Origin of the sequence: Paenibacillus mesophilus (assembly GCF_005938385.1) — a bacterium.
Classification (GTDB): Bacteria; Bacillota; Bacilli; order Paenibacillales; family NBRC-103111; genus Paenibacillus_AB; species Paenibacillus_AB mesophilus.
The window spans coordinates 1-57671 of record NZ_VCRA01000015.1 but is presented as its reverse complement, the minus strand read 5'-3'; the positions used below and the strand labels follow the sequence as shown (position 1 = coordinate 57671).

The window sequence follows — 57671 nt, the reverse complement described above, 5'->3', positions numbered from 1 at the left end:
ATTTTCCGTATTCTTTGCCCTATGCCGTTATTTTTCCAATGCTAATACTGCTAGTCGCAATAATAAGAAAGAAGAGGGAATAAAAAAGCAATGTTTGCGATAGGGGGGGCCGCTTCACGGAAGTGGAGCGCATTCCCCCATCTCTTGCCTCAAGAGCTTCCTCTCTTTGCAGACTTTTTCAGTAGCCTCATAGTTGCTGTTGAATGAGCCGGATTGCAATCGGGCGATCGTCCGGGTCACGGACCAGCCATTCGCGTAAACCTGCATCGCTGTCTTCCGTTGTTCGGGAGGCGGCGATTTCTTTATTCCGGATCAGCCGGTAAGCCTGCTCGCCATCCGCCGCCTCAAACCGCAGCCTGACCGCAGCGTCGGAGCTGTACTTATCCAGGAAGCGCAGTGATTGTCCGGCCAGTTCGGGTCCGAACAGATTGCCGTATGCCCGGACAGACGCAATAGGATCTTTAACGGCAAGAGCGAGCGGACCGGCGGCGCATACAAGCGGATGTCCTTCGGAAGCGGAGCCGGCGAGCGGGAAAGCCTGGGACAGCGGATGGCTGCCGATGATGAGCTGGTGCCCGTCCGGGTCGGCCGCGATGAAGAAGTCCGTGAACAGCCCGCCCTTGTCCAAGAAGTTGACGATCGTCCATCCTTGCTCCTTGGCATTCTTATAGGCTAAGTCGACGTCCGGGACGCGGATGTAGAAAGCAGGCCGCCAATCCGCATGGTTCAGATCCAGCCGCCGGTCCATCAGCACGAGCAGCTTGTCTTCCCGCAGCGGGAGGAAGCCGACCGGCCCGTCCAACCGCTCGGGCGCCGCATCGATCCCGAGCAGCCGGCTGTAAAATGTCATGCTCTCCTTCAGGCTGCCGCACATGCAGACGACGGCGTCAAGCGAGCCGATCGCGAGTGTATCCGGCACGGGCTTCGGACGATTGCCGCCGAAGGAATAAAACGGGTTGAGTGTTATATGGTTGACGGGAGCGGACCGGTTCGCCCCGGCTTCTCCTAAGAGTGTTGTTGCCAAGGCGCGAATATGCGCTATTCCGCTCTCCTCGTCCGCTTTCGCCTGACGGAGCAGCCGCACCGCCTGCAGCCTGAAAGCCGGGTCATGCGGCGCTCCCCCGTGCGGGAAAGGAAACAGCTCGCGCAGCTTTCCGAACGACTCGCCGACCGCCTCATAGCAGCGCTTCACTTGCTGCATGATTTCCTTTATTACATTACTCTGTTCGCCGGATTCACCGCACTCGTACTCGATCCGCTCACTCCAGAACAACACGGACTGTTCCCGGAACCACCCGTATAGATGTACATTGGACGCGTTGCCAAACGGGTCGACCGTCCCCTTCTCGAAGGCGGCGATCCATTCGTCATAAGCCGGCAAGCCGCCCGTGCACGGCATGAAGGTGGGGTCGTTTCCTTCGGCATGGCGAGTGACCCGCTGCAGCAGGCGAAGCAGCCTATGATCCGGGCGCCTGCGTTTTTCGTCCAATTCTCCGTCGAGAACGAACGCGTACAGCTCTCGGGATATAGCTTTGTCGATCTTCGGACTGCCCGTATAAAGGCTGCTATATGGAATTTCTTCGCAGGCCTGCGGGTCGACGGCATACAGTACTTGTTTCTCGTCGTCGTAGCCGTAGACGAGAGCAAGCTCGTAGGAGATTGCGCTGCTCACAATCGCAGGCACCCCTTTGTCGATCGACTCTCTGATCATGTCGAGGGTGTACAGAAAATTTCGGGTTTTATGCGGGCTGGAACCGGCATTTTTGTAGTGCTGATAGTCCACATAGCGCGAATGGTAGCCAAGATTGAGCAGACCGTTGGAGATGAACGTATCCCAATCCCAGATCATCGGACTTTCGGCGCCGATCGTCGAGCGACGAACATTAAGTACGAATGCATAGCCCGAGAAGCCCGTCACTTCCGCCAAAGTAACCGGCCTGCCCATGCTGCGCAGGATATGGTAGATGGCGTTCGGAAAAGCGGCTCCCGGATGAACCGGAGGCTCCTCCCTGATTCCCGGCTTCGTCAGAACGACTTTTCGGCCGCCTCCGCGTGTATCGCTGTGAGCCCGGATACGGCTTCGGATGTCCAATTCGATTCGAATGTCTTCGGCTTTACGGCGAATGCGGGACAGTGCCTTATGAATCGTATTGACGTTCGTGTCCCAATAGTCGGCGATTTCCTGCGGGGACAATTGCTCGTAAAAATGCTTTACGAACACCTCCCGTTCCTTCGGCCCCAGCGCTTTAATAACCGCAGGCAGCCACTCCGCAAGCGGAACTTCCTCGCCGGTATGCGGAGGTACGGCTCCACCTGCTTCGCCCTTGCGTTTCGCATAATGGTGCAGCACCGTGTCCAGATCGCGCCAATCGGGCTCGTTATCGCCTGACGTATGCGCTCCCGCGGCGCCCAGTGCCGTGAATGGCCTCTCATGCGCATGCGGGCCGCCTCGCCGCAGCTTCATCATGGCCTGGTTGCGTACGATCGTTCTCAGCCAAGGAAGAAACTTCGACAGGTCCGTCATCGTGCCGAGCTTCAAGAAGGCGCGGATCAGCGCTTCCTGTACGATATCCTCCGCCAGGTGGTGATCGGGGGTGATCTGCTTTGCCCAGGCGAAAGCCCGCCCGCGGTGTCGGGCCAGCAGCTCGTTATAGGCTTCGCGGTTTCCGTGCCGCGCTTGTTCGATCAGGGTTTCATCCGGTGTTAGATCGGGGGTATAATCCGGTATCATACGTCCTCCTCATTCAGTCAAAAACCGTACTTATGTTCTCTTCGTGATGGAGTGGGCCTTTTCCTTTTCCATGCAACTGCGACATTTATTTTCGGAGCGGTGTCAGGTTTCGAAGTACATGCGGCATCGTAGTAGTGGAATCGAAATTAGCCGTAGAGCAGAAAGAGGAGAGTTCATGCCCGTTATTCACAAAGCGACGCCTACGCCGGTCGTCGCCTCCGTCATTCCGACGTTTTACGTCGAGGAGCTGGAAAGTGCCTTGGCATGGTATTGCCGGTGCCTCCGCTTCAAGGTGCTTGCCTTCAATCCGAACTTTGCAACACTCGAAATGTCGCCCGGACGCATTTGCTGGATTAACAAAAACGCGGCGAAAAAGGGTCAGGGTACGACTAATTTTCATGTCCGGGATACGGAGGAGTTCCACCGGCATCTGGTCCGGGAGGGCGTGGATGCGGATCCGCTCGAGATCGGTGTGGCCGGTACGTTTTGGTTCCAATTCCGCGATCCGGACGGCAACACGTTTGGGGTGTGGAGCGGGCTGTTCGGCTTGAATGAAACGGAGAACGTGAACGGACCGGATTTTCCGCAGATGGTCTCCTACACATTCGTCAAGCTCCCCGCGATTCGTTGCGCAGGCGTAGAGGTCACTGCGGATATACGCGACCCCGAATCCGCTTTGTCCGACGCCGCCTCGGAGCTTGTCCGTTTGACAGCCGGTCTTGATGGCGCGCTGCCGGGCCTTCTCTGTATTAACCCGATCCTTGAGCGGTACACGGGTGTAACGGAGCATAAGCTGCTTGTATGCCGTAAGTTTGCGGAGGATGCCGCCGTACCGGAACAACTGCTTGAGCAAGTCATTCCGGAGCAGCATTACGCGGTGTTTTCGTTCGAGCGGACCAGGCATGATTTTAGGACGGATTACCCGAGGGTGTACCGGTGGCTGGGCATGCAGTTCGGGTTTCTGAAGGCGGCCCCGGGTGCGCCGAATGCTTACCATTTGGAGTTTACACATGAGGATAGCATTGAAGTATACATTCCTTATGCGGCCGGGCCGAATGAAACGCATGAATATTGTTAATCGGATCGGCAGAGGGTCTGCGACTGTAAGGGATTCATATGAAGGGGAGGACATGGAATGAATAAGCAAGCGTTAGGAGAGTCTGAGGTCTCGGCGAAAAACAAAACCGTATTCAATCGGATAGGCTGTCTTTATTTGCCGGTAGATGACAAGGACGCTATAAACAATTGGTATAAGAAACATTTCAACTCCTCGGGTACGCGGGATTGCAGTTTGTTTTGGGAAACAACGGAAGAAAAAGGGTTGACCTGCAATTTCATGACGGATGAGTGGATACCGGGAGACAGCTATGAAATGTTTGCGGTTCGTTTTGAAACGGACGCGATTGAAGAGCTGTACGAGCGTCTGTCCGCCGCCAATGTGAAATTGGAGCCGCTGCGGAATGAAGACGATAACGGGCTGACGTTTGTATATACCGATCCGCAGGGGAACAAGTTTCAAGTGTGGCAGCGCACGGGTACCGTGACACAGCCGCTGCGCGATGAAGTGCCCGCTTTCATGGGGGTGGCTGCTTTATTTTTCCCGGCGAGCGATCCCGAATCTACCCGTAAGTGGTATACGGAGTTTCTGGGTGTTGAAGGGAATGAATCGGGGCAGCCCATGACCCGTACGGGACAACAATTTTATTTTTATCGATCGTTAGAGCCCGGACGGACGTTGAACTTTTATACAGGTACGGGAGAAATACAACATATGTCCATCGCGATGATATCCGTATTTGGGGTTGAAGAGATGCATCGTCGATTGATTGAGCAAGGGCAGAGGGTGCAAGAACGCATATTGGATAGGGAAGGCTGCGGGTTCCAGTTCCAGCTTTACGATCCGGACGGCAACAAGCTGGATATTTGGGATCTGCAGACAATGGTCGTACGGAATCGTTCAAGAGCGGACAGCCCGAACTGGAAAGAGCGATATAAGTTTCTTAATTGCTGCTTCAATGTGGACATGGATGTATTTTTGGCGAAAGTCGTCGAGGGAGCGCCTGGAACCAGACACAAGCGAATCCAGATTTTGGATTATGCCATCTTGCGCGAGTCCGATCCCGAAGGTTTGAGAGAGCTTGTAGGAGCGTTGGAACAGTTTGGCCGGCAGTATCCGGACTGGGCGTTTGAGATCGTATACCGTGAAGGACCGAGCATTTACGCATAGCGGCTGTTCGACCATTCTGGACTGAAGCGAGGACGCTACCAAATAAAAGAGGTGTCTCATGACCGCAAAAAGGATAGAGCAGCTAACTATTGGAATTCCAGTCCATAATCTTCAAGAAGCCGCCGGATGGTACGAGACTTATATGGGCTGCGAGGTTGTCCCGCCCATGCTGGGCTATGTGGATCTGAAATTTACGGAAAATCAAAAGCTGCTTTTGTTTAAGCCTAACACAACGGACAGTAAAGAAATCTTTTATGCAGGAGCAAATTACAGAGAAAACCCGCATTATTTGTTGCGCGTGACGGTGCTTGATATTGAGGGTTTTCATGAGTCTCTTAAAGACTCTGGCGGTCAAGTGGAGGAAATTATCGGTGAACAAGGTGCCGCATTGGGACGAGCGTTTATTTTTAGCGATCCATACGGAAATAGATTTTTGGCATGGAGCGGTTTCCATTGTGACTCCAAAAACGACTTGCTCAAGGATTTGAACCGTTAAGTTAACGGATGCGGATAGTGAGATGAAACTGCGGTAGTCCAGGACTGAATTTTCCCGTCCGGGGCTGCCGCATTTTTTATTTTTCAATATTCCTTGACAAGAATATTCCTTATAAGATATATTTAGTTCATGGAAATGAAACCTAACCCATTGGAGGAGTGAACTTATGAATCAAGGAAATGCGGCCAATCAGGCAACGGCATCCGTAGTCGACCGGGAGCTTATCGTGAAACGGGTCTTTAACGCGCCACGCGAGCTTGTGTTTCAAACATGGACCGATCCCGGGCACTTGCCGCATTGGTGGGGACCGCAAGGCTTTACGATCACGGTGCAGGAGATCGATGTCCGGCCGGGCGGTGTATGGCGTTATATTATGCATGGTCCCGACGGAGTCGATTATGACAACAAAATCTCGTACATCGAAGTCGCCAGACCGGAACGGCTTGTTTACTTCCATGGCGACAGTACGAATGACGAACAGTTTCGAGTGACCGTAACGTTTGCCGAGCAAGGCAAACGGACCGAGCTTACGATGCGATCCCTGTTCCGATCGGCGGAGGAGCTGGAGAAAGTAGTCAAAGAATACGGGGCTATCGAAGGCGCCAAATCGACGCTCGATCGTCTGGAGAAGCAATTGGAGAAGCTGGTTTGACAAACCGCCGCAGAACACCCAATCGAGGAGGAATGTAAGGATGAAGAAGATCGTCATTTCTTACTGGTGCTTTACCGGACTGTTGTCCGTCTTGATGGCTGGAGGCTCAATACCGGATATTCTCGCCGTACCCGACGCCGTCGCCTTATTCGACCATTTGGGTTACCCGAGCTACCTGCTCCCGTTTCTCGGGATCGCCAAGCTGCTTGGCATCGTTGCGATCCTCGTACCCGGCTTTCCCCGGGTCAAGGAATGGGCTTATGCGGGGCTCGTATTCGATTTGCTAGGCGCCATGTATTCCAGCATCGCGGTAGGCGATCCGGTAAGCAGCTGGATCATGTTTATAATCGGATTCATTCTGATCGGCGGCTCTTACACGCTGTATCATAAGAGAAGAGACGGCATTTCCCGCATTGCCTCGAACAAGCAGCAGCCTCTACTAAATAACGCTTAAAACAAAAACCGGAAGTACGGGCCGCGCAGCCCGTACTTTACTTTTTCCTCAACCGTCCGACCGCGAGCAGCAACAGCGGAATAAAAAGGCCCATCGTTAAAATATAAGGGAGAAATACGGTGGAGTCCCATTTCTGCATATACACGACGTCGGGATAGACGACGAGCGAGAAGACGACCATTATGATTCCGAACGGCATCGTGACGGACCGGTATTCGTTCAATTTCAAAATCTCGGCAAAGCTAGACACCCAGCCATAGAAATAAAACGTAGTCTTGATATAAGTCGTAATAAACCACAACCCGGCCAGTATAGCTTCGATACGTTGTAGAAAGCCGCCGATATTGATTTTTTTGACCAGTGCGTAGCTTGGAAACATGCTTCTGGCCGTTATATCCGCCCCCAATATTAAAATGCATAGCGCGGTGACCAGAACGACGCACATTCCGCCGATCAGGGCTGCGGTAAATAGCCGTTTACGGGCTTTATCCTGATTTTGGACGCAAGGGAACAAGGCAAACAAAAAGACGACCGGCATGTAGGCCGTTCCCGCAAACGAGAGCCCCGACATAAGAATGGGCTTTATTCCCGTTTCAAGTACGGGCTGGACATTTTCGAACTTGATCTCCGGCGTAAGCGTGGCCACCAGTATGACGAAAAGCAGGACGATCCACGGCAGCATCAATTCCGCGGTACGGGAAAGTGCCTCCAACCCGAGCCGCACGCCCATGACTACCACGATTGCGAAGAGGATGTTAGTAAACGAAGGCGGAGTGTTCGGGATGAAATGGGTTTTAAAAAAGTTGCCTACGTAAAACAAAACGGTAGCGGCTCCAATGAACGAATAGAAACTAAACAGCACCGACACGGCCAAGCCGAGCCATTTGCCGAGAACCGCCTCGCAAATGCCGACAAAGGTTTTGTCCGGAAATAACCGCCATAACGCCGCGTACAGCCATATCATAAGCGGGGCGAGGCAGACGCCGGCCAATGCCCCGATCCAGGCGTCCTGCTTGGCTGCGGCTGCCATTCCGGACGGAATAACCAATATTGTCGTGCCGACCGTGTATAGAAAGACTAGCACCATAAATTGTCTTTCCGATATTTTACCGTTTATCAACTTGTACGCTCTACCCATTCACCTTGCCTCCATCAAAATTGGCGGCATTCGGAGCGATTCCCGCATTCATCCCGTATTCGGTCAGTCCTTCCGGCCTTCGAAGAAGGAGTTGGTAATCGTTCCGACCCGCTTCATTTTCACTTCAACCTTTACTTGCACGACAGCATCCACAAAATGCTCGTCCCAATCCGCTTTCAACGTTTTCCACGACGCGGGATCAGCGCGGTGAATGACGTTGCCGAATCCGAATATGTCCGTTTTATGCTTGTTCCGGGCTTCTTCCACCGCATGAACGATCGTCTTCTTCAACGATTGCGCCGATTTTTCCTCCAGCTCGTGAATCGTCTCCTCCTGGGTCAAATCCAGCTTGCAGGTTACTTCGCCCGCGTTTTGTTCAAGCCTCAATGCAATATCGAAATGCGGGATCGAATTTTTGACGTAGCCTTTAATATCGGCATCCGACCGGATCACTTCCAGCGCGATTTTCCCGCCTCGAGGACATGATATATGGGTGACCGTGCTTTTTATGTGATTTAAAATATAGTTGTATCCTTTACTCTCTTCTTCATCCAGCCAGCCGATCAGCTTGCCTTTGCGGAACGCCGCGAGACCCGCATTTTGCAATGCCGCCGCCGGCCGGATCCGCTCCACATTTCGTTGGGATTGCCCCGTTGCTTCGTTTCCTTTCACCATAATGCCGCTTAGCACGGGCGATTTCCCGTCGCTGACATAATCCGTTATGAACTCGTCCAGCGTAACGGCTGTCGATGTCCATACTTTCTCCGACGTTTCGATCGATTCGTATATTTTGTTGGCCGGTATTTTCTCCAAAGGAGTCAATACGCCAAGCGCGTTGGCCGCGGTCGTCCCTCTGGCCACCAAAATGTAGAAATCCGTCCGGAGCTCGTAGTCTCTCGATAACAGATCCAACGATTCCTCGATCCCTTCGCGCGCCAGCTGCTCGCCGAACAGCACGACTCGAAGATGCGAGGCGTATATTTTTCTCGGGCTTATCGTCGTCATTTTGCGGATCGCTTCAAACAGTGTTTGACCCTTCGATTCAAACAACGTGACGGGGGTGGAAGCGCCATTGGCCGTTTTTTTCTGCGCGACTTCTCCCGGCTGTACGACTTGCACCGTAACTTGATATTGATTCCCGACTTTGTCGATGCCCATGGCGACCGAAATGCCCAGCTCGTTCATCTCGCGTCTGTCCCAGCAGCCGGCAAGCGGCAGTACAAGCAAGGAGGCCAGAAGGAATGACAACCCCATACGGATCATGGCCGGCCGTCTCTTCTCGACTTGCGGGCCGAAGACTTGCTTTGGCGGAATACGTTCAGCCTGCCGAACATACTCGGACGCGTCGTCAAGTTCGGATGGCGGGCGCGCATAATGGTATCCTTCTGGTCGCTCATTATGATCGGGCCTACGGGAGCCATATACGGCACTCCAAACGAACGCAAGCTGCTTAAGTGAAGAAGCAGTGCAATCATGCCGACGAAGATGCCGTACAACCCGAACGCCGCGGCAAGTCCCATGAATAGAAAGCGCGTGATCCGCACGGCGATCGACATGTCGAACTCCGGGATGACGTAGCTGGAAATGGCCGTAATCGAGACGACAATGATCATGGTGGCGGAGATGATGCCCGCTTCCACGGCCGCCTGCCCGATGACGAGCGTACCGACGATCGAGACGGCCTGTCCGACGGCGCGCGGCATTCGGACGCCGGCTTCCCGCAATATTTCATAGGTTGCTTCCATCATGAGCGCTTCGATAAAGGCGGGGAAGGGGACTCCCTCCCGCTGCGCCGCCAAGCTGATCAACAGCTGCGTGGGCAGCATTTCCTGATGAAACGTCGTAACCGCTATGTATAAGCCCGGGACGAGCGTTGCGATAAACAAGCCGAAGTAACGGAGCACGCGAAGAAGCGTGCTTATATCGGCACGTTGATAATAATCCTCGGCCGCCTGAAAAAACTGTACGAACAACGCCGGAACGAGCAGCACATGAGGGGTTCCGTCGATCAGGACGGCCACGCGGCCTTCTAGTAAAGCCGCGGCGATTACATCGGGGCGTTCCGAATTTTGTACGGTGGGGAATATCGTGCGCGGCTCGTCCTGGATAAATTCCTCGATATAACCGCTTTCCAGAATGGCATCGGTATGAATGGCGTCCAGACGCCGGTTCACTTCTTCCACAACCGTATCGTCGACGATGCCTTTTATATACATGACCGACACGTTCGTTTTCGTCGCCCGGCCGATTTTCCGGTTTTTGAGCTGTAGATCGGGGTTTTTGATGATTCGGCGAATTAAGGCGGTATTGACGCGAATGTTTTCCGTGAATGCTTCTTTGGGTCCCCGGATGACCGTCTGATTGGTAGGCTCGCTGACGGCCCGCTGTTCCCAGCCCGCCATGGAGATTTGGAAGGCGCGGGGGAATCCGTCCGATAAGACGACGACTTTTCCTTCCATGAGCGAATCTACGATCCCCTCGAGGCTGTCGGCCTCTGCGATTTGCCCCACGGACAGGATGCGGTCTCTCAGCCGGTCGAACGAGAGGCCTTCTTCCGTACCGGCATTGGCAAGCGCATTCCCCTGAAACAGAAGCGGTTCCATAATAAACTGGTGGATCGACTTCTCATCCGTCATCCCGTCGACATATACGACGGCCATATCCCGCGATTGCCGCGGGTCGTCATGCCCTGTACGAAACGTACGGATGACGAGGTCGTCGCTCGTGCCCGTTCTTGTTTTCAAATCATCTATATTGACTTTCAGACTGGGATGCAGCTTGGAATGATGATCCATCGAATGCCTCAATTCCTTCACCGTGATGTTAGGACCATTATTGCCTTGAAGGTTTTGATATAAACCCTTCCCGCGGCAGCATGGGCGGAAAAAGCGCGCCGGCTCGCTTGACGCGGACCGGGTTTATTCGCGCGCGTATTTTTCGTATCCGGCCATGGCCGCGCAAAATAATAAGCATATTGGAGCAGATGGGGGAAAATGCATCGCTAATCGGCCGTGTTGTCGCCATAAGGCCCCTCCCCCTCCTCGGGCAATCTTCACAACGGACGGTACGTCAATTAAAATGAGTAGGAAAATGTTGGAGTCATGCGCAAGGCACAAGGGGGGAAAGGCGTGAAAAACGCTGGGGGTTCGGATGAAAGTACGAGTAAGAAGAAGCTGGTCAGACGGTATTTGCAGTTTGTCAAGCCATACCGGTATTATTTGTACGTCATGTTCGGGCTCGGACTGCTGCAGTATACGGTTCCTCTTGCAAGTCCATGGCTGACGAAAATTTTGATCGACGATGTGCTGCCCGGTAAGGATACGGGGTGGAACTTGAAGGGCGTCCTGCTCTTGCTAGGCTCGCTGTATGCGATGAACCTGGTCGTTTCGTTTCTGAAAAATCATGTGGCGGCAAGAATGGGCAGCCGGATGGTTGCGGGCATACGAAGACAGCTGTACGGGCACATGCAGCAAATGTCGCAGCGTTTTTACGACAACCGCCATGTCGGCGGACTGTTGAACAGGGTGATCAACGACGTGAATGGAGCGCAGAACTTGATCGGAACGACGGTAATCAATATCGCGTTCGACTTGATCATGGTTATTTTTGCTGCCGTTTTTCTGTTCTCGCTGAACTGGAAGCTGGCCCTGCTCTCGCTTTGGATTCTGCCGATTTACTATTTGTCGTTCACGAATATGAACGTGAGAATCCGGTACGCCTCCCGCGCCGTCAACCGCCAGATGGAACGGATTTCGGGCATGCTCGTGGAGCGCATATCGGGTATGAAAATCGTTCAGTCGTTCAACCGCGAGCAAACCGAGCTGGCCCGCTTCGATAAACAGACCGAGCGTCATATCAACCATTCGCTCGCCGCACAGCTGCTGTCCAATATGCTCGGACGGACGAGCGAATTCGTCAACTATTCCGGCACGATTATTACATGGGCGGTCGGCGGCGCGTTCGTGCTGAACGGGCATATGTCGATCGGGGCGCTCATCGCATTCCTTGCTTATTTGGGCCAGTTGTACGGACCGATCCAGCGTTTTGCCGATGTCAACGTGACGATCCAGAACTCGATTACGAATATCGAGCGCATCTTCGAGCTGCTGGACGTCGAGCCGGATGTGAAGAACGCGGACAATGCACTGCCGTTGAAAAGCTGCGAGGGTGACATCCGGTTCAAGAACGTCTGCTTCACCTACGAGACGGAAGTTCCTCTCCCGAAAAACGAGGAAACCGGGCACGATCCCGATCTCGTGGAGCGGCAAAAGCCGCAGAAGCCGTTCTATTGGCTGCCGGCCCAGACGAATACGCCGCCGCCTCCGACGACGATCGAATCGCGCAAGGCGCTTGAAGGAATAAGTTTCCACGCGAAGCCGGGGCAGGTGGTTGCGCTGGTCGGTCCGAGCGGCGCCGGGAAGTCGACGCTGATCAACTTCATTCCGCGCTTTTACGATGCCGACCGCGGAACTTTATATATTGACGGAAAAGACGTCAAGGAATACGATATACACGATTTGAGAAAGCATATTGCCGTCGTGCTCCAGGAAAATATTTTGTTCTCCGGAACCGTGTACGACAATATCGTATATGGCCGTCCCGATGCGACAAAGGAAGAAGTGATCGAGGCAGCGACAGCCGCGAACTGTCACGACTTCATCATGACGTGGGAGAAAGGGTACGATACGGTGCTGGGCGAACGGGGGATGCGCCTGTCCGGCGGGCAGAAGCAGCGGCTCGCCATCGCGCGCGCGCTGCTCAAAAACCCGCGCATTCTCATTCTGGACGAAGCGACATCGGCGCTGGACGCCGAATCCGAAGCGGTCGTGACCGAAGCGCTGGATCGTCTGATGAAAAACCGCACCACCTTCGTCATCGCCCACCGTCTCGCGACCGTAGTGCGCGCAGACATGATACTTGTGATGGAGAACGGCCAAATCGCCGAGTCCGGCACGCATGAGCAGTTGCTGCTGCGCGGGGGATTGTACCGCGAGCTGTACGAGAAGCAGTTGAACGCCATGCGTCCCAAAGGGCTGGAAGTAGCCGCACGGTCGATTTCCTGAGCGGAAGGGAAGCAGACGGCAATACCAAACAATTCGTAAACCAAGGAGGATAATGGATGAAGAAATTGCGTTGGGGCGTGCTTGGAACCGGAAACATCGTCGGCAAGGGAGGACCGGCCCTGCACCGGTCGGAGAACGGCGAATGGCTCGGCATAGCCGGCCGGACGATCGAGAACAGCCGGAAGGCGGCCGAAACGTACGGCGTACCCCGGGCTTATGCCGGATACCGGGAGCTGCTGGACGATCCGGACATCGACGCGGTGTACGTCGCGCTGCTCAATCATGTGCACAAGGAGTGGGCGATGGAGGCGATCAAGGCCGGCAAGCATGTGCTGATGGAGAAGCCGTTCGCGTTGAATGCGACGGATGCCGGGGAAATTATCGCTTTGGCGAAGCATCACGGAGTGCGCGTGGAGGAAGCTTTTATATGGCGTACGATGGATGGGCACCAATACGCCAAAGAAGCGATTGCTGCCGGCCAGATCGGCGAACCGGTCTTCTTCCGCGGCAACTTCTGCTTCCAGGCGGCCGAGAGCAGCACCCGCCTGAACGAAGCATGGGGCGGCGGCGCTTTATATGATATCGGCTGTTATTTGGTGTCGTGGAGCCGCTTCCAATTCGGGGAAGAGCCGGAATACGCGGATTCGCGCATGTTCCGCCGGGATGGGAAAGGGGTCGATGTCCGCTTCGCCGGAACGCTGTTGTTCCCGGGCGGAGGCACGGCGCATATGACGGCGGCGCTCGATATGCCTTACGGTTGTAGCTATCAGATCTCGGGGACGAAGGGAGAGCTCTCGGTCAAGCAATCGGCCAATGCGCAGAGCGTTACGCTGGAGGTAACGGTGAACGGGGAAGCGAAATCGTTCACGACCGACCGCGTCGATCCGTTCTGCCGGCAAGCCGAGCGGTTCGCGGAGTATGCTCTTGCCGGAGACACCGCGACGGATAGCGAGCAGTCCATCATGGCGCAGGCGCGCGTGATGGACGCCTTATTCCGGTCCGATGCGGAGCGCGCCCGAATCAAGCTCTGATCGGTGCCGGCAATAGAAATCCATTTCCTTCACACAATCTTCACAGATTCGCTCCTATAATAAACAGGACATATACAACTTAAATACATTAGTTTGCAGCGGACAAGACAGCCGCTCAAGGGGGAGACAGCGTGAAAAACGCGGGTGACTCACAGGGAACGATCGATCAACACAACAAGAGGCTCGTACGCCGGTACTTGCAATTCGTGAAGCCTTACCGGTATTACTTGATGGCGATCGTTGCCCTGGGCCTGCTGCAATTCGTCGTTCCGCTTACCGGTCCGTGGCTGACGAAAATTTTGATCGACGACGTGCTGGGGATGGGGAAGTCGGATTCCGGTTGGACGCTTCAGCGGGTCGTAACGATTTTCGCCTCGCTGTATGCGCTCAGCGTCGTCGTGACGTTCGTGCGCAACAATGTCATGTCGCGGCTCGGGAACCGGATGGTGGCGGGGATTCGCAGGCAGCTGTATGAGCATATTCAGAAGCTGTCGCAACGGTTTTATGACAGCAGGCAGGTCGGAAGCATTTTGTCCCGGGTCATCAACGATGTGAACGGGGCGCAAAACCTGGTCGGCTCCAATGTCATCAACGTAGCATTCGATCTGATCATGGTCATCTTCGCCGCCTGTTTCCTTTTTTCCTTGAGCTGGAAGCTTGCGCTGTTATCGTTATGGATACTTCCGATTTATTACTTGACCTTTACGAACTTGAACGTGCGGATCCGTTTCGCATCGCGGTCGGTCAACCGGCAGATGGAGCGCATATCGGGAGTGCTCGTGGAACGCATATCGGGGATGAAAATCGTCCAATCGTTCAACCGTGAGCAAACGGAGCTGGCCCGGTTCGACAAGCAATCCGATCAGCACGTGAACCATGCGATGTCGGCACAGCTGCTTTCCAATACGCTCGGGCGCATCAGCCAGACGGTCGGTTATTCCGGGACGCTGATTACGTGGTCCGTGGGCGGAGCGCTTGTATTGAAGGGACATATGACGATCGGTTCGCTCGTCGCGTTCAACGCTTACCTCGGTCAGCTGTACGGACCGATTCAGCGGTTTGCCGAAGTGAACGTGACGATCCAGAATGCGATGACGAACATCGAACGGATATTCGAGGTGCTGGACATCGAGCCCGATGTGAAAAATGCCGACAATCCGCTCAGAATCCAGTCGTGCAAAGGCGATATCCGCTTCGAGAACGTCTCCTTCACTTACGAGACGGAGCTTCCCGTGCCCAGAAACCCGAAAGTCGGGTTCGACCCGGATATTATCGAACGGCAGAAGCCGCCCAAGCCGTTCTACTGGCTGCCGCCGAAGACGCAGCCCGACCCGCTGCCGACGACGACCGAATCGAGAATCGCGCTCAAAGGGATCAGCTTCCACGCCAAGCCGGGCCAAGTGATCGCGCTGGTCGGTCCGAGTGGAGCGGGCAAATCGACGCTGATCAATTTTATCCCGCGATTCTACGACGTGGACGAAGGTGCCGTATATTTGGACGGCCGCAACATCAAGGAGTACGACATATACGATTTGCGCAAGCAAATAGCGGTTGTGCTTCAGGACAATATTTTGTTCTCGGGCACCGTCTATGAAAATATCGCCTACGGGCGACCCGATGCCCCGATGCAGGATGTGTACGAAGCGGCCAAAGCGGCCAACGCCCACGACTTCGTCTCCAAATGGGAGAAAGGCTACGATACCGTACTGGGCGAACGGGGAGTCCGGCTGTCGGGCGGACAGAAGCAGCGGCTCGCGATCGCGAGAGCCCTGCTCAAAAATCCGCGCATCCTCATCCTCGATGAAGCGACTTCGGCTCTCGACGCCGAATCCGAAGAGCTCGTTACGGAAGCGCTCAACAATTTGATGAAAAACCGCACGACGTTCGTTATCGCCCACAGGCTGGCGACAGTCGTAAGGGCCGATCAAATTATCGTGATGGATAACGGCGAGGTCGCCGAATCCGGTACCCACGAGCAGCTGCTCCGCAAGGGCGGCTTGTACAAGGAGCTGTACGAGAAGCAGCTGAAGGCGATGCGTCCCAAAGGGATGAAGCAGATGCTGCTGTCATAACGGACCGGCTGGAAGCCGTCGGAAACACAAATGTTTCCGCGGCTTCTTTGTGCTATGGCTGGTTCGGTTAATGCACGTTACGAAATAGGATGTATTTGACAATGATAATTATTATCATTTAAACTTGAACTTAGATTGCAAATACGGTCATACGGAAACAATGGTTGGGGAAGAAGCACCAATACCTGCAACCCGCCTTTCGGGTTATAACTTGGAGGGATCGCCATGGAATACAGAATCGAGAAAGATACGCTCGGGGAAGTGAAGGTTCCCGCCGACAAGCTGTGGGCGGCGCAAACCCAGCGCAGCTTCGAAAATTTCAAGATCGGCACGGAGCGCATGCCGGTCGAGCTGATCCGCGTATTCGCCATGCTGAAGAAAAGCGCCGCACTCGCCAACCTCAAGCTTGGGAAGCTTGCGGCGGACAAAGCGGAAGCGATCGTCTCGGCGGCGGATGAAATAATAGCCGGCAAATGGGACGACCAGTTTCCGCTCGTCGTCTGGCAAACCGGCAGCGGTACCCAGTCCAATATGAACGTCAACGAGGTCATTGCGAACCGCGCCAACGCCCTTCTGCAGGAAAAGGGGAGCGATGCACGGATTCATCCGAACGACGATGTGAACAAATCGCAAAGCTCCAATGATACGTTTCCTACGGCGATGCACGTCGCAGCGCTTATTGCCGTCGAAGATCAAGTTCTGCCCGCAATCGCACAATTGAAGACGACGCTGCGGAATAAGAGCGAATCGTTCCGGGATATTATCAAGATCGGCAGAACCCATCTGCAGGATGCGACGCCGCTCACGCTCGGTCAGGAAATCAGCGGGTGGTACCGGATGCTCGAGAAAACCGGGGCGATGATCCGGGCGAGCTCCGAGTCGCTTCGCGAGCTTGCGATCGGAGGCACCGCCGTCGGAACGGGAATTAACGCGCATCCGAAATTTGGCGGGCTGGTAGCGGAGGAGCTCGGCAGACAGACCGGCAAGACGTTCGTGTCCGCGGACAACAAATTCCACGCCCTCACCAGTCACGACGAGCTTGTCTATGTTCATGGGGCATTCAAGGCGCTGGCCGCGGATCTGATGAAAATAGCGAACGACGTGCGCTGGCTGGCGAGCGGACCGCGCAGCGGCCTGGGCGAGCTGTCGATTCCCGAGAACGAGCCGGGCAGCTCGATTATGCCGGGAAAAGTGAATCCGACGCAAAGCGAAGCGATGACGATGGTCGTCTGCCAAGTGATGGGGAACGATGCCGCCATCGGCTTCGCGGCGAGCCAGGGCAATTTCGAATTGAACGTATTCAAGCCGGTCATCATCTACAATTTCCTGCAGTCCGCGCGGCTGCTGGCGGATGCGATCCGGTCGTTCAACGACAATTGCGCGGTCGGCATCGAGCCGAATATCGCCGTCATCCGTCATCATATGGAACAATCGCTGATGCTCGTAACGGCGCTCAATCCGCATATCGGGTACGAGAAGGCGGCGCAAGTCGCCAAGAAGGCCCACAAGGAAGGATTGACGTTGAAAGAAGCGGCGGTTAGCAGCGGATTGCTTACGCCGGAACAATTCGACACGATTGTCCGTCCCGAGCAGATGATTCGCCCTAAGGAGGATTGACGGGGATGGCGGAACGTATAAAATACGGGGAACGGATCGTTTCCGGTCGATCCGAGTTCCCCGAGGAGCGATAACCATGAAGGGCACCGCCTGCAGGACGGTGCCCTATTTGTTGGATACCGGGATAGGTCCTTGGCGATCCTTCTGCCAAATGGTAGAATTAAGTAGACATGAGCATGCAGCATGATGGGGAGGGAATGCGATTGGAATTAGCGGAGAATGCTACCGTGCTTATCGTCGAGGACGATAATGAAATCCGCGAGCTGCTTCGGCTCTATTTATCGAAGCACGGCTACCGTACCGTTGAAGCGACTGACGGCGTGTCCGCCCTGCGCCAGTTCGAAGCGGCTCGGCCGAATCTCGTTCTCCTCGACATCCAATTGCCGGGTGTTGACGGACTGGATGTATGCGAACAAATACGAAGCGTGTCCAATGTGCCGATCTTGTTCGTGAGTGCCCGAGGGGAAGCGGAGGACATCGTGAAAGGATTGAATCTCGGAGCGGACGATTATATTCCTAAGCCGTTCGACCCGGCCGTAGTCGTGGCAAGAGTGAAAGCGAATTTGCGCAGAGCGCCGATTTACCGCCGGTATGAAACGGCGGCACCCGGCACCCGCGCCGAGCAGACGATTCCGGCGGAAGGGATCTACATCGATCCGAAAAAAATGACCGTCCATGCGGACGGGCAAGAGGTGCGGCTATCGGCCAAGGAGTTTCAGCTGCTGGCGTTCATGGCGGGTCATCCGAACGAAGTGTTCTCTGCCTCGGAGCTGTACGAGCAAGTGTGGGGCAGCGACAGCAACGACGATCCGCGAACCGTCATGGTGCATATATACAACATGCGCAAGAAGCTGGAGCATAATCCGGCGGAGCCTCGATTTATCGTCAGCGTGCGAGGGATGGGATACCGGTACGAAGGCGGATCCCATCCTTAAAGCCGCTCAAGATCGGGAGAGCCTGAATCCGAGTACGGTTATATCGTCCCGTTGCGGTTCGGGTCCCCGATACCGGTCCAATTCCTCCATCAGCAGCCGTTTCTGCTCATACAGCGGAGCCCCCCCGTTCGAATCGATCCATTGCTTCCATCGCGTTTTGCCGAAGGAGTAGTTTTTGTCGCCGCCGTTCTGGTCGGCGAGTCCGTCCGTTGTCAAATAGATCGTATCGTTCGGGCCGATCGTCACGGAAGTGCTTGCGAATCCATAGTCGGTCGGCGTCTTCCGGTAGCCGATCGCCTTGCGGTTTCCTTCGACTTCTTCCAGTCGTTCGGGTCTCCGGACATACAGCGTGCATCCCGCTCCCGCGTAGATCGTCCGCTCCCCGGCGATCAGACACATGCCGATATCGACGCCATCGTCGGTCAAGCCGTCTTTCCCTTCCTGGTTCAGCATTTGTTTGATCGAACGGTTGAGCTGCGACAAGATCATGCCGGGATCGTTCGATTGTGAACGGTCGACGATTTGATCCAAGAGCGATACGGTCATGATCGACATAAGCGCTCCCGGCACACCGTGTCCCGTGCAGTCGCCGACGGCAATGAACAGTCCCTCGGGGACTTGCTTGATCCAGTAAAAATCGCCACCGACCAAGTCCCGCGGCTTCCAAAGTACGAAATGATCCGGTATCGCCTGCCTGAGCTCGGCCTCGGTAGGGAGCGCCGATATTAAAATCCGGCTTGCATAATCGATGCTGTCGAGTATTTTGACATTTTGCTCCGCAAGCTCGCTCGTGCGCGCAGAGATTTGCTTCTCCAGCTCCTGATTCAGCTTGACGGCCCGTTTGAAAGGATCGGCCAGCTTGCGCGACGTATAATAGAAGAAAAAGACGACGGAGAACAAGGCGATGGCGACGGCGACGGCCGTCTGGGCTTGGATCGTTTTTAGAAACGATATCGCTTCCTCGCGGTCGACGGAAACGACCAGCGTCCATTCCGTGGATGGAACCGTGAACAAAATCAAGTCGTTCGTTCTGCCGTCCGTTCCTTTATATTCCAGTACTTCGTGATCGCGATTCATCATGCTCATCACTTGTCCGGCTGCGCCTTCAGGCATGAACTCGCTTATGTTTCGCCCCGTCTGACTCAATTCGTCCGACAAGTAAATCGTTCCCGAATGATCGGTCAGCCACAGGCTGCCATGTTTGCCGTACTTGTACTCCTCGAACTTTTTGGACATTTCGCGCAGGCTCATCCCTACGCCGACGATCGCGAGCGGATCGCCGCCGCTTCGCATGAGCGAGTTGACGAAGACGGACGTATCTTTGCGTTCTTCGTTGTAGTCGATCATGAACTGGATGTCTTTGCCGCTTCTCACGTTGTCGAAAAACCACATGTCGTCGGGATCGCTCTTCGACATGACGTCGATTACCGTTCCGCCCTCCGACCAATAGTTGCCCGTAGGGACGCTTACGATGAAAGAATTGTCGTAGCGGAACTGATCCTTGAGCCGCTTCAGCTTGTCCAACACCGCCGCGCCACGCGCGTCCCGCTTCTCCCCGTCCAAAATCCATTCCCTTATTTCGTGATCCTCCGCAAGCATCCGGGACGTCTCCGCGGCCCGGTCGATGCTGCCGCCGATTTTGGCCGTAATGGAACCGGCAATATGGACGAGATCGCTTTCTTTTAATTTTTTGACCGATTGCGCTTTTGTTATGTAATAAGAAAGAATGCCCGTCAATATAATCGATACGACAAGCAGGACGGCCGCGAAGGCGGACACCTTGGCTACCCCGGAATCGTACAAGGGATCGCTGCGGATCGAGGAGCGGCGGGAAGCGACAGGCTGTTTCATGGTCAGCCGACCTCTTTGGTGAGGATGTCGAACGGCAGGCTCAAGTCTTCCTTCAGCTCTTCGGCGCATTCGAATTCGCTCTCGTTGTCGGCGTTGCAAATCCAGCGGACGGCAACGCGTTTGCCTTGCGAATAGGCGAAGTCGAACTTGTCCAGCAGCATCATGAGGCATTTCGTGCTGCTTGTATTCATGTAAGGCATCTGAAATTCGAGAATCGCCTCGTCGTCCGGCGACAATTGGGCCAAGTAACCGTCAACCCATTCGAGAATCGGTTCATAGAACTTGAACGCGTTCTCCGGATAGGATTGCCCTACCAGCGATAAAAGATTTGCCGCAGGGTCGAAATCGACGGTTGGGGAGCTTTTCGTTTCGGCAATAAAGTAACGTTGCATGTTGTTCACTCCTATAGGACCGCCTTTAAGGTGAAAAACGACAAATGTTCGTCCAGCTCCGTGATCGAATACTCGAGCGGATCCCGCGCTTTGCGGGCGATGTCGATCAGTCCGAGTCCGGCGCTGTCCGACCCGTCGGGCACCCCTTGACGAAGCTTATCTTTATACAATTGCTTGAGCGATGCTTTGTCCATCGTAATGAGCGGATCGATTCTGGCGGTCAGGCGTGCCAGATCGGCCTTGTCCACCACATTGCCGGAGCAGATGAAGTGGCCGTTGTCCGCCTTGCCGATCGTGACGATGCTCGATTGGGCGATCGTATCGTAGAACCGGCTCTCCTGCATGACGGAGCAATAGTTTTTGATATTCTGGGTTTGTTCGATAAAAATCGAGAAAATATGAAAAATTTCGTTTTGCGGCCGTTCTTCCGTTTCAAGATACGACTTGACGGCGGCGCCGTATTCCTCGATTAAGCCTTGGGACAATTTGCCGGCAAAGCTGATCAAAATCCCGTGATCGCGGAGCGTGTTCTGGACGGACCATAAATTAAGCAGCAAAGCATCGTTCCTCCCCTAGACAAGTTTATCCATCTTAGTGTTTCAGGTAAAGAAGCGCGGCGGAGTATCCTGTTCGTTATAAATTGACGGGTACGGTCCGATCGGCGTCCGATGGCGCCTCCGTACCATCGTAAGCCGGAACTGAGAAATGAAAACGGCTTCCTCTGCCCGGTTCGCTGTCCGCTCCGATTTGTCCTCCGTGCTGGTTGACGATTTCCTTGGATATCGCAAGTCCGAGTCCGGCTCCCGAAACGGCTCGGGACTCCGCGCTGCCGGCCCGATAAAACCGTTCGAATATGTACGGAAGGTCGTTACCGTTAATTCCTTCGCCCGTATCTTCCACCGTCAGCGTGAACCAGAACGGCGGATCGATCGTCTTCTCCGGCTTGAACAACGAATGAGCGTCGGGCGGACTTTTGGACAGCCGGCCCGATATCCGCACCGTTCCGCCTCGGGGCGTGAACTTCAACGCGTTATCGAGAAGGTTCGTGACGACTTGCTCCATCCGCACCGTATCGATGAACAGAATGGCGGTTTCGGGCTTCATGCCCAGGCTGTGCTCGACGGAAATAACGGGGTCGAGTAGAAGCGTCACTTGTTGCCGGTCCGCTTCCAGCTCATATTTACCGGGAATCGATACGAACCATTGGGGTACCGAAGTCCGTTTGAAATGTAGCGGTAGCTGGTTCGCTTTCAAAGTGGAAAGTTGGAACAGATCGGAGATCAGCTGGTTGATCGTCAGCAATTTCTGATAAATCATCGATAAGTACATGTCGTCGGGCTGGATGACGTTGTCCAGAAACGCCTTGATGTAGCCTTGCACGGAGGTAATGGGAGTTCGGAGTTCGTGAGAAATATCGGAGATCAATTGCCTGCGCAACTGCTCGAGGTTTTGCAGATCGGCATGGGCATTCTTCAGATCCTGCTCCTGCTCCTTCAAAGTCCGGCCTTGGATGTCGCTTATGCGGGACAACTTCATCGTCGTCTTCAGCAGCTTCTCGTAATGCTGGACCAACTGCTCGTACTGCCGCTGCTCCGGCGTCTTTCCGTTCGCCACATCCGTTTTGGCCGCTCTTAAAATACGCAATTCTTCCGTAAACACGTCTTGCTCGGAAGTCGTTCCGAATTCCACAAGCGTCCTCTCCCCGGCATCCAATTGTGATTCATTATAGCATAGCCTTAAGAAAAGTTTTAGAATTTTGGTGCATAAATGTTAATCTTCTTTTTGTATAATTCGTGTAAGGAAGCTAATTGAAGCATCATAGGTCCAGGAATTGGAACTGGACCAAGGTACGGGATGGATTACGGCGACGGTCTGTATCTTATATCGTTCCGCGGCGTTATGATATAGCCATAAGCTGCTGGATAGGGCGGGTGTTTGGCAATGAATGGGAAAATATTGTTGTTATCGGGGCCGTTCGGGGAAGGACATAAACAGGCGGCGCAAGCGCTGCTGGAAACGTGCAGGCTGGCTAAGCCCGATGCGGAGCCCGTCATCGTCGATTTCATGGAATGGACGCTGCCCCGGCTGCACGGGATCAGCAAAGCCGTCTTTCATCAAGGCGTGCAAAAATTTCCTTCCGTGTACGGCTACCTGTTCCGCCATACGCGGAAAGGCTCAACGCTGACCTCGCTGCCGGGGCGGCTGCGATGGTACGGATTGAAGCGGATCGTCAAGCTTCTGGACGAGGTGGACCCCACTGTTGTCGTCAGTACGTTTCCGCTGGCTGCGGCGGCCATGTCCGCTCTGAAAATGGCGGGACTTACGGATATCCCGACCGTGACGGTTATTACGGACCATACGGACCACAGCTACTGGGTTCATCCGGGCACGGACCTGTACGTCGTAGGCTCGGAGAAAGTACGCCGGGGATTGCTGGAATCGGGCGTTCCGGACAGCCGGATCGAAGTGACGGGTATCCCGGTGCGGCCTCCGTTTTGTTCGGGAGCGGCAGGGACCAAGCGAACGGCCCTTCGTGCAAAGCTCGGCCTGTCTGCGGACAAACCCGTCCTGCTGCTCATGGGAGGCGGCTACGGGATGATGCATGAAGGGATGATCCGTTTGATGACAAGCGCGGCCCGGACGGGCTCGATGCAAGTCGTCGTCGTATGCGGCCACAATAACAAGCTGCGCCTCAAGCTGGAAGAACGACTCCGGAACGAGTCGGCGGGCGGCGGGGTTCGGCTGACCGGCTTCGTGCGGAATATGGAGGAATATATGGGGGCGGCCGATCTGGTCGTTACGAAGCCCGGCGGCCTGACAACGTCGGAAGCGATTGCAATGCAGCTGCCGATGGTGCTGTACAAACCGCTTCCGGGCCAGGAGGAAGACAATGCCGAATTTCTGACCGGGGCGCAGGTAGCCGTCAGAGCTTCGGACGAAACGGAGCTGGAGAGAGTCGTCACCGCATTGATCGGCCGCCCCCAACGCTTGGCGGTTATGAGACGCAATATGGAGAGATTGCATATGGAGCGGTCTTCGTTCCGGGCGCTGGAAGCGATATTGGCGGCACGCCATTGCCCTGTTCCGCGCTGGGAAAGATCGGCCGTTCGGGTCGGCATATAATGTATGAAGGGCAATAGGCGAATGTACATGGCGGAACCGGAATGACCGCATATAGTATAAGGTATGTTCATACCGAATACCGTACAAGGAATGGAGCGGGTTCCATGCCGAAAATCTCTTGGAGCGTACTGGTGCTTGTTCTGTATATTTTACTCGTCATCGTACTCCTGTCGTTCGTATAAGCAAGCCGGTGGGATCCATCATAAGAAGCAGAAACAGCCGTCAGCATGTCGGAAGACATTGGCGGCTGTTTTCGTTGCTGGGGCGACGTTCGATTTAGAAGCCTTTGTATTGCGGTTCTTCGTTTTCCAATTGGGTGACGCGGGAGTTGATTTGATCTACGATTTGCTGCGTCGTTTGAGCGCATTGCTCGAATACGCTTTTCGCTTCCTCGTTTTGGGTGCTCAGTGCAAACGTTTCGAGGCTGGCTTGCGCGCTTTTCAGCGAGGCCAGACAAGTTTTGACTTGCGATGCTACTGTCATTTGCGTTCACCTCCTTTGCCAATACATACTATTCCCGTTTGCCGCGTTCTCATATCTGTAAAAAACTGTCATGAAAAGGTATCGTTGTGATTACGAATAATAAGCTTGACCAAAACCTTCGACAGAAAGAGCCGGTGTGAGCGATGCCGTTATGGACGATAAGGTCCGCCGCCGCAGACGGTCATTATGGACGGCGTGATCAAGGACGAGCCGCTTGCGACGGCCGGCTTCAGCCGCGGATGGTTAAGCACGGAGCTGGAGAAGATAGGTGTTACCCGGGAAAACGTCTAATGGCCCAAGTCGACGTCTATGGGCAGCTTACCGCCGATCTGTAGGAAGGCGCGAGCGGGACATTTGATCCGAGAGAAGGAGAGATACGAATGGCTGCGATGGCCGCAAAGCAAAAAAAGAAGCTCACCCCCGTACAGCAAGAGTACCAGTCGCTTGCGAAGAAGAAGGAGCCGCCGCGCCCGGTCGCCAAAAACTGCCTGCGCGCCTTCGTAAGCGGAGGGGCGATTTGTTTGATCGGCCAGCTGTTGACGGAGATGTTCATCCATTGGTTCGGCTTTACCGAGAAGACGGCGGGAAGCCCGACGGTAGCCGTGCTGATCTTCATTTCCGTCGTGCTGACGTGCTTCGGCGTGTACGATAAAATCGCCCAGTGGGCCGGAGCCGGAAGCGCTGTGCCCGTTACCGGCTTCGCCAATTCGATGTGCTCGGCCGCTATCGAACACCGCAGCGAAGGGCTCGTCCTCGGCACGGGAGGCAATATGTTCAAGCTCGCCGGATCGGTTATCGTCTTCGGGACAGTGGCCGCCTTCATCATCGGCATCATTCATATGCTGCTCGATTGGGGAGGGCAATGACATGCTCGTCGGACATCAAACTTGGAAGTTTCCGAATCCTCCCGTCATTATGTCGACCGCGACCGTAGTCGGTCCCGACGAAGGACAAGGACCGCTCGCGAACGATTTCGACATCGTCCATGGCGACATGATGCTTGGCCAAGACAGCTGGGAGAAGGCGGAACGGAAGCTGCTCGAGGAATCGACGAAGCTTGCGGTGGAGAACGCGGGGCTGACCAACGGCGATATTCAATGCTTCGTCGCCGGCGATTTGATGAATCAGATCATAAGCGCGACGTTCTCGGCCAGAACGTTGTCCATTCCTTACTTGGGCGTATTCGGGGCGTGCTCCACCTCGATGGAGAGCTTGGCGGTCGCTTCGCTGATTGTCAGCTCGGGTGCGGCCAAGCATGCGATCGCGGCGACGGCCAGCCATAACTGCACGGTCGAGAAGCAGTTCCGTTATCCGACCGAATACGGCTCGCAGAAGCCGCCGACGGCTCAATATACCGTTACCGGGGCCGGGGCGGCGGTATTGGGCCTTGAAGGTAAAGGACCTAGGGTGACTTCGGCGACGATCGGCCGCGTAGTCGACATGGGGATCAAAGATCCGTTCAACATGGGGGCGGCGATGGCGCCGGCGGCCGTGGATACGATCCAGGCACATTTGCGCGATTTGGATATCGAGCCGGGATACTACGATATGATCGTTACGGGTGATCTGGCTTCGGTCGGGTATTCGATCGCCTGCGAGCTGTTCGAGAAACATAAAGTGCCGATCAAGCAAACGAATTATTACGATTGCGGCCTTCTCGTCTATGATGTAGACCGCCAATCCGTGCAAGCCGGAGGCAGCGGGTGCGCCTGTTCGGCGGTCGTCACGTACGGCCATTTGCTGAAACGTCTTCGGGACGGGCATATGAACCGGCTGCTTGTCGTGGCGACCGGCGCGCTGCTGTCCCCGCTTTCTTTCCAGCAGGGGGAAAGCATTCCGTGCATCGCGCATGCGGTAGCAATCGAACGCGGAAGGAGCGACTGAGATGGATGTGATGCAGTTCGTATGGGCGTTCGTCATCGGCGGCGCGATCTGCGTGATCGGCCAACTGATGCTGGACGGACTCAAGCTGACCCCCGCACATACGATGAGTACGCTCGTTGTCCTCGGAGCTATCGTGGACGGGATTATGATCGGCAACAAAAGCTTGTACGACCGGTTCATCGAGTTTGCCGGGGCAGGCGCGACCGTGCCGATTACGAGCTTCGGCAATTCTCTCGTGCACGGTGCGCTGCAGGAGTACAAGCTTCACGGCTGGATCGGCATCATAACCGGCATATTCGAGGTTACGAGCGCAGGGATATCCGCAGCGATCATTTTCTCGTTTCTCGCCGCAACGTTTGTGAAGCCGAAGGGCTGAAAGTTTTCTTTGAACTCCCCGGAAAAGATGGTTCCCGAATCTTTTCCGGGGAGTTTTTTACATTTACGGTTCATTCATGGCATAACTTGAGTTTTGTCACCTGTTTGTACTCGTGATATAATGGCTACGTTCTTTTTTTCACGAGCAAATGGGTTGGGAGAATGAACCGGATGGGGAAATGGCTTGCAACAGCAGGAGGATATATCGGAAAACGGTATGCGGTAATCGTATTGTCGGGCTGGCTCGTGCTCTTTATGGAAGCTTTGAGCCGGAACCAAGCTTGGGGAGCTATGGAGTGGAGCTTGCTGCATCTGCCTGCTCTTTTATTGAACGGATCGTTTTTACTAGGGGCATGGCTCGTATTGACGGCTGTAACCGGAAAGCTGAGGCTGTCGTATTGGGTCGTATCGGGAATCGGGTTTACTCTGGCGCTCATAACCGGGGTAAAGTCCAAAATGCTGGGTATGCCGCTGCTGCCGTGGGATTTTGTTCTGACGGGCGAAGCGGGGGATATGGTGGAATATGTAAAAAATATCGTGACAGTGCAATTGATATTGGATTTGATCGTATTTGTCGCCGTAAGCTGGCTGCTGCTCCACAAGTATTCGGCAGGCGTCAAGACGATCCAGTGGAAGGAACGTGTCGGATTGACTGTTTTTGCGATCGCGCTAATCGGCGTCGTGTATACGGATAAGCCGATTCCGATCAAAGCCGCCTTCGGCATCAGTCCGATCAACTACGACCAGTCGGCGAACGTAGATGAGAACGGCTGGCTGCTTGCAACCGTCATGAATCTCGATTATATGGGCGTCACGAAGCTGGACGATTACAATGAGAGGACGATCGCCGACATCGTCGCCGCTAGTAGCGGACCGGCAGGCCGAGATAGCGAAGATACGGCCGCCGGCGTCAAGCCGAACGTAATCGTCGTCTTGAGCGAATCGCTGTGGGACCCGACGCAAATGAACGGTGTGTCATTTAACCGCGACCCGATGCCGTTCTTCCGCGAGCTTCAGCAGACGGCGGCGACGGGGACGCTGCTCACTCCCCAATACGGCGGAGGAACGGCCAACGTCGAGTTTGAAGTATTGACCGGCAATTCGATGCGTTTCCTGCCGCAGGGAACGATCCCGTACAACCAGCACATTACGCGCGGTGTCGATTCGCTTGCCAGCATTATGGCACGGCAAGGATATTATTCGACGGCGATCAGCCCGTTCCACCGCTGGTACTTCAACAGCGACAAGGTGTACAAAAACTTCGGTTTCGCCCAATATATTCCGCTCGAGTTTTTCGATCCGGTATACGAAGGAACTTATATCGCGGACAGCGAAGTCGCGAGAATGATCATAGAGCAGACGGGCAAAACAAGCGAGCGCGATTTTATTTTCGCGAACACGATGGAAAATCATTTTCATTACAATCCCGGCAAATTCAAGGACAACACGTTCAAAGTCGAAGGAGACATCCCGGCCGATACGAAAGGGATGCTCGAAACGTACGCATACGGCGCGGAGGACGCGGACAACATGCTCCGGACGCTGGTCGAGCATTACCGGGAATCCAGCGAGCCAACGCTCATCGCGTTTTTCGGCGACCATCTGCCTTATCTCGGCGACGACTATAAAGCGTACAAGGACGCGAAATGGATTACCGGCGACAACGATCCCGATTTCCCGGATAAAATGCATCGGACGCCGGTTGCCGTATGGACCAATTTTTTGCCGGAGCAAAAAGAAACGCTGAATATGAGCCCTTCGTTTCTGGGCTCTTACGTGCTGGACAAAGCGAACATTCCGGGAACGTACTACACCGATTTTTTGCGGGAGTTGGCCGCAGTGGCACCGGTCGTTCCGCCCCCGAAATTCGATTCGTACTTGAACGTCAAGGAGAGCGGGTTGAAGCGGTACGAGCTGCTTCAATACGACAGCTTGTTCGGGGAACGCCATGCGTACGGGGACCTGAAAGAAAAAATCATAAATCCGGATTATTTCCTCGGCACAGGCCCGATCGAAATCGCCGAAGTATCGCTCGCCGCAGGCAAGACGGGGGCGGATGCGGAAATCGCCGTAACCGGCCGTCACATTCCGGCGCTCGGGAAGCTGTATGCAAACGGCAAGGCGCTCGCAACGAGACGGGAGGCCGACGGCGCGTTGTCGGCCAAAGTTCCGGCCGAAGCGTTCAAATCGGGAAGCTGCGACATTCAAGTGAAGCTGTTCGATTCCAAAGGAATTATCGTAGGCCAATCCAATATAAGAAACGTGCAGGTCGTTCCGAAATAACGGAAGGGGACAGGCCTCCTCGCAGTGAGGGGTGCCGGTCCTCTTTTTTTGCTAGCAGGATCTTCCAATTTTCGATAGGAAAGTTCCGTAATGAATGAATTTGTACGGAGAAATTTTCGATCGGAACGGCGTGAAACCTTTTTGTCCTGCAAGCGTATACATAATATTGCCAAGCGGCGAACCTTTTGGCGAATTGTGCCGTTTCCTCTAGTGGAACAACGCATCTTTTGTAATCTATTTGTAATGGTTGAGGGGCTATACGGCTATTTTTAATTCTTGTAAAATAAAAATAAGGCCCCTGCAAAGGAAGTCCAGAAATTGAACGGAACTACGGATCATGGAGAGGAGCAGGACGAGATGGATGCACCATTTACGGAAGATTTATCCATTATCAAACAACTGAAGGCAAATTTGGAATCCTGCATTCTGGGTAAGGCCGCCGAAGTCGAATTGCTGTTGACCGCCGCGCTCGCCGGCGGACATGTTCTGCTCGAAGACGTGCCCGGAACCGGCAAGACGGTTCTGATCAAAGCGTTGGCCAAATCCGTCGAGGGGCAGTTCCGGCGTATCCAGTGCAATCCCGATTTGCTGCCTACCGACATAACCGGGGTAGCGATCTATCATCCGAAACAAGAGACGTTTTTATTCCGGCCCGGTCCGGTTATGACGAATATTTTGCTTGCGGACGAAATTAACCGCGCGACTACGAAAACCCAGTCCGCCCTGCTCGAAGCGATGGAAGAGCGCCATGTGACGGTAGACGGCGACCGCCATCCGCTGCCTTCGCCGTTTCTTCTGCTCGCGACCCAGAATCCGATCGATTTCGAGGGCACCTATGTCCTGCCGGAAGCACAGCTCGACCGGTTCATGATGAAGTTCAGCCTCGGCTATCCGGATCACGAGACGGAGAAGAAAATGCTGTTCACCCAAGCGAGCAGCCATCCGGTCGACCGGCTGGAGCCGGTAACCGACGTCGGGCGGGTGACGGAGATGCAGCAGCGGGTCAAGGATGTTCATGTCGACGACGCCGTCGCCGACTACGTCGTCACGATTACGCGGAAGACGCGCGAGCATTCCTCCGTCTTCCTGGGGGCGAGCCCGCGGGCGACCATCGCGCTGCTGCAGGCGGCGAAAGCTTTGGCCTACGTCCGCGAACGGGATTATGTCATCCCCGACGATATCAAGTATTTGTCGCCTTACGTGCTGGGCCACCGGATGATCTTGCATTCCGAAGCGAGAATCGACGGCTTGACGGTGGAAACGGTGCTCCAGTCCATCTTCGGGCAAGTGCGGGTGCCCGTCCGTCTCGAGAAATAAGGGGACGGAATGAAACGGGGTGAGCATACGATGGGTATAATAGCGAGATATTCGGCCCGCTTCTGGGGCATTGCGTCACTTTTCGCGTTCAGTTTCCTGTTTTTGTTGTTTCAAGGCGGCAAGCTTGCCTTCATGGTGTTCATTATCGTCGCGGTGCTTTGCCTGTACTTGGGCTTGAGCCGTTGGAGCGGCATATCCAAGACGCAGGGGGGTAGAACTCTGCTCAATGCCGAGCACGAAGCCGTCCTCGAAGCGGGGACGTCGCTTGCGGTGCAAATCCAGGTGCAAGTCCCCGGCTTCTGGCCGATTCCATACGTTTCCGTCAAGGATCGTCTCGTGCGCCGAGGGGGAGAAGAGCACGTATTTGAGACGTTTCTGATCCCAGATTGGAAGAGGCGCGGGGAAGTGTCTTACCGGACACCGCCTTTGCGGCGCGGGTTTTATCATTTCGGCGATACCGATTGCGCGACCGAGGATATTTTCGGCCTGTTCCGGCACAAAGGGCGTCTGGAGCTGCCCCACACGTTCGGCGTACTGCCGCAGAAAACGCATATCCGCGACTGGAAGCAGCTGCATCAGCTGTTCCGCGGCATGCACCATCATTCGGCGACGACGCGCTCCCATCGCGAAACGACGCAAATCAACGGCGTCCGGGAATATATTTACGGGGACCGGTTGTCGCGCATCCATTGGAACGCCACGGCGAAGACCGGTACTTGGAAGTCGAAAGAGTTCGAACGGGAATCGCTGCCGAAGACCGTTATTTTGCTCGACCGCAATATGCGCGCTTACCGAAGCAAGGAGCATTTCGAGCTGGCGGTTTCGATCGCGGCGTCGCTGATCGATTACGGGAGCAGCCGGGATTTGGCGCTCGGGCTATTGTCGGTGGGCAAAGATTCGAAATATTTCGAGCCGCGGCTGAGCGTGAGCCACCAGAAGGTTATCGTTAACCATCTGATCGATGTGGAGCCGGACGGTCAATATTCGTTGATGGATGTGCTGAGGGACCGGGCCAGATTGTTCATGCCGGGCGTCTTCTTTACGGTCGTGTCTCCCCAATACGGAGAGACGATGACGCAGTCGCTCGCCTGGATCGAGCAAAGGCAAATGAATCCTTGCCATATTTGGGTGTCGTGCGACATTCCGACTGCCGAACAGGAGCGCTGGAAGCGGCAAATGCAGGCGAACGGCACGATGGGATATGCCGTGTCCTCGCTTGATGAGCTGGCGCTCGCGTTGGGAGGGCGGAAATAGATGGAGCAGCGTTTATGGAAAAGGCTGCTGACGCAGGATTGGCACGAACGCCTGACGGCGATCTTGACCGGATTGTTCCTGCTGCAGTTTGTGGAATGGATTCAAAAGGAAGATTACGTATGGCTCCCGGAGACGGTTGCCATCGTGAAGCTGACGCTGCTCGTCGTATTCGTCGCCGAGCTGTTCCCCCGCTTGCACCCAGGATTACGTCGGCTGCTTCAGGCGATCGGTATTTTCTACGTGCTCGGCACGATGCTCGATTATGCGCCGGTTGGCCGCCCGTTTCATTCGATTCGCGATTTCGGCGCATTTACGGGAGATCTGGGATTACTGATCCGCGACAATTTCATGCAGTTCGTTCCGTTTGTCTGGTTTGCCTTGAGTGCATGGCTAATCGCGCTTTTCACCTTCTGGTGGATGAAAGCGAAATGGCGCATCATGGTTGCGCTCGTCTTGTCCGTCGCCGCCTTTGCCTTCCGCGATTCGTTCAGCTTCCTCGTCCTTTGGCTGCAAGTGGCTATTCTCATTTTCTGCGGACTGTTCTTATTGATTATCCGCCACTTCGCCGGCTTGAAGAAACGGAATCCGTCGGGCTGGGCACACCTTTCGGATTATCCGCTGAACATTTCGCTCCCGATCGTGTTTCTCGTCTCGCTCGTCGTTTTCCTCGGCACGCTCGCTCCGGACGTCCGGGCGCTCGTGACCGATCCGTATACGCTATGGAAAAACTTCCGCGGCGAGCAAATTACGTTTTTCAACAAAGGATTCGGCACGACCTCCGTTCTCGGCGGCGATTCATCGTCCGGCTACAGCCGCAATGATTCTACGCTTGGCGGCGAATTCTCGTTCGACTATACGCCGGTTATGTCCATCTCCACCTCGCATCGCAGCTATTGGCGCGGGGAGACGCGGTCTTTGTATACGGGAAAAGGCTGGATTACGAGCGACGTGGAGCGGAGAACCCCGCTCGTTCCCGTTACGGCGGATACGTCGCTGCCGCAAGACCCGAGACTCGCCCCTACTTTGGCCAAGACGGTCGAAGTGACGCAGACGATCTCCGTGCTGGGCCAAACGGAGCAGGATTATCCGGTATTGTTCGGCGCATATGCGATCGACAAGGTCGTCGCCACGGGCGGCGCGAACGTCAACATGTCCGCACTGCAATGGGCTTCCCGGCTTGGTGAATTGCGCTGGATGCCGAGCGGACGAGTGCCGTATCCGCAAATGTACATGATTACCTCGAAGGTGCCGATCGTGGACGAAACGGAGCTTCGCAAAGTGCCTGCGGAGCTGCCGACTAGAGTGGGACTGGAAGAAAATTTGTTCCTGCCGGAAACACTGCCGAACCGGGTGAGGGAATTGGCCCAGCAGGTGACCGCATCGGGTACGAATATGTATGACAAAGTCAAGCTGCTTGAACGTTATTTGAACTCGACTTATCCTTATACGAATACGCCTGATTTGAGCAAAGGAAGAAGCCGCGATTTCGTCGACCGGTTCCTATTCGAAATCAAGGAAGGCTATTGCGATTACTATTCGACGGCAATGGCCGTCATGGCCCGCTCGCTCGGCATTCCGGCCCGCTGGGTCAAAGGCTATACTCCGGGCGCGAGCGCGATGGCGGAAGATATGCTCAATTTCCCCGAAGAGCTTATCGATCCGGACGGTGCTGGAGAGTATACGGTCCGCAACTCGGACGCGCATTCCTGGGTTGAAATTTATTTCCCGGGCTATGGATGGATCCCGTTCGAGCCTACCGCCGGTTTCGCGCTTCCGGTATTCGCTCCCGAGGAGGAAATCTCGACCGAGCTTCTTCCGGCAACGTCCGACGAAACTGCCTCGTCGCTGTCCGGCGACAGTGTCATGCCGCGTGCTATCGGTTGGGGCGCTGGCGTCATCGCTGCGGCGATTTTGATCGCCTTTCTGTGGGCGAACCGCCACATGTTGTGGAAGCTTCGCCGGTTCGCTCCGATAGGACGGCAACTGGATGCGAACCAGAAGGCGATACTCGAATTCGAGCGTTTGATCCGATTTGCGAGACGGAAAGGATATTCCCGATCGGAGCATGAAACGGCCAGGGAGATGGCGAACCGCTGGATCGGCAAAGACAAATGGCTGCAAAAAGATTTGGATTCGCTGCTGTTCGTGTTCGAGAAAGCGAAGTACAGCGGCTCCCGCATTACCGAGGAGGAGCTTTCCTCATTCTCTCGGACGGTCAGCAAGCTGCGGGAAGAAATGTAGGGAAAGAGGACAGCCGCGACTGATGAGGTCGCGGCTGTTTGCGTGGCAGGAGAGGCAAAGGCGAAGGGCGGGCAAGCCTCGAAGGGAAGAAGCGGAGGAGGGCAGGGGGAAAGGGATACGCGCCACTTCCGTTAAAGTCGAGTTGTCATTTTGAAATTGGAATAGGGTAACAACTCGACTTTAAAGTCAGCCGCTTCGCTATCTGCGTATTCCCTTTCCCCCTTTGGCGTTTCATGTATCCCTTCTTGGTTTGCCCTTGCCGCCGATGAGGGTCACCCAAACAGCCGCGACTGATGGGGTCGCGGCTGTTTGCGTGGCAGGAGAGGCAAAGGCGAAGGGCGGGCAAGCCTCGAAGGGATGAAGCGGATGGGGGCAGGGGGAAAGGGATACGCGCCACCTCCGTTAAAGTCGAGTTGTCTTTTTGGAATTCGAATGGGTAACAACTCGACTTTAAAGTCAGCCGCTTCGCTTTCTGCGTATTCCCTTTCCCCCTTTGGCGTTTCAAATATTCCTTCTTGGCTTGCCCTTGCCGCCGATGAGGGTCACGCAAACAGCCGCGACTGATGAGGTCGCGGCTGTTTGCGTGGCAGGGAGGCAACGGCGCAAGAGCACAAGGGCGGGCAAGCCTCGAAGGGATGAAGCGGATGGGGGCAGGGGGAAAGGGATACGCGCCACTTCCGTTAAAGTCGAGTTGTCTTTTTGAAATTGGAATAGGGTAACAACTCGACTTTAAAGTCAGCCGATTCGCTTTCTGCGTATTCCCTTTCCCCCTTTAGCGTTTCAAGTATCCCTTCTTGGCTTGCCGCCTTCTTTCCATTGCGCGGGAAATAATGGCTCCGTCTTGGCCCACAATAACTGCTTTATCCTTTTCCCCCCATCAAGCCGATATCTCAGTCTAATATGGTTGCGATCTTCATTTCCCTGCCGAAACTCCGCTTCTTTCGCTCTAACTTTATACACCGTCCATGAAGGAGAGACTAATGCGGGGTTGAATGAGCTGATTCATTTGCGCCTTTAAAACGTCCTTGAAATGATGATTAATATGAAGAACTCCACCGATGCCTTAAAACAGCAATTTAACATAGAAATCGATCTTGCGATATACGGAGGCTTGCCGGAGAAAGGTCGCGGTTACCTTCAGCATTACAAGACAATTGCGGGTTAATCCCGTCCCGTTTCTCATAGATTTGCTGATTACCTCATGAAGCAAGGACGACGCTCACTCGTGCTTCGGCCGGTATTGCATAGGGGATACGCCGGTCCAGCGGCGGAACTGACGGGAAAAGTGGCTGACCGAATGAAAGCCGAGCTCCATCGCGATCGCCTCGATCGAACGATTGGTCGTCACGAGCAGCCGTTTCGCCCGGTTGACGACCAGTTCGCTGACGTATTGGCGCGGCGGGATGCCGTACACTTTTGTAAATAATTTCGTAAATTGGCTTCGGCTCAGATGCAGATCATGGGCGATCCGGGCGATAGACTCGTCGGTATCGGCCGCAGCCATGCACCGCAACCGCTCCTCGATCGCATGCGCCGTATCCGTCTCCAACAAGGATGCGACGGAAAGGCGAGGCTTACGGGATTCGGGCGCGGACCGGGTGCGGTGCTCCGCCAGTGCCGTGACGATAAGCAGGATCGCGGCCTGCAGCTCCAGCTTATGCAGCGGATCGATCGCCAAAGCGGCGGGATTCGTAGACATGCCCTTCGCATCGTTCGCCAGTTTTGCGGCCATCAGGCGCTCCACGCGCCGGACGATTTCCGGCAATCCGGCCGCTGCGGCATCGGCGCGCGCAAGAACGCGATAATTGGCGACGGTGAGCCGCTTGCGCAAGGAAGGATCGTCCACGTCAAAGTGAATGTTGAAAAAAGCATAAGGCGCATCGGAACGGTTTTCCGTCCGGTGGCGCACCCCGGATTTGATCAGCATCCAGTCTCCGGAGCGCAGCGTCCGTTCGTTCGTACCCAAAAGCTGCACCGCTTCGCCGCTGAAGCAGTACAAAATCTCAAACAAATGATGATGATGCATCGGATACGACCAGCCCGGCGGCTTGACGCCGAACGCGCAGCCGCTAATCTGCAAGGTGCTGGTCATATTCGGAAAGGTAACCTCGATATCCATCCGCACCCTCCGTCCTATTCGGGAAGTTCGATAGCCGCCCCGACACCTTTTTTCCAACGTACTTAAAGCAGCTTTTTCTTATTTTACCATAAACGCCTCCCGCATCAATTGGCACATATGGTCAAAAAGACGGACGGTAAATGCATGGCCCAGGTCGGGGTTCCGGCTTATGATTAAAGCGTCATAAGCGATTTTTCCATTGCAAGCGGTTGCTGGACATTAAGCCAAAGAAGGGAGGTGATGCCGCATGTTGGGCGGAACGTACGTTCGTTTATGTGCTTGTTTTGGTAGAACATAAGGTTGGCCCGGTAACAGGTACGATTGTTTCATCCATTTTAGGGAGGTTATTTTCCATGAAAAAAAGGGGTACGGCTGCACTGCTCGGCTTGACGATGATCGCGCTCACCGCATGCGGAGGGGGCGGTAAAACGGATGGGGCGCAAACTATCGCGGATGGAGGAAAAACGCCGGAAGTAAAAAAAGACCCGATTACGCTGTCCGTATTCGGGCTCGGGGTGAAGGAGGAAGAGTTCAACGACCGGTTTAAGGGTGTACTGGAGAAGAAGTTCCCGTACATTACGTTCAAGTACGTTGCGCCGGATAAAGGCAATTCGCTGCCGGAGCTAGTCGCGCGGGGAGAAATACCCGACCTGATCCGGACCGATGTGCCGAATTTGAAAAACAACTATTTGGACTTGAAGTTGGGCACCGATCTGAACGAATTGGTCAAAAAGTATAAATACGATCTGACCCGGTTCAACGCGCCGTTCATTCAGGAGATGATCGACGCCGGCCAGACCGGCGCGCTGTACGGGCTGCCGTATCCGCCATACTTTCCGCTTGTGCTGACGTACAACAAGAGCGTGTTCGACAAGTTCGGCGTCCCTTATCCGAAAGACGGCATGAACTGGGACGACGCATACGAGATCGCCAAGAAGATGAGCCGAACGGAAGGCACGAACGTGTACCGGGGATTCAGCGGCAATATTATGGCGATGCTGCGCGACAATACGTACGGATACCCGATCCTCGATCCGAACGCCGATCAGCTTTACGACATGGAGAAGTGGAAGCCGTTGTTCAACAACCTCAAGCGGTTCTACGATTTGCCGAACAACCAGATCGCGGCCACCCGCCCGGCGGAAATCAACGACGCCTTCAACAAAGGCAATGTCGCCATGCAGGCGAATCAATACAGCCAATATGCGCCGATTCCGAAAGAGATCGAGTGGGATATCGTGACGTATCCGACGCTGAAAGACGTGCCGAAGAAAATGGCATGGAGAGGCCCCGCCTACTGGTCGATCTCTGCGACGAGCAAGTATAAGGACGATGCGTTCCAAGTCATAATGGCGATGGTATCGGACGAAGTGCAGCTGGCCGATTCGAAGAAAGGCATGCTTCCGGTCGTTACGAACAAGAGCATTCAGGATGCGTATGGACAAGACCGGCCGGATTTGAGCAGCAAAAACATGAAGGCGCTATTTTACTACCAGGAATGGGCTCCGTATTCGCCGAAGCGGAAGGCCGGTCTTGCCAACGTGGCAACGGCCGACCAGCAGAACTTGATGGCGCAAACATTCCACGATGTCGCCTCGAACAAGGTCGATGTCAACACGGGACTTCGGCAGCTCGATGAGAAGCTGAAGGCGGAGCTTGCGAAGGAGAAGAGCAAGTAAAGGGGAAGGCCACGCTCCGACATCACAACGAAAGCGGGGAGGGAAACTGGGACTGGGTTTGCCGGATCGCGATGCGCACCGGTTCGGGCGAGGTCCGAGAGACTTGCCACTTGTTGTGGCAGTCCTGACAATGGTACTCCAAGGTTCAGCTCCGGGACGAGCCGGTCGATTAGGGAGAGCCAATGCCGAATCCCGTCCTCCCCCTCTTACGTAACGAGAGGTTTCGGTTTCTACCGACAAATGAAACCGCATACAAATTAAAATTTAAGCGGGAGGCGGCATAAATGCTGGAACGGCGAAAAATGGATGAAATAGAAGAAGATAAGGGTTTGGATCCCAGCGGCAAACCGCCATTGCTCACGAGAAGGGCGATGCTGTCGTCGCTCGGCATAGCCGGGGCGGCCTTGGCCGCGGGAAGCGTGATCGGAGGTACGATAGGCACGTCGTTCGCGGCCGGGGGACCGGTGAGCGGGGAAGTGTACGGCCGCAAAGGGCCGCCCGCATTTTTGACGGCGGATTCGCTTGAATGTTTTGTTTTGCCGGAACATTTCGATGATGACCTTATTGCGGCTGCAAACTATGCGGCACAAAATCATGCAATTCTATTAACAAAAAGCAAAGTATATTTAGTTACAGTAGAATTTTCAGTTCCAGCGAACTTGACGTGGATTAGTTGCAATTCTACGATTAAGCAAACCGGAGCGGCATCAAACAGTGCTACAGCTTCTGGCATTGCGCCGCAGTCTAACGTAAGAATATTTGGACACCTCACCATTGACATGGGTAACCCGACAGCCGGTTGGGGTGAAAAATGTCATGTCCGAATTGACAGCTTTAATAATATAACGCCAATGGTGCGAGGGTTTTTCTTCGATACGATCAAATTGGTTGGAGGTCACTTTAACTGCAACGGTTTTGTTATGGCGGGGGGCGCTTCATTGGTGCGTGGCAAACGTATCGAATGCGATGATAGCGCCGTAATTGGCCGCGTTTTTATGGCTCATTGGGGTAACTTTCAGCAACACTATAACGACCACGGAACCTATAGACATGTTGCCGGGTGGCAGCCGACGACACACCCGCATGACTGTATTATCGATGAGATTGTGACTGGTAATTTGACCTGTAATACAAATGATTACTCGGCGATTGCCCTAATATCCGCAGGGTATGACATAGAGATTAAGATTATCGACGGTAACATGCTGGATAGCACAATTAGCGGCAAAGCGCTGGTTTTGCTTACACCCGGAGATTTGGCTTTTGCATATGCCTCGACAGCAGAAAGATCACATGGCATGAAAGGCCTTGCATTCGGAAAAATCAAAGGCACAACTTATGCTCTTGGCGTCGGACTAATCCCAGAAGCGTTGTACCTGGGTCATGAGGATTTGTCTAACGTACCGAGCCCGCCAGCATACGAAGATTATTTGGCACATATATCGCTGGACGTTGATCATCTTGATGCGGTTGGCAAGATAGATATCGGGGTAACGACCAATATTTTGATCAATGGCGCTAACGGACGCGGACGAACTCGCGTCAAGTTTGCAAAAGGTCGATACTTCTATAGCGCATTGCATGTCCGGAACTTAAACGACAATTTGACTATTGATGAGCTAGTAGCCGTGGAGTGCAAGATAAACCCGATCGTAATTGGAGGTACCGGCACAGATAGCGGCAAGTTGCCTAAAAATACTGCAATCAAAAAACTGATTGTCAAGCGATATGGCGTTACGTCGTCAAACACCATATATCGTTCGGCATTGCGGAATGAACTTGCGATCAACACCCGAATTGATGAAATTATTGTTGATGAACACGGTAATGCTTTTTGTGTGGCAAGTACAGCAAATTCAACATATGGGCACACTTTTAAAGTCGGCTCTATTGTAGTAAACGATGCGAGCTATACGAATACTTTTTTGATCAATAACACTAACCATATCAATGATCCTGTACAGCTCGACCATTTTTATGAAGTTGTCGGCACTGTTACAACTGGAGTATCGGGTGGCGTTTCAGTTCGAGCGAATGGTCGTTTTAAAGAGTATTTTTCAGCAACGCTGAATATAGGGCTGAAAGTGAATGCCGGAGATTATATTTATAATCTTGGTGCTGGAGATGGTGCTGCCGTAAAGTACTATGTGAAAACAGGCGGAGTTGTCGGCTCGACGGCTGTATTGCAGAAAGTCCAGTCAAAACCGACAACGCTAAGCTACACTTCAACCGCACTTGCGGCTGGTGCAGTCGTGAAAATCAGAAGCAATGCTACCATCACAGGGATAACACCGGGAGATAAACTTGATGTTACGCTAAATCAACCATTGCAGGGGACGAGATTGTATGCTGAAGTCACAGCGGCGAATACGTTTGACGTTTATCATGAAAATCCTACAAGTGCTAGCGTGACGGTGGCTGGTGGTACGATGACAATTAAACTTTAAAGTCGATTTCGGAACTGTCATCCGAACACGGCATCCATGCGAATGTCCTACAGCACTGGAAATCGGAGCTCGTCAATATCCACAACCGAATTAAGCCAAGGTGGGGCGTTGCGGCCGGAGCAGCCCGTGTGGAACTGCCGAAGGATGCCGTTCAAGTTCTCGAGAAGTTTATTGCCGGGCAACAAGCGATGGTCGTATATATTCCACAGGTCGTCAAAAGCTGGGCGGACCGTTTTAAAAATGTCATTCGATTTCGTGTCCGCCCCACGCTGCTCCCGCGGAAGCATCAACTGGTCGAAAATAGATTCTAACCCAATAATCGGAACTATTCTCGCTGTACGTCACGGAACATTACCGTTGGGACGACATTCTTATTTCGTTTCCTGGCCGCGCTCCTGCCCGCTATTTGTATTCGGAATGTGTCGATTTCGCTTCTTTCCGCCTTTAGGCGCCTCTTTTTTACGGAACAGTCCCGCTCCGAGCAGCAATAAAGGCAGGATGAATCCGAGGGTGGCCGTGTACGCCCACCAATATTTCTGGATGGTCAAGCTGAAATAGGCGATGTTCGGAACGACCAGGAGCGACGTGACAACTACGATGACGGCAAGCGGCAGCGACAGCAATTTGTAATCCTTAATTTTCAGCAGCTGCGACGTACCGACTACCGTGGCGTAATAGCAGACGTACAGCTTGAAAAACAGCGTGAAATACCAGATCGAAGCCATGACGACTTCAATCCGTTCCAAAAAACTGCCGATGCTTATTTTTTTGGCCAGTACATAAGTCGTAAACAGCTGCATCTCCGTCAATGGGGCTCCAAGAACCAAAATGCACATCAATACCGTCAAAGTCAATATGAAGCTTCCGATCGCCGTGCCGGCTAAATAAGACCTGACAATACCCCGATTCCCCCGGATGGCCGGCATCACCATGATCAAGATGACCGATTCGAAATAGTAGCCGGTGAGCAGCAGCGCTCCCCGAAGCACGGGATTCGGACTCGACTGGTATAACGGCAGCATACGTTTCGTATCCATTTCGGGCGTAAGCAGCATAACAAGCAGAAAGAACAGGACGATAACCCAAAAGAAAAGAATTTCGGCCGAGCGCACGACCGTACCGATTCCAAGCCGGAAGCCCATGACAACGACCAGCATAAAGAGGATGAGAAACGATTGAATGGGGGTCTCCGGCATAGTATGAGTCACCATAAAATCTCCGACTTCCCATAATACCGTACCCGAATCAATCAAGAAGAACATGACGAACACGATGCCGACGGCTGTACCAAGCCACGAACCCAATGTCTGCCGGCCGATGTCGATTAATGTCATTCCGGGAAAACGTTTGACCAGCAATCCGAACAATGCGGCGATACAAAGTCCTGCCGCCATCGCCACCAGACCCGATATCCACGCGTTATGCATCGATTGACGGGCAACGCTGGCTGGTACGTACAGGATCGTGTCTCCGATTACAAATAAAGCGGACAATATGGCAAATTGACGAATCGATATGTTTCCCCGCTCCAGAATGCTCCCCCCTGCTGCACCTTCTTGCAATGACGGCACGATTCCCGTCGTACACCCGACACAACTGCATTTCTCAATTTTTGCCTATTTCCGATTGGATATACGCCCGATTATAATGTGGACCCGATTGGTCAATAATGGTTTACAAAGATCATTAGCAGAGGGACAACCGTGAATATACATCCAAGCCTTGCAGACAATATATCCCGCCTAAGAGATAGCTTCGGGAACAGCAAAGATTTCGTCGTCCGGGAATTGGTCATCGGCAAGGAACGGGAAGTCCGAATGGCATTTACCTATATCGACGGCCTTGTCGATAAAGATTCCGTCTTCCGGCTGATGGAATCTTTGCTTCAGCATGCGGATGAGATCGTTCGGAACGAATTCGACGGTTTCGTGCGCCATCTTCTCATTACGGTAGGGGATGTCGGCTATAAGACCGACTTCGCCGGCATCCAGGCCTGTATATTGGCAGGTGAAACCGTCATTTGGACGGACCTATCCTCGACGGCCATCGTCGTCAAGACGCGCGGCGGCGAACGGCGTCAGGTGACCGAGCCGGTTTCCCAGACTGTCGTACGAGGTCCGCAGGACGCATTTACAGAATCGCTGGATACGAACGTTTCGCTAGTCAGACGCAGAATCAAACATCCGAATTTGTGGATCGAGTCGAGACATATCGGACGTATTACAAGAACCGAAGTCGCGCTCTTGTACATCAATGGGCTCGTCAAGGAGGAACTGCTTCAAGAGCTTCAGACGAGACTCGATAAAATCGACATAGACGGAGTGCTGGAAGGCAACTATATCGAGGAGTTTATACAGGACGAGACATTCACCGTTTTTCCGACGGTTAACAATACGGAGCGCCCGGACGTAGCGGCAGCCGCCTTGCTGGAAGGCCGAGTCGCCATAATCGTGGACGGGACGCCGTTCGTCCTGCTCGTTCCCGGACTGTTTACGCAGTATCTCCAATCGCCCGAAGATTACTATCATCGATCCGACTACGGTCTGCTGCGCATTCTCCGGTATACCGCGTTACTGATTTCTCTGCTTGCTCCCGCGCTCTATATCGCGATTACGACATTTCATCAGGAGATGCTTCCTACTTCGCTCCTGATCAGTCTCGCCGCCCAGCGCGAAGGCATTCCTTTTCCCGCATTTATCGAGGCGCTCATGATGGAAGTCACCTTCGAGCTGCTGCGCGAAGCGGGAATCCGCATGCCGAGGGCGGTCGGAACTTCGATCTCGATCGTGGGCGCTCTCGTGTTGGGTCAAGCGGCAGTCGAAGCGGGGCTCGTATCGCCGGCCATGGTCATCATCGTATCCATAACGGCGATTACCGGCTTCATATTCCCGAGCTTCGAGATCGGCATATCGATACGGATATTGCGGTTCGCCTTCATGGGACTTGCCGCTTCCTTCGGTTTTTTCGGCATTATTGTCGGGCTGATCGCGCTCGTCCTGCATTTATGCCATCTCCAATCGTTCGGCGTTCCTTATATGACGCCATTCGCTCCGTTCAAGGCGGCGGAACAGGAAGACAGCATCGTTCGGGTTCCTTGGTGGCTAATGTATTCGCATTTGGGGGCCCAGGCGGCGGGCAAAAGACAGCAGTCTTCGAACGGCGACCGGAAGCGGTCCTCATCCGGGCAAAACGAGGGTGGTAAGACATGAAGCGGAGAACAGTCGTACTAATCGTTTGCTTATGCATGACTGTCGTGCTCAGCGGCTGCTGGAACCGCCGGGAGTTGAACGATCTTGCTATCGCGCTCGGAATGGGTATCGATAAGCAGGGGGACCAGTACCGGGTATCCGTTCAAATCGTAAATCCTCAGGAAATTGCGGCCAAAAAAGGCGGGGGCGATAACTCCCCGGTCACGATCTATGAAGAATCGGGCCGTACCATATTCGAATGTCTCCGGCGTATGACGACGAGTACGCCCCGTAAAATTTACACGTCCCATTTGCGTACGTTGATCATCAGCGAAGAGGTGGCGAGGGAAGGAATTAAAAACATTCTCGATTTTTTCGCAAGGGATCACGAGCTGCGCACCGATTTTTATGTCATCATAGCCCGGGAATCAAAGGCGAAGGAGGCGATGAGTGTGTTGCAGCCGCTGGAGAAGGTACCGGCCAATTTCCTATTCAAGACGCTGCAGACTTCCGAGAAGGCGTGGGCTCCGACAACCGGGAGATATTTGGACGACCTGATCTCCGATTTAATGAGCAAGGGAAGGGCCGCTACATTGACGGGCGTTCGGGTGGTCGGCGATGAAGAGGCGGGCAGGTCGGTAGATAATTTGAAAACGGCGCACACAAACGCTTCTATAAAATACTCGAGTATCGGGGTTTTCCAAAAGGATAAGCTGGTCGGCTGGCTGGATGAGAGCGAGAGCAAAGGATACAATTTCATCATAAATAAAGTCCGCAGCACGGTCGGCGTGCTCGTATGTCCGAAAGGCGGCGAAATGAGCGTTGAAGTCATTCGCTCCGATACTCGGCTGAAAGGGAAAATGAAAGACGGGAAGCCGGCAATCGAAGTGGACGTCCGTATTGAGCAGAACATCGGCGAGGTTGCTTGCGAAGTCGACTTGAACGATATCGGGACGATAGCCGAGCTGGAGCAGATTTCCGAGAAAAGAGTCCGTTCTTTTCTGGACAAAGTCATTCGAACGGCCCAGAAGAAATACCGGTCCGATATTTTCGGATTCGGCGAAACGATCCATCGCGACGAACCGAAGGCATGGCAGCGGTTGGAGAACGATTGGGGCTCGATTTTCCCGGATATTGAGGTAGAAGTCAAGCTGGACATCAAGAATAGGAGAACCGGTACGCAAAGCAATTCTTTCAGGGACAAAATAGGGAGGTAAGCTTCATGCTTGCTGCTTTCGGCGTATTGGCTGCGGGAGCCGCCATCGTATTGATCGAAATTCCATTCCTGCGGAAACGGAGCAAGAAGGAAATGTGGACGTTTGCCGTTACGCTGGCCGTCGCACTTGCGCTGGCGGTTGCGAAAAGCGTCCGGGTTCCGCTTCCGAATCCGCTGGACTGGATCGCATACTTGTACAAACCATTCAGCGATATCATTTTCCGATGGTTGAGCTGATGCTCGGGAAGGGTGGGAGAGATGAATAACGACAAAGTAAACGCTCGCCAATTTATGCTGTTCGCCGCGCTGTTTACGGTCGGAAGCTCGATTTTGTTCATCCCCTTGAGCTCGGCGGCTTCGGCCAAGCAGAGCGGCTGGATTGCGATCCTGATCGGCATGGTAGTGACGCTTGGCTATGTTTGGCTGTATATGGCGCTTGTACGGGAAGCTCCCGGCTGCACGCTGGTGGAGATGAGCCGCAAATGGCTGGGCAAGTGGCTCGGTACGCTAGTCTCCGTCTGTTATATAATAACGGTGCTCCTCATGACCGGGCCCTCGCTCCTGTACTATTTGGGAGAATTCATGTCCGCGCAAATCATGACGCAAACGCCGATGGAAGTCATCATCATTTTGTTTGCGCTCGTCGTCTTCATGGGCATGCGGATGGGAATGGGGACGCTCGGCCGGGCGGCCGAGGTGCTTTTCCCGGTATTCGCCGTCTTGTTCGTATCGCTGATCGTTTTCTCGATACCCGATATGAAGGCGGAGCAGCTGCGGCCGGTTATTGCCGTCGGAGCGAAATCGATACTGGGTGCCGTCCTCGACTATGTCAGCTTTTCCGCGATGCCGCTAATTTTTATGCTTATGGTCTATCCGTTGGTCTCAGACACGTCCAAGGCTGCTAAAGCCTTGTATATTGGAACTTTAGTAGGCGGAGCGTTTTTGTTGGCCATGACCGTCGTGTGCGTATCCGTCCTCGGAGTCGAATATACGGTACAGCAAACATATCCGAGCTATGAGCTGGCCAAGAAAATCAATATCGGCGACATCTTGACCCGTATCGAGGTTATTATGGCCACGATATGGATCATTTCGCTATATTTCAAGCTGATCATTTATTTTTATGCCGGGATCAAGGCGGTCGCTCAGCTTCTGCGGCTTGGGAGCGAACGTACGCTCGTGTTCCCGGTTTGGGTTATAATGATCGTACTATCACTCATCGAGTATCCGGATACCGCTTACCGTTCTTGGTTTGACTCGAAAATTTGGCCGCCCTATGCCATTACGTTCGGCATATTCCTGCCTCTATTGCTTCTCGCGATCGCCAAGCTCGGCAAGAGCCGGAACGCTTCCGGGTGAAAGCGGGAGCGGGGTTCCCCTTTTGCAGGGTACACACTTCTATGGTATAGTTTGTCGTATATAGGCAAGCAAAGGAGCTTGAATGACGTTTGCTGAAAAATTTGATTCCGCAAAAAAGAGTGCGCACGATTTATGAAATCGACGTTCAGGCGTTATGGGACACGGGAGTACGGGGCATTATAACCGACCTCGACAATACGCTTGTCGGGGCCAAACACCCGCAGGCGACGCCCGAGCTGCTCGTATGGCTGAAGCGGCTGCAGACGATCGGCTTCAAGGTGGTCATCGTCTCGAACAACAACAAGCTTCGCGTGTCCCGGTTTTCCGATCCGCTCTCGATACCTTACATATTCCGGGCGAAGAAGCCCGGCAATTCGGCGTTTCGCAAAGCGATGGCGATGATGTCGCTCTCCCCGCAGCAGACGGTCGTCATCGGCGATCAGATGCTAACGGACGTTCTCGGAGGCAACCGGCTCGGCTTGTACACGATTCTCGTACTGCCGATCGAGCTTAGAGACGAAGGCTTCTTTACGAAAATTAACCGGCGTATCGAAAAAGCGGCGTTGTCGTGGATGAAACGCAAAGGCTTAATGGGATGGGAGGACTCGTAACATGGCAATGGCAGGCGGCTTGCGTTGTTCCGGGTGCGGGGTTCCGATCCAGACGGAATCGCCGGATAAGCTCGGATATGCGCCGGATGCGGCTTTGAAGAAAGATCCGGTGTTGTGCCAGCGCTGCTTCCGGATTAAGCATTATAATGAAATTTCGAGCATCACCCCGAATCAGGACGATTTCCTGAAAATATTGAGCGGGATCGGCCGGACCGAGGCGCTCGTCGTCCATATCGTCGATCTGTTCGACTTCGAGGGAAGCTTGATCGGCGGCTTGCACCGGTTCGTCGGTCATAATCCGGTCGTTCTGGTCGTCAACAAAATCGATCTGCTCCCGAAGGCGATCAATGTGAACCGGATTTTGAACTGGGTGCAGAAGCAGGTCAAGGAGCACGGGCTGAAGACGGCCGAGATCGTGCTTTGCAGCGCGAAAAAAAATATCGGCTTCGACCGGGTTGTCGCAGCGATCGCCGATCATCGCGGAACGAAGGACGTGTACGTGGTAGGCGCGACGAACGTGGGCAAATCTACGCTTATTAACCGGCTGATCGGCGATTACAGCGATTTGGAGTCCGAATTGACGACATCGCCGTACCCGGGGACGACGCTCGATGTTGTAGAGATCCCGCTTGATGACGGACGGCATATTATCGATACGCCGGGAATCGTATACGGGCACCGTTTGACCGAGCTGGTCGACAAGCGCGATTTGCAGACGCTGCTTCCGGACAAAGCGATCAAGCCGTCCGTATTTCAGCTTAACGAGAAGCAGACTTTATTTTTCGGGGCGTATGCCCGATTCGATTTTACCCAAGGGGAGCGTCAATCGTTCACCTGCTACACGTCCAACCTGCTGCCGATCCACCGGACGAAGCTGGAACGGGCCGATGAGCTGTACGCGGAGCATAAGGGCGAGATGCTGTCCCCTCCGTCGAAGGACGGCTTGGCGGCACTTCCTCCTCTTGTGAAGCATGCGTACCGCATTCCGAAAGGAACCAAGGGCGAGGTGCTTATCTCCGGGCTCGGCTGGATCGCGATCAACAGCGATGCGGGAGCCCAAATCGTCGTCCATGTGCCGAAAGGCGTGAAGGTCGCGCTGCGCGACAGCTTGATCTGAACGAGAGTGACTCGTCATGGGCAATATCGGAACGGGGAGAAGGAACGTATAATGGTACAATGGCAAATGGATACCGGTACGGTCATGCACGGCGTCTTCGGCGACCCGATCAAGCATTCCAAATCGCCGATCATGCATAACCGGGCATTCCGGGAATTGGGCTTGAATGCGGCATACGCGGCTTTTCACATTTTGCCGGGTCAGCTTAAGGATGCGGTTGCGGGAATACGCGCACTGCAGTTCCGGGGCGTCAATGTGACGATACCGCACAAGCTGGAAGTAATGGACTATTTGGATGAAATCGACGAAGGCGCGAGGGCGATCGGGGCGGTCAATACGATCGTTAACGAAGGCGGACGGCTGATCGGCCATAATACGGACGGGATCGGATACGTCCGTTCCTTGAAGGAGGAAGCCGGATTCAGCGTCGCCGGGAAAAAGGTGCTCATTCTCGGTGCGGGAGGAGCCGCGCGAGGCGTTTCCTACGCGCTGGCGAAGGAAGGCGCATCGGCCGTGTATATCGCCAACCGGACGGTATCGAAGGCGGAAGAGCTGGCGGAAGCGGTTCGTCCGTTCACGGCGGCTGAAGGCATGGGGTATGATTCGATTCACGATGTGCGCGATCAAGTGGATTTGATCGTCCATAATACGTCGGTCGGCATGCATCCGAACGTGGACGAGGTGCTGATCGATACATCCTGGTTCCACGAAGGGCTGACGGTAAGCGAGACGGTGTACAATCCGCTCGTTACGCGTCTGCTGCGGGAGGCGGAGGCGAAGGGCGCCAGGACGCACGGCGGGCTCGGCATGTTTATTTATCAGGGCGCGTACGCCTTTGAATATTGGACCGGCCGGGAAGCGCCCGTCGCTGCGATGCGGGAAACGGTTCTCGAAGCTTTTGCACAATAAGAATCATGCGGTCCCCGTACAGGATACGGGGGGAAGAAGGGGAAAGAGCACAACATGTTGACAGGCAAACAAAAAAGGCATCTGCGGTCGCTCGCGCACCATCTCGACCCGATCTTTCAAGTCGGCAAAGGCGGCGTAAACGATCATCTGGTTAAACATATCGAAGAAGCGATCGAAGTGCGCGAGCTGATCAAAGTATCGGTGCTGAACAACTGCATGGAGGACAGCGACGATATCGCCAAGGAACTGGCGCTCAAATCAGGCTCGGAGCTTGTGCAAAGAATCGGCAAGACGATCGTGCTGTACAAGGAATCGAAGGACCATAAGCAAATAGAGCTCCCTTAAGGAGTGTCGGATGATGAAGGTCGGGATTATGGGAGGAACGTTCGATCCGATTCACCAAGGGCACTTGTTGGCGGCGGAACGGGCGAGAGAAGAGGCGGGACTGGAAGAAGTGTGGTTTATGCCGTCAAGCACGCCTCCGCACAAGCCGAACGCTCCCAAGGCGTCGGCGGAGCAGCGGCTCGAGATGGTGAAAGCGGCGATTGCGGGCAACCGACATTTCCGCGCGGAAGCGCTGGAGATTCGCCGCGGCGGCACGTCCTACACCGTGGATACGGTTCACGAGCTTCGGCGGCAGTACCCGGGCATCGATTTTTATTATATTATCGGAGCGGATATGGTGCAGTATTTGCCGAATTGGGTGCGGATCGACGAGCTCGCCGGGCTGATCAAGTTCATTGGGTTGGCCCGGCCGGGATATTCGTCGGAAACGGGCTCGCTTCCCGAGTCGATCCGGAACAGCGTTATTCCGGCATCGATGCCCCAGGTCGACATTTCTTCCACGATGATCCGGCAAATGCGCAAGGCCGGGAAATCGGTCCGATATTTCGTGCCGGACCCGGTCTTATTCTACATCGAGGAGAACGGGCTGTATGAATCGTGAACGGATGATCGAAGAGACGCGCGCCCAGATGCCGTCGAAGCGATGGGAGCATACGCTAGGCGTCATCGGCTCCGCGGCCGAGCTTGCGAAACGGTTCGGAGGCGATGCGGAGAAGGCGGAGCTGGCGGCGCTGCTTCACGATTATTGCAAGTATTGGCCGATTGAGGAGCAGCGGCGGGAATATGCGGAGGAAGGGCTGGACCCGGATCTGCTCCGCTACGACCCCCAACTGCTTCACGGTCCGCTTGCCGCCGAAATTGTCCGCAAGCGGTACGGGATCGGGGACGAAGAAGTACTGGATGCGATCCGCTACCATACGTCCGGCCGGGAACGAATGACGCTGCTGGATAAAATCGTTTGCTTGGCCGATTATATTGAGCCGGGCCGCGATTTTCCGAACGTGCATATTATTCGGGAAATTGCCGAACATAGCTTGGAGAGAGCGCTTATCGCCGGCTTCGATTCGACGATCGGATTTCTTATGGAGAAAGGGAAGAAAGTGTTTCCTCTCACGGTCGTGGCCCGGAACGCGCTCATCGACGAGATAAGCGGCCGCGCGGGTGCGAACGGCGGGGATCGGTAAGCATCACGTCACTTTTTGGGGAATCTTTCGGGGCTCCCCGAAAAGTATTCGGACTAAGCTGCGAAGCATCACTTCACTTTTTGGGGAATATCAGGAGGGGGAATGCAGATGAATCAATCGCCGGATCATATCATGAACGAAGTCGTAAAAGCGGCGGAAGACAAAAAAGCGCACAACCTCGTTGTGCTTAACTTGAAAGGCATCTCGCTCGTGGCGGACTATTTCGTCATTTGCCACGGCAACTCGGATACGCAGGTCCAGGCGATCGCCCAGGAGGTGCGCCGTAAAGCGGACGAGCTCGGCGTCACGATGCGCGGCATGGAAGGCTTCGATACGGCCCGGTGGGTGCTTGTCGATCTGGGCGACGTCGTCGTCCACGTGTTCCATCGCGACGAACGGGAATATTACAACATCGAGCGGTTATGGTCCGATGCGAAGGTGGTCGAGCTCGTATGATGCCGCCGGGAGATCGATTGGAGGCCGGTACGGTGGCGAAGCTGCAGGTGGCACGGGAAGTGCCGCCGAACGGCTTTTTTTTGACCAACGGCTCGCGCGATGTGCTGCTGCACTATAGCGAAGTTGTCGGCTCGGTGAAGCCGGGCGACGAAGTGGAAGCGTTTTTGTTCCACGATACGGAGGATCGGCTGTCCGCAACGATGAAGAAGCCGGGCATTCGGCTCGGCGAAGTCGGTTTGCTGGAAGTGGCGGATATTCATCCGAGATTCGGCTGCTTCCTCGAGATGGGGCTCGGACGCCAGCTGCTGCTGCCCGCTTCGGAGCTGCCGGAATCGAAGGAGCTGCATCCGAAGCCGGGGGACAAAGTGTATGTCCTGCTTAACCATGACCGGCAAGGCAGAATGACGGCGAAGCTGGCCGGGGAGAAGGAGCTTTCCGCGCTGGCGTTCCGTGCGCCGGATTCGTGGAAAAACAGCACGGTGGAAGCAATCGTTTACAAGCCTTTGCAAATGGGAACGTTCGTCGTATGCGACGGGGGCGTGCTCGGCTTCGGCGCGATCGGGATGGTCCATGAGAAGGAGCGGACACGGCCGCTGCGTCTCGGGGAACGGGTGAGCGTTCGCGTCGTGTTCGTACGCGAGGACGGCAGAGTCAACTTGTCGATGCGTCAGCCGAAACAGATCGGCCGTTTCGAAGATGCGGACCGCATTCTCGCCTTTTTGCGGGAGCGGCCGAACGGGGCGATGCCTTACTCCGACGAGACGCCTGCGGATGTGATTTCCTCGAAATTCGGTATCAGCAAAGCGGCGTTCAAGCGGGCGCTCGGCAAGCTGATGAAGGAAGGGCTGGTCACCCAGCAAGGAAGCTGGACGCATCTGGCGGAGAAGCGGGAGTAGCTGTACAACTTGCTTTCGAACGATCGAGCCGACTTTACGCGACGGAAAACAAACGAAGGATCGGACAATGGGGGCTAAGCGGGGGGATCTCATGCGGTACGGGCAATTTGCTTACATTTACGACAAACTGATGGAAGATATGCCTTATCCGCGATGGCTCAGCTTCATCCGGCAATGCTGGGAAGCGAGCGGCAAGCCGGAAACGGTAGTCGATCTTGGCTGCGGCACGGGGAACTTGTCCATCCCGCTGGCGCAATCGGGGCTCCGTGTATACGGCATCGATTTGTCGGACGATATGCTCGCGGTTGCCCAAGACAAAACCGAGCAGCAGCAGAGGACGTTTCCGTTCGCGGCAGGCGGCTCGGTAACTTGGCTGCAGCAGGATATGCGGGAATGGGAGCTTCCCGAGCAAGTCGATTCGGTCATTTCGTGCTGCGATTGCATCAATTATTTGACCGAAGAAGACGATCTCGCCGAAACGTTCCGGCAAACGTTCGAGGGGCTGAAGGACGGAGGCACCTTTATCTTCGATGTACATACCGAAGGCCAGCTGCGGTCGTACGCGGAGATGCAGCCCTTTACGCTGAACGATGACGATATTTCATACATATGGACGAGCGATCTCGATGAGGAGCGCTGCGAGATCGAGCACGATTTGGCGATTTTCGTCAGGGAGGCGGAATGGTTCGGGGCGGATTCGTCCTCTGCCCAAAACGGTTCTTATGAGCCGGACGCTTCACGGTATTTGCGCATTGATGAAACGCATGTGCAGCGGGCTTATCCGCTCCCCCGAATCGAGGCTCTGCTGAAGACGAGCGGCTTCTCGCAAATTAACGTGTACGCGGATTTCTCGCGCAAAGCTCCGACTCCCGAGACGGAACGAGCTTTTTTCGTTTGTGTGAAAGCTTCGGAGGAGCCGGTGTCAAATGGAGCATAACGACATATTGGAACGGGCGGCCGAATTCGCCAAGTCGGTCCATGACGGGGAAGGTTCCGGCCACGATTGGCCCCATATCGAACGAGTCGTCCGGATGGCCCGCAGACTGTGCGCCGATGAGGGAGCCGATCCGTTCGTATGCGAGCTTGCCGCGCTGCTGCACGACGTAGCCGACGAGAAGATGAATCCGTCCAAGGAAGCCGGACTGACCAAAGTCGAGCAATGGTTGAACGGCCAGTCGATCGAACCATCCGTTCGCAGCCACGTCATGGACATAATTGCTACGATATCATTCGGCGCCGGCCCGACCGCGCCGATGCGGACGATCGAAGGGCGAGTGGTCCGGGATGCCGACAGGCTTGATGCGATAGGGGCGATCGCCATTGCGAGGACGTTTGTGTATGCCGGCTGGAGGGGCCACCCGATCTACGATCCAGAGCTGCCTCCGCGCTCCGAAATGACACGCGAACAATACCGAAACGGGCAAACGACCGCCATCAACCATTTTTACGAGAAGCTGTTGAGGCTGAAAGGCTTGCTTCATACCGACACGGCGCGCGCTATCGCGGAAGATCGCCACCGGTTCATGGAAAATTACTTGGAGCGGTTTCATAAAGAATGGAATGGGGAAGTCTAATAAACGGATCGTGCAGCATAGGAAGCTGCATGCTTCGTTTTTGTTAATCCATATCAAAAATAGATTGAATTGATCGAAAAGAGATTATTTTTAATATGATTTGTTTCGCTTATACTGGTCTTAATAGAGGTATGCACTACACGGAACGACACCAGTCTCCGTGCGATAGCATGAGGAGGTACATCGATGAATACGGGGAATCCCAATACGGAGCAGCTGTGGCGCAAATACTACGGCCCCAATCTCGGATACGTGCAGGAACAATATGAACGATATGCGATCGATCCCGAATCGGTCGATGCTTCGTTCCGGGAATTGTTTCAGCGATTGGGGGCGCCGCCTGCCCTCGAGCAGGCACCGGAGCAAGAACGATTAACCGCTCCCGACCGGAGCGCCGGCCAGACGATCGACCCGCAGCTTCTTCACAAAGCGGTGGCGGCCGGCAAACTGGTATGGAACATCCGCACATACGGCCATCTCGCCGCCGACATCGATCCGCTCCGATTGGGAGCGGCCGCGAATACGCGATTGCTTGAACCCGAGACGTTCGGGTTAAGCAGGCAGGATCTGCTGGCTCTTCCCGCATCGCTCATCTGGGAGAACGCGCCCGAGGACGTAGCAACCGGGTGGGATGCGATAGAAAGACTGCGCCGGACGTATACGCAATCTACGGCATACGAATTCAGCCATGTGCACGAGGAGCGCGAACGCGATTGGCTGAACAAGAGCGTGGAGAAAGGCGCGGCGGTGTCCGAAGCGCTGACCGGAGAAGAACGGATCGCGCTGCTTAACAGGCTCATTCAGACCGAACAATTCGAGTCGTTCCTGCACAAGACGTTCGTCGGTCAGAAACGGTTTTCCGTCGAAGGCAACGATGCGTTGATTCCGATGCTCGACGAGCTCGTGCGGTCGGTTGCGCGGCAAGGCGGCAAACACGTACTGATGGGGATGGCCCACCGCGGACGGTTGAATGTGCTCGCTCATGTTCTGGGCAAGCCGTACGGTAAAATATTCGCCGAATTCCACCATTCCCCGAACAGGGATTTGGTTCCATCCGAAGGCTCCATCGGCATTAACTACGGTTGGACGGGCGACGTCAAATACCATTTGGGCGCGGACCGTTCCGTCGAAGAAAGCGAAGGGAATAAAATCCGTCTCACTTTGGCGAATAACCCGAGTCACCTGGAATTCGTCAACCCGGTCGTGGAAGGCTTCACAAGAGCGGCGCAGGAAGACCGGACCAGCCGGGGCAGCCCGGTTCAGGACGAAAGCATCGCCGCTGCGGTCATCATGCACGGCGACGCCGCATTCGCCGGGGAAGGCATCGTGCCGGAGACGCTCAATTTCAATCGGCTGCCGGGCTACCGCAATGGCGGAACGGTACACATCATCGTTAACAATCGGATCGGATTCACAACCGAGAGCCACGATGCCCGTTCCACTTATTACGCGAGCGACTTGGCGAAAGGCTTCGAAATTCCGATCGTTCACGTGAACGCGGACGATCCGGATGCTTGTATAGCGGCAATCCGCATGGCTTGCGAATTCCGCGAGAAGTTCAAGAAAGATTTCCTGATCGATCTGATCGGATACCGCCGCTATGGCCATAACGAATCGGACGATCCGGATACGACGCAGCCGTTGATTTACGAAGCGGTTCGCAATCATCAGACGGTTGCCACGCTCTACGCATACAAGCTGATCGCCGAAGGCGTCTTGAGCGAGACACAGGTGGAGGCGATGAAACGCGAATCGCTAGCCAGCCTGCAGGAAGCTTACGAGGAAATGCTCGGCAGCGGCGATAAAGATGCGGGCGGGAAACGCGGCTCCGTTACGGTAGTCCGCGAGGAGGCGGCCCAGCCTCCGGTTACGGCCGTTCCGCTGGAGCAGCTTAGAGACATTAACGCCGAGCTGCTGAAAAGGCCGGACTCGTTCCGGACGTATCCGAAGCTGCAGCGTATTTTGGAGCGAAGAGCCAAAGCGCTGGACGAAGGAGAGAAGGTCGATTGGGCATTGGCCGAGACGCTTGCATTCGCCACCATCCTGGCCGACGGGAAGCCGATTCGCATCAGCGGACAAGATTCGCAGCGCGGCACGTTCGCGCACCGCAACCTCGTCCTGCACGATTCGACGACGGGAGACACGTTCTGCCCGCTGCACGCGCTGCCCCAGGCGAAAGCATCGTTCGCGATTCATAACAGTCCTTTGTCGGAGGCGTCCGTGCTGGGCTTCGAATACGGCTATAATGTTTTCGCTCCCGAGACGTTCGTCATATGGGAAGCGCAATACGGCGACTTCGCCAATGCGGGACAAGTCATTATCGATCAGTTTCTGGCTGCCGGCCGCGGCAAATGGCGGCAAAAATCCAGCTTGACGCTGCTTCTGCCGCACGGCTATGAAGGACAAGGTCCCGAACATTCCAGCGCCCGTCTGGAACGGTATTTGCAGCTGGCCGGTGAAGACAACTGGACGGTCGTCAATTTGACCCGGGCGTCGCAATATTTCCATCTGCTGCGCAGACAGGCTGCATGGACGGAGAGTGAGGAAGCCCGCCCGCTTATCGTCATGGCACCGAAAAGTCTGATTCGGAACCCGCGCGTCGCCTCTCCGGGTACGGAGCTCAGCGGCGGACAGTTCCAGCCTATATTGGAGCAGCCGGGCTTAGGCGCGCAGCCGGCCCGTGTCGAAAGGCTCGTGTTATGCTGCGGCAAAGTGGCCGTAGACTTGGAAGAAGCGATTCAAGCGGACGGATCGGCGGACTGGAGCTGGCTTCATATCGTCCGGACGGAGCAGCTGTATCCGTTCCCGGCGAAAGAAATCGAAGCCGTCATCCGGCGTTTCCCGAACGTGCGCGAAATCGTCTGGATGCAGGAAGAGCCGCGTAACATGGGAGCTTGGAGCTTCATGGAGCCGCGCATCCGCGAGCTGGCGCCGGAGGGGGTCATCGTCCGCTACGTCGGCCGCCGCGAGCGGTCCAGTACGGCGAGCGGATACCAGAACGTACACAGCTTCGAGCAGCGGCAATTGCTCGCGAACGCGATGGATCGCAACTTTTTCCAAACCGAACGTCTAGGAGGAGCAGTTCATGTCTGACATTAAAATACCCGAGATGGGCGAGTCGATAACAGAAGGCGCGATTGCCAAATGGCTGGTGAAAGTCGGCGATACGGTAAACCAAGGCGATATGCTGCTGGAGCTCGAGACCGATAAAGTAAACTTGGAAGTCAATGCGGAACGTTCCGGCGTCATCGCCGAAATCCGCAAAAGCGAAGGCGACGTCGTGCAAGTAGGCGAAGTGGTCGGAACGATCAGCGAAGGCGCGGCGGCTCCTTCCGCCGGGCAGACAGCCCCGGCAGCTGCAGCAGGCGCGCAGCTGGCCGAGGACGCGGTTCTGCTCCGAACGGCTCCCGCAACACCTCCGACACCTCCCGCACCGACTCCGGCGCCTGCGGCCGAGCCCGAAACGACCGCGGCCGTTATCGCATCGCCATCGGTGAGGAAGCTTGCAAGAGAGCGGGGGATCGATCTGACAAGCGTCGTTCCGGCCGACCCGAACGGACGGATTCACCGAAACGAAGTGACGGCACCGGCGCCCCGCAGCGCCGAACCGCAAGCGGCGGTTCCGGCCGTGAAGGCGGCAGAGCCAAATCCGGCCCGTTCCTCGGGCGGTACGGTGCTTGACGATCCGGCGAAGCCGATCGAGGTGATCCGCATGTCGAGACGCCGCCAGACGATCGCGACGCGGCTTGTCGAAGCCCAACGCACGGCGGCGATGCTGACGACGTTCAATGAAGTCGACATGACGAAAATACTCGACATCCGCAAACGGCGCAAGCAGTCGTTCCAGGAGAAAAACGATGTCGGACTCGGCTTCATGTCTTTCTTCACGAAGGCGGTCGTCGGAGCGCTGAAGAAGTTCCCGCTGCTCAATGCGGAAATTGACGGCGATCGGATTTTGGCGAAAAAGTATTTCGACATCGGTATCGCGGTCTCGGCAAAAGAAGGGCTCGTCGTACCGGTCGTCCGGGATGCGGACCGGCTCGGCTTCGCCGAAATCGAGCGGACGATCGCCGATTTGGCGAACAAGGCGCGTTCCAACACGCTGCAGCTGTCCGATCTGCAAGGAGGCACCTTCTCGATCACGAACGGCGGCGTATTCGGTTCTCTGCTGTCGACGCCGATTTTGAACACGCCGCAGGTCGGCATTTTGGGAATGCACAAAATCCAGTGGCGTCCGATCGCGCTCGACGAGACCCGGATGGAAAACCGCCCGATGATGTACATCGCTCTCTCGTACGATCACCGCATCGTCGACGGCAGCGAAGCGGTACGCTTTCTCGTCACGGTAAAGGTACTGCTTGAAGATCCGGAATCGCTGCTGCTGGAAGGGTAAGCGGCAACGGAAAGTTTTGTAAAAGAGACTGTTTGGAGCGAGTTTGCTCCGGCAGTCTTTTTTGTCATGTGCGTGAAAGTATCAAAATTGTCTGGTTGCCGGATTATTTGAAAAACGTCGTAATGGACGAGCGAGCGGTACTCCGATGGGAGCTTCCTTCAATTGCGCGTGGTGGAGAGGGAAACGATCCGGCTGCTGCTCGAGAAAAAGAAAGTCGAGCCGATGGATCAAGCGGGCGAGCTGCTCGGAATCGTCAGAGCGACTTTGTTCCGCAAAATGGAGGAGTATCCAGTTTGAACGAAGGCGGCAATCCCGGAGAGCCTTTCGAAATATAATTTGGATATTGACTTGAACGAACCAAACTTCATTATTACTGAACTCTATTGCGCTAATCACAGGCCAAATGGGCGAATTCAGCAAGTAGCGATCGAAATTGTTACTACTTAGGTCCCCCCTTTTCAAACGTAGAAAACTTGGTTAATAATGGGTAACCGAGTTCAAATGGAAAAGGGGACCACTGATGAAAATGAGTCCGGAAGAGATCGAACGAATCAGTCAC

At 54.8% G+C, this 57671-nt stretch carries 52 protein-coding genes (1 of these 52 running past the window's edge); 40 read left to right on the top strand and 12 right to left on the bottom strand.

Annotation, left to right across the window (positions count from 1 at the left end):
* Positions 1–83, top strand: partial view of a GerAB/ArcD/ProY family transporter gene (locus FE783_RS23945; protein ID WP_138881920.1) — the 3' portion only. The gene continues 1009 nt to the left of window position 1, outside the view; 83 of the gene's 1092 nt are visible here — the last part of the coding sequence; the start codon falls outside the window, past its left edge; the stop codon is at positions 81–83.
* A gap of 104 nt (positions 84–187) precedes the next feature.
* Here FE783_RS23945 and FE783_RS23940 read toward each other — a convergent pair whose 3' ends face one another.
* Positions 188–2731 (bottom strand): sigma-70 family RNA polymerase sigma factor, encoded by a 2544-nt coding sequence (locus FE783_RS23940; RefSeq protein WP_138881919.1) that lies wholly within the window; start codon positions 2729–2731, stop codon positions 188–190.
* Between the two features lie 175 nt (positions 2732–2906).
* On the opposite strand from FE783_RS23940, the gene FE783_RS23935 reads away from it, so the two are divergent.
* The 5 genes from FE783_RS23935 to FE783_RS23915 all read left to right on the top strand — a co-directional run bounded on the left by FE783_RS23935 (position 2907) and on the right by FE783_RS23915 (position 6560).
* On the top strand, positions 2907–3809 hold the full coding sequence (locus FE783_RS23935; protein WP_158301996.1) for a VOC family protein: 903 nt from the start codon (positions 2907–2909) through the stop codon (positions 3807–3809).
* Between the two features lie 57 nt (positions 3810–3866).
* Positions 3867–4958, top strand: a complete 1092-nt coding sequence (locus FE783_RS23930; RefSeq protein ID WP_138881917.1) for a VOC family protein — start codon at positions 3867–3869, stop codon at positions 4956–4958.
* 58 nt (positions 4959–5016) lie between these two features.
* A complete protein-coding gene (locus FE783_RS23925) occupies positions 5017–5454 on the top strand; it encodes a VOC family protein (RefSeq protein ID WP_138881916.1) in 438 nt (145 codons plus the stop codon).
* A 166-nt stretch (positions 5455–5620) separates the two neighbouring features.
* Positions 5621–6106, top strand: coding sequence for an SRPBCC family protein (locus tag FE783_RS23920; protein ID WP_138881915.1), 486 nt, complete (start codon positions 5621–5623; stop codon positions 6104–6106).
* A 40-nt stretch (positions 6107–6146) separates the two neighbouring features.
* Complete coding sequence (locus FE783_RS23915) at positions 6147–6560, top strand: DoxX family protein (RefSeq protein ID WP_138881914.1); 414 nt, start codon at positions 6147–6149, stop codon at positions 6558–6560.
* A 37-nt stretch (positions 6561–6597) separates the two neighbouring features.
* On the opposite strand, the gene FE783_RS23910 is transcribed toward FE783_RS23915, so the two are convergent.
* The 3 genes from FE783_RS23910 to FE783_RS23900 form a co-directional block, all read right to left on the bottom strand.
* Positions 6598–7698, bottom strand: coding sequence for a GerAB/ArcD/ProY family transporter (locus FE783_RS23910; protein ID WP_138881913.1), 1101 nt, complete (start codon positions 7696–7698; stop codon positions 6598–6600).
* A gap of 63 nt (positions 7699–7761) precedes the next feature.
* Positions 7762–8961, bottom strand: a complete 1200-nt coding sequence (locus tag FE783_RS23905; RefSeq protein ID WP_138881912.1) for a Ger(x)C family spore germination protein — start codon at positions 8959–8961, stop codon at positions 7762–7764.
* Positions 8958–10493, bottom strand: coding sequence for a spore germination protein (locus FE783_RS23900; RefSeq protein WP_138881911.1), 1536 nt, complete (start codon positions 10491–10493; stop codon positions 8958–8960). Before FE783_RS23900 ends, FE783_RS23905 begins: the two co-directional genes overlap by 4 nt.
* Positions 10494–10826: 333 nt before the next feature.
* Here FE783_RS23900 and FE783_RS23895 point away from each other — a divergent pair, with 333 nt between their 5' ends.
* The 5 genes from FE783_RS23895 to FE783_RS23875 all read left to right on the top strand — a co-directional run bounded on the left by FE783_RS23895 (position 10827) and on the right by FE783_RS23875 (position 18416).
* Complete coding sequence (locus tag FE783_RS23895; RefSeq protein WP_238403234.1) at positions 10827–12761, top strand: ABC transporter ATP-binding protein; 1935 nt, start codon at positions 10827–10829, stop codon at positions 12759–12761.
* A 56-nt stretch (positions 12762–12817) separates the two neighbouring features.
* Positions 12818–13792 (top strand): Gfo/Idh/MocA family protein, encoded by a 975-nt coding sequence (locus FE783_RS23890; RefSeq protein WP_138881909.1) that lies wholly within the window; start codon positions 12818–12820, stop codon positions 13790–13792.
* A gap of 131 nt (positions 13793–13923) precedes the next feature.
* Positions 13924–15864: an ABC transporter ATP-binding protein gene (locus tag FE783_RS23885; protein ID WP_238403233.1), complete on the top strand. Its 1941-nt coding sequence runs from the start codon at positions 13924–13926 to the stop codon at positions 15862–15864.
* Between the two features lie 225 nt (positions 15865–16089).
* Positions 16090–17481, top strand: a complete 1392-nt coding sequence (gene fumC / locus FE783_RS23880) for a class II fumarate hydratase (protein WP_138881908.1) — start codon at positions 16090–16092, stop codon at positions 17479–17481.
* Positions 17482–17684: 203 nt separating this feature from the next.
* Positions 17685–18416 (top strand): response regulator transcription factor, encoded by a 732-nt coding sequence (locus FE783_RS23875; protein ID WP_238403232.1) that lies wholly within the window; start codon positions 17685–17687, stop codon positions 18414–18416.
* Between the two features lie 6 nt (positions 18417–18422).
* Here FE783_RS23875 and FE783_RS23870 read toward each other — a convergent pair whose 3' ends face one another.
* From FE783_RS23870 to FE783_RS23855, 4 genes are all read right to left on the bottom strand, one after another.
* Complete coding sequence (locus tag FE783_RS23870; protein ID WP_158301995.1) at positions 18423–20267, bottom strand: SpoIIE family protein phosphatase; 1845 nt, start codon at positions 20265–20267, stop codon at positions 18423–18425.
* Between the two features lie 2 nt (positions 20268–20269).
* Positions 20270–20659 (bottom strand): DUF1987 domain-containing protein, encoded by a 390-nt coding sequence (locus FE783_RS23865; protein WP_138881905.1) that lies wholly within the window; start codon positions 20657–20659, stop codon positions 20270–20272.
* Between the two features lie 11 nt (positions 20660–20670).
* Complete coding sequence (locus tag FE783_RS23860; RefSeq protein WP_138881904.1) at positions 20671–21216, bottom strand: SiaB family protein kinase; 546 nt, start codon at positions 21214–21216, stop codon at positions 20671–20673.
* Between the two features lie 76 nt (positions 21217–21292).
* Positions 21293–22348 (bottom strand): sensor histidine kinase, encoded by a 1056-nt coding sequence (locus FE783_RS23855; RefSeq protein ID WP_138881903.1) that lies wholly within the window; start codon positions 22346–22348, stop codon positions 21293–21295.
* Between the two features lie 252 nt (positions 22349–22600).
* Here FE783_RS23855 and FE783_RS23850 point away from each other — a divergent pair, with 252 nt between their 5' ends.
* The gene (locus FE783_RS23850) at positions 22601–23782 is read left to right on the top strand and encodes an MGDG synthase family glycosyltransferase (RefSeq protein ID WP_138881902.1); all 1182 of its coding nucleotides are present in this window, start codon (positions 22601–22603) and stop codon (positions 23780–23782) included.
* Positions 23783–24058: 276 nt separating this feature from the next.
* Here FE783_RS23850 and FE783_RS23840 read toward each other — a convergent pair whose 3' ends face one another.
* Positions 24059–24265, bottom strand: coding sequence for a DUF1657 domain-containing protein (locus FE783_RS23840; RefSeq protein ID WP_138881900.1), 207 nt, complete (start codon positions 24263–24265; stop codon positions 24059–24061).
* Positions 24266–24451: 186 nt separating this feature from the next.
* Between FE783_RS23840 and FE783_RS38860 the strand changes: the two genes are divergently transcribed.
* The 8 genes from FE783_RS38860 (at position 24452) to FE783_RS23800 (ending at position 33619) form a co-directional block, all read left to right on the top strand.
* Positions 24452–24556 (top strand): DUF421 domain-containing protein, encoded by a 105-nt coding sequence (locus FE783_RS38860; RefSeq protein WP_420799766.1) that lies wholly within the window; start codon positions 24452–24454, stop codon positions 24554–24556.
* 98 nt (positions 24557–24654) lie between these two features.
* On the top strand, positions 24655–25131 hold the full coding sequence (spoVAC, locus tag FE783_RS23830; protein WP_138882008.1) for a stage V sporulation protein AC: 477 nt from the start codon (positions 24655–24657) through the stop codon (positions 25129–25131).
* A gap of 1 nt (position 25132) precedes the next feature.
* Entirely contained in the window at positions 25133–26149 is a 1017-nt protein-coding gene (gene spoVAD / locus FE783_RS23825; protein ID WP_138881899.1) for a stage V sporulation protein AD, read from the top strand.
* Between the two features lie 10 nt (positions 26150–26159).
* On the top strand, positions 26160–26525 hold the full coding sequence (spoVAE, locus tag FE783_RS23820) for a stage V sporulation protein AE (protein ID WP_138882007.1): 366 nt from the start codon (positions 26160–26162) through the stop codon (positions 26523–26525).
* A gap of 170 nt (positions 26526–26695) precedes the next feature.
* Entirely contained in the window at positions 26696–28807 is a 2112-nt protein-coding gene (locus FE783_RS23815; RefSeq protein ID WP_138881898.1) for an LTA synthase family protein, read from the top strand.
* Positions 28808–29164: 357 nt separating this feature from the next.
* Positions 29165–30124 (top strand): AAA family ATPase, encoded by a 960-nt coding sequence (locus tag FE783_RS23810; RefSeq protein ID WP_138882006.1) that lies wholly within the window; start codon positions 29165–29167, stop codon positions 30122–30124.
* A 9-nt stretch (positions 30125–30133) separates the two neighbouring features.
* Positions 30134–31378 carry a DUF58 domain-containing protein gene (locus FE783_RS23805; protein ID WP_138881897.1) on the top strand — a complete coding sequence of 415 codons (1245 nt, stop codon included), beginning with the start codon at positions 30134–30136 and terminating at the stop codon, positions 31376–31378.
* Positions 31379–33619: a transglutaminase TgpA family protein gene (locus FE783_RS23800; RefSeq protein ID WP_138881896.1), complete on the top strand. Its 2241-nt coding sequence runs from the start codon at positions 31379–31381 to the stop codon at positions 33617–33619.
* Between the two features lie 780 nt (positions 33620–34399).
* Here the strand turns inward: FE783_RS23800 and FE783_RS23795 are convergent.
* Both FE783_RS23795 and FE783_RS23785 read right to left on the bottom strand, forming a co-directional pair.
* Complete coding sequence (locus tag FE783_RS23795; RefSeq protein ID WP_238403231.1) at positions 34400–34579, bottom strand: pyridoxine 5'-phosphate oxidase C-terminal domain-containing protein; 180 nt, start codon at positions 34577–34579, stop codon at positions 34400–34402.
* A 259-nt stretch (positions 34580–34838) separates the two neighbouring features.
* On the bottom strand, positions 34839–35738 hold the full coding sequence (locus tag FE783_RS23785; RefSeq protein ID WP_138881895.1) for an AraC family transcriptional regulator: 900 nt from the start codon (positions 35736–35738) through the stop codon (positions 34839–34841).
* Positions 35739–36091: 353 nt separating this feature from the next.
* Between FE783_RS23785 and FE783_RS23780 the strand changes: the two genes are divergently transcribed.
* The 3 genes from FE783_RS23780 (at position 36092) to FE783_RS23770 (ending at position 40175) form a co-directional block, all read left to right on the top strand.
* A complete protein-coding gene (locus FE783_RS23780) occupies positions 36092–37417 on the top strand; it encodes an ABC transporter substrate-binding protein (RefSeq protein WP_138881894.1) in 1326 nt (441 codons plus the stop codon).
* A 284-nt stretch (positions 37418–37701) separates the two neighbouring features.
* Entirely contained in the window at positions 37702–39864 is a 2163-nt protein-coding gene (locus FE783_RS23775) for a phage tail protein (RefSeq protein ID WP_138881893.1), read from the top strand.
* Positions 39865–39992: 128 nt separating this feature from the next.
* The gene (locus tag FE783_RS23770; RefSeq protein WP_138881892.1) at positions 39993–40175 is read left to right on the top strand and encodes a hypothetical protein; all 183 of its coding nucleotides are present in this window, start codon (positions 39993–39995) and stop codon (positions 40173–40175) included.
* Between the two features lie 60 nt (positions 40176–40235).
* On the opposite strand, the gene FE783_RS23765 is transcribed toward FE783_RS23770, so the two are convergent.
* A complete protein-coding gene (locus tag FE783_RS23765) occupies positions 40236–41435 on the bottom strand; it encodes a GerAB/ArcD/ProY family transporter (RefSeq protein WP_158301994.1) in 1200 nt (399 codons plus the stop codon).
* Between the two features lie 132 nt (positions 41436–41567).
* Here FE783_RS23765 and FE783_RS23760 point away from each other — a divergent pair, with 132 nt between their 5' ends.
* The 17 genes from FE783_RS23760 (at position 41568) to FE783_RS38715 (ending at position 57409) form a co-directional block, all read left to right on the top strand.
* Positions 41568–43073: a spore germination protein gene (locus FE783_RS23760; RefSeq protein ID WP_238403230.1), complete on the top strand. Its 1506-nt coding sequence runs from the start codon at positions 41568–41570 to the stop codon at positions 43071–43073.
* Complete coding sequence (locus tag FE783_RS23755) at positions 43070–44269, top strand: Ger(x)C family spore germination protein (protein ID WP_138881889.1); 1200 nt, start codon at positions 43070–43072, stop codon at positions 44267–44269. Before FE783_RS23760 ends, FE783_RS23755 begins: the two co-directional genes overlap by 4 nt.
* 5 nt (positions 44270–44274) lie before the next feature.
* The gene (locus tag FE783_RS23750; protein ID WP_138881888.1) at positions 44275–44505 is read left to right on the top strand and encodes a hypothetical protein; all 231 of its coding nucleotides are present in this window, start codon (positions 44275–44277) and stop codon (positions 44503–44505) included.
* A gap of 21 nt (positions 44506–44526) precedes the next feature.
* Positions 44527–45627, top strand: a complete 1101-nt coding sequence (locus FE783_RS23745) for a GerAB/ArcD/ProY family transporter (protein ID WP_138881887.1) — start codon at positions 44527–44529, stop codon at positions 45625–45627.
* A gap of 89 nt (positions 45628–45716) precedes the next feature.
* Complete coding sequence (locus FE783_RS23740) at positions 45717–46238, top strand: YqeG family HAD IIIA-type phosphatase (protein WP_138881886.1); 522 nt, start codon at positions 45717–45719, stop codon at positions 46236–46238.
* A gap of 1 nt (position 46239) precedes the next feature.
* Positions 46240–47355: a ribosome biogenesis GTPase YqeH gene (gene yqeH, locus FE783_RS23735; RefSeq protein ID WP_420799765.1), complete on the top strand. Its 1116-nt coding sequence runs from the start codon at positions 46240–46242 to the stop codon at positions 47353–47355.
* 51 nt (positions 47356–47406) lie between these two features.
* Positions 47407–48264, top strand: coding sequence for a shikimate dehydrogenase (gene aroE / locus FE783_RS23730; protein WP_138881885.1), 858 nt, complete (start codon positions 47407–47409; stop codon positions 48262–48264).
* 54 nt (positions 48265–48318) lie between these two features.
* Complete coding sequence (gene yhbY / locus FE783_RS23725) at positions 48319–48609, top strand: ribosome assembly RNA-binding protein YhbY (RefSeq protein WP_138881884.1); 291 nt, start codon at positions 48319–48321, stop codon at positions 48607–48609.
* Positions 48610–48622: 13 nt separating this feature from the next.
* Positions 48623–49210 carry a nicotinate-nucleotide adenylyltransferase gene (locus tag FE783_RS23720; protein ID WP_138882003.1) on the top strand — a complete coding sequence of 196 codons (588 nt, stop codon included), beginning with the start codon at positions 48623–48625 and terminating at the stop codon, positions 49208–49210.
* Complete coding sequence (yqeK, locus tag FE783_RS23715) at positions 49200–49793, top strand: bis(5'-nucleosyl)-tetraphosphatase (symmetrical) YqeK (protein WP_138881883.1); 594 nt, start codon at positions 49200–49202, stop codon at positions 49791–49793. Before FE783_RS23720 ends, yqeK begins: the two co-directional genes overlap by 11 nt.
* 108 nt (positions 49794–49901) lie before the next feature.
* Positions 49902–50249, top strand: coding sequence for a ribosome silencing factor (gene rsfS, locus FE783_RS23710; protein ID WP_138881882.1), 348 nt, complete (start codon positions 49902–49904; stop codon positions 50247–50249).
* Complete coding sequence (locus FE783_RS23705; protein ID WP_238403229.1) at positions 50246–51145, top strand: CvfB family protein; 900 nt, start codon at positions 50246–50248, stop codon at positions 51143–51145. The genes rsfS and FE783_RS23705 overlap by 4 nt, the downstream gene beginning before the upstream one ends.
* Positions 51146–51236: 91 nt before the next feature.
* Positions 51237–52082 carry a class I SAM-dependent DNA methyltransferase gene (locus tag FE783_RS23700; RefSeq protein WP_138881881.1) on the top strand — a complete coding sequence of 282 codons (846 nt, stop codon included), beginning with the start codon at positions 51237–51239 and terminating at the stop codon, positions 52080–52082.
* A complete protein-coding gene (locus FE783_RS23695) occupies positions 52072–52719 on the top strand; it encodes an HD domain-containing protein (RefSeq protein WP_138881880.1) in 648 nt (215 codons plus the stop codon). Before FE783_RS23700 ends, FE783_RS23695 begins: the two co-directional genes overlap by 11 nt.
* Before the next feature lie 186 nt (positions 52720–52905).
* Positions 52906–55812: a 2-oxoglutarate dehydrogenase E1 component gene (locus FE783_RS23690; protein ID WP_138881879.1), complete on the top strand. Its 2907-nt coding sequence runs from the start codon at positions 52906–52908 to the stop codon at positions 55810–55812.
* Positions 55805–57112: a 2-oxoglutarate dehydrogenase complex dihydrolipoyllysine-residue succinyltransferase gene (gene odhB, locus FE783_RS23685; RefSeq protein ID WP_138881878.1), complete on the top strand. Its 1308-nt coding sequence runs from the start codon at positions 55805–55807 to the stop codon at positions 57110–57112. Before FE783_RS23690 ends, odhB begins: the two co-directional genes overlap by 8 nt.
* A gap of 162 nt (positions 57113–57274) precedes the next feature.
* Positions 57275–57409: a hypothetical protein gene (locus tag FE783_RS38715; RefSeq protein WP_274381457.1), complete on the top strand. Its 135-nt coding sequence runs from the start codon at positions 57275–57277 to the stop codon at positions 57407–57409.
* Positions 57410–57671 lie beyond the last annotated feature (262 nt).

Excerpts from the sequence above, each read along its gene's own strand:
- FE783_RS23920 (WP_138881915.1), top strand. The coding sequence starts at position 5,621 with ATGAATCAAGGAAATGCGGCCAATCAGGCAACGGCATCCGTAGTCGAC.
- FE783_RS23705 (WP_238403229.1), top strand. The coding sequence starts at position 50,246 with ATGATGCCGCCGGGAGATCGATTGGAGGCCGGTACGGTGGCGAAGCTG.
- FE783_RS23905 (WP_138881912.1), bottom strand. The coding sequence starts at position 8,961 with ATGATCCGTATGGGGTTGTCATTCCTTCTGGCCTCCTTGCTTGTACTG.
- FE783_RS23930 (WP_138881917.1), top strand. The coding sequence starts at position 3,867 with ATGAATAAGCAAGCGTTAGGAGAGTCTGAGGTCTCGGCGAAAAACAAA.
- spoVAC (WP_138882008.1), top strand. The coding sequence starts at position 24,655 with ATGGCCGCAAAGCAAAAAAAGAAGCTCACCCCCGTACAGCAAGAGTAC.
- FE783_RS23745 (WP_138881887.1), top strand. The coding sequence starts at position 44,527 with ATGAATAACGACAAAGTAAACGCTCGCCAATTTATGCTGTTCGCCGCG.
- FE783_RS23900 (WP_138881911.1), bottom strand. The coding sequence starts at position 10,493 with ATGGATCATCATTCCAAGCTGCATCCCAGTCTGAAAGTCAATATAGAT.
- FE783_RS23890 (WP_138881909.1), top strand. The coding sequence starts at position 12,818 with ATGAAGAAATTGCGTTGGGGCGTGCTTGGAACCGGAAACATCGTCGGC.
- FE783_RS23720 (WP_138882003.1), top strand. The coding sequence starts at position 48,623 with ATGAAGGTCGGGATTATGGGAGGAACGTTCGATCCGATTCACCAAGGG.
- FE783_RS23840 (WP_138881900.1), bottom strand. The coding sequence starts at position 24,265 with ATGACAGTAGCATCGCAAGTCAAAACTTGTCTGGCCTCGCTGAAAAGC.
- FE783_RS23755 (WP_138881889.1), top strand. The coding sequence starts at position 43,070 with ATGAAGCGGAGAACAGTCGTACTAATCGTTTGCTTATGCATGACTGTC.
- FE783_RS23785 (WP_138881895.1), bottom strand. The coding sequence starts at position 35,738 with ATGGATATCGAGGTTACCTTTCCGAATATGACCAGCACCTTGCAGATT.
- yqeK (WP_138881883.1), top strand. The coding sequence starts at position 49,200 with ATGAATCGTGAACGGATGATCGAAGAGACGCGCGCCCAGATGCCGTCG.
- FE783_RS23805 (WP_138881897.1), top strand. The coding sequence starts at position 30,134 with ATGAAACGGGGTGAGCATACGATGGGTATAATAGCGAGATATTCGGCC.
- fumC (WP_138881908.1), top strand. The coding sequence starts at position 16,090 with ATGGAATACAGAATCGAGAAAGATACGCTCGGGGAAGTGAAGGTTCCC.
- FE783_RS23700 (WP_138881881.1), top strand. The coding sequence starts at position 51,237 with ATGCGGTACGGGCAATTTGCTTACATTTACGACAAACTGATGGAAGAT.
- rsfS (WP_138881882.1), top strand. The coding sequence starts at position 49,902 with ATGAATCAATCGCCGGATCATATCATGAACGAAGTCGTAAAAGCGGCG.
- FE783_RS23925 (WP_138881916.1), top strand. The coding sequence starts at position 5,017 with ATGACCGCAAAAAGGATAGAGCAGCTAACTATTGGAATTCCAGTCCAT.
- FE783_RS23810 (WP_138882006.1), top strand. The coding sequence starts at position 29,165 with ATGGATGCACCATTTACGGAAGATTTATCCATTATCAAACAACTGAAG.
- FE783_RS23940 (WP_138881919.1), bottom strand. The coding sequence starts at position 2,731 with ATGATACCGGATTATACCCCCGATCTAACACCGGATGAAACCCTGATC.
- FE783_RS23775 (WP_138881893.1), top strand. The coding sequence starts at position 37,702 with ATGCTGGAACGGCGAAAAATGGATGAAATAGAAGAAGATAAGGGTTTG.
- odhB (WP_138881878.1), top strand. The coding sequence starts at position 55,805 with ATGTCTGACATTAAAATACCCGAGATGGGCGAGTCGATAACAGAAGGC.
- spoVAE (WP_138882007.1), top strand. The coding sequence starts at position 26,160 with ATGCAGTTCGTATGGGCGTTCGTCATCGGCGGCGCGATCTGCGTGATC.
- FE783_RS23815 (WP_138881898.1), top strand. The coding sequence starts at position 26,696 with ATGGGGAAATGGCTTGCAACAGCAGGAGGATATATCGGAAAACGGTAT.
- aroE (WP_138881885.1), top strand. The coding sequence starts at position 47,407 with ATGGTACAATGGCAAATGGATACCGGTACGGTCATGCACGGCGTCTTC.
- FE783_RS23915 (WP_138881914.1), top strand. The coding sequence starts at position 6,147 with ATGAAGAAGATCGTCATTTCTTACTGGTGCTTTACCGGACTGTTGTCC.
- FE783_RS23870 (WP_158301995.1), bottom strand. The coding sequence starts at position 20,267 with ATGAAACAGCCTGTCGCTTCCCGCCGCTCCTCGATCCGCAGCGATCCC.
- FE783_RS23865 (WP_138881905.1), bottom strand. The coding sequence starts at position 20,659 with ATGCAACGTTACTTTATTGCCGAAACGAAAAGCTCCCCAACCGTCGAT.
- FE783_RS23690 (WP_138881879.1), top strand. The coding sequence starts at position 52,906 with ATGAATACGGGGAATCCCAATACGGAGCAGCTGTGGCGCAAATACTAC.
- yqeH (WP_420799765.1), top strand. The coding sequence starts at position 46,240 with ATGGCAATGGCAGGCGGCTTGCGTTGTTCCGGGTGCGGGGTTCCGATC.
- yhbY (WP_138881884.1), top strand. The coding sequence starts at position 48,319 with ATGTTGACAGGCAAACAAAAAAGGCATCTGCGGTCGCTCGCGCACCAT.
- FE783_RS23910 (WP_138881913.1), bottom strand. The coding sequence starts at position 7,698 with ATGGGTAGAGCGTACAAGTTGATAAACGGTAAAATATCGGAAAGACAA.
- FE783_RS23850 (WP_138881902.1), top strand. The coding sequence starts at position 22,601 with ATGAATGGGAAAATATTGTTGTTATCGGGGCCGTTCGGGGAAGGACAT.
- spoVAD (WP_138881899.1), top strand. The coding sequence starts at position 25,133 with ATGCTCGTCGGACATCAAACTTGGAAGTTTCCGAATCCTCCCGTCATT.
- FE783_RS23780 (WP_138881894.1), top strand. The coding sequence starts at position 36,092 with ATGAAAAAAAGGGGTACGGCTGCACTGCTCGGCTTGACGATGATCGCG.
- FE783_RS23750 (WP_138881888.1), top strand. The coding sequence starts at position 44,275 with ATGCTTGCTGCTTTCGGCGTATTGGCTGCGGGAGCCGCCATCGTATTG.
- FE783_RS38860 (WP_420799766.1), top strand. The coding sequence starts at position 24,452 with ATGGACGGCGTGATCAAGGACGAGCCGCTTGCGACGGCCGGCTTCAGC.
- FE783_RS23935 (WP_158301996.1), top strand. The coding sequence starts at position 2,907 with ATGCCCGTTATTCACAAAGCGACGCCTACGCCGGTCGTCGCCTCCGTC.
- FE783_RS23800 (WP_138881896.1), top strand. The coding sequence starts at position 31,379 with ATGGAGCAGCGTTTATGGAAAAGGCTGCTGACGCAGGATTGGCACGAA.
- FE783_RS23695 (WP_138881880.1), top strand. The coding sequence starts at position 52,072 with ATGGAGCATAACGACATATTGGAACGGGCGGCCGAATTCGCCAAGTCG.